The 57,671-nt window shown below is 67.2% G+C and carries 56 protein-coding genes (2 of these 56 cut by a window edge); 28 read left to right on the plus strand and 28 right to left on the minus strand.

The window, feature by feature from the left end:
* Positions 1-2,772 carry the 3' portion of a multifunctional oxoglutarate decarboxylase/oxoglutarate dehydrogenase thiamine pyrophosphate-binding subunit/dihydrolipoyllysine-residue succinyltransferase subunit gene (locus GV792_RS11825; protein WP_375154298.1) on the plus strand. It extends 963 nt beyond the left edge of the window, so the window shows 2,772 of its 3,735 coding nt (coding positions 964-3,735); the start codon falls outside the window, past its left edge; the stop codon is at positions 2,770-2,772.
* Positions 2,773-2,950: 178 nt separating this feature from the next.
* Here GV792_RS11825 and GV792_RS11830 read toward each other — a convergent pair whose 3' ends face one another.
* Entirely contained in the window at positions 2,951-3,196 is a 246-nt protein-coding gene (locus tag GV792_RS11830; protein ID WP_163824114.1) for a hypothetical protein, read from the minus strand.
* A 307-nt stretch (positions 3,197-3,503) separates the two neighbouring features.
* Positions 3,504-4,469 carry an alpha/beta fold hydrolase gene (locus GV792_RS11835; protein ID WP_163824115.1) on the minus strand — a complete coding sequence of 322 codons (966 nt, stop codon included), beginning with the start codon at positions 4,467-4,469 and terminating at the stop codon, positions 3,504-3,506.
* 170 nt (positions 4,470-4,639) lie between these two features.
* Here GV792_RS11835 and GV792_RS11840 point away from each other — a divergent pair, with 170 nt between their 5' ends.
* The gene (locus GV792_RS11840; RefSeq protein WP_163824116.1) at positions 4,640-5,227 is read left to right on the plus strand and encodes a TetR/AcrR family transcriptional regulator; all 588 of its coding nucleotides are present in this window, start codon (positions 4,640-4,642) and stop codon (positions 5,225-5,227) included.
* 81 nt (positions 5,228-5,308) lie between these two features.
* On the opposite strand, the gene GV792_RS11845 is transcribed toward GV792_RS11840, so the two are convergent.
* Entirely contained in the window at positions 5,309-5,941 is a 633-nt protein-coding gene (locus GV792_RS11845; RefSeq protein ID WP_163824117.1) for a TetR/AcrR family transcriptional regulator, read from the minus strand.
* 67 nt (positions 5,942-6,008) lie between these two features.
* On the opposite strand from GV792_RS11845, the gene GV792_RS11850 reads away from it, so the two are divergent.
* The 4 genes from GV792_RS11850 to GV792_RS11865 all read left to right on the plus strand — a co-directional run bounded on the left by GV792_RS11850 (position 6,009) and on the right by GV792_RS11865 (position 11,281).
* Positions 6,009-7,553: a flavin-containing monooxygenase gene (locus GV792_RS11850; protein WP_163824118.1), complete on the plus strand. Its 1,545-nt coding sequence runs from the start codon at positions 6,009-6,011 to the stop codon at positions 7,551-7,553.
* Positions 7,550-8,434: an SDR family NAD(P)-dependent oxidoreductase gene (locus GV792_RS11855; protein WP_175584261.1), complete on the plus strand. Its 885-nt coding sequence runs from the start codon at positions 7,550-7,552 to the stop codon at positions 8,432-8,434. Before GV792_RS11850 ends, GV792_RS11855 begins: the two co-directional genes overlap by 4 nt.
* Positions 8,435-8,447: 13 nt before the next feature.
* Complete coding sequence (locus tag GV792_RS11860; RefSeq protein ID WP_163824119.1) at positions 8,448-9,362, plus strand: alpha/beta hydrolase; 915 nt, start codon at positions 8,448-8,450, stop codon at positions 9,360-9,362.
* Positions 9,363-9,487: 125 nt separating this feature from the next.
* Positions 9,488-11,281, plus strand: coding sequence for an AMP-dependent synthetase/ligase (locus GV792_RS11865; RefSeq protein ID WP_163824212.1), 1,794 nt, complete (start codon positions 9,488-9,490; stop codon positions 11,279-11,281).
* A gap of 75 nt (positions 11,282-11,356) precedes the next feature.
* Here GV792_RS11865 and GV792_RS11870 read toward each other — a convergent pair whose 3' ends face one another.
* From GV792_RS11870 to GV792_RS11900, 7 genes are all read right to left on the minus strand, one after another.
* Complete coding sequence (locus GV792_RS11870) at positions 11,357-12,832, minus strand: DHA2 family efflux MFS transporter permease subunit (RefSeq protein WP_163824120.1); 1,476 nt, start codon at positions 12,830-12,832, stop codon at positions 11,357-11,359.
* Between the two features lie 69 nt (positions 12,833-12,901).
* Positions 12,902-13,579, minus strand: coding sequence for a PadR family transcriptional regulator (locus tag GV792_RS11875; RefSeq protein ID WP_163824121.1), 678 nt, complete (start codon positions 13,577-13,579; stop codon positions 12,902-12,904).
* A 182-nt stretch (positions 13,580-13,761) separates the two neighbouring features.
* Positions 13,762-14,643: a glycine betaine ABC transporter substrate-binding protein gene (locus GV792_RS11880; RefSeq protein ID WP_163824122.1), complete on the minus strand. Its 882-nt coding sequence runs from the start codon at positions 14,641-14,643 to the stop codon at positions 13,762-13,764.
* 138 nt (positions 14,644-14,781) lie between these two features.
* Positions 14,782-15,987 (minus strand): NAD(P)-dependent malic enzyme, encoded by a 1,206-nt coding sequence (locus GV792_RS11885; protein WP_163824213.1) that lies wholly within the window; start codon positions 15,985-15,987, stop codon positions 14,782-14,784.
* A gap of 373 nt (positions 15,988-16,360) precedes the next feature.
* Positions 16,361-17,953, minus strand: a complete 1,593-nt coding sequence (locus GV792_RS11890; protein WP_163824123.1) for an FAD-binding protein — start codon at positions 17,951-17,953, stop codon at positions 16,361-16,363.
* A 51-nt stretch (positions 17,954-18,004) separates the two neighbouring features.
* Positions 18,005-18,271 carry a hypothetical protein gene (locus GV792_RS11895; protein WP_163824124.1) on the minus strand — a complete coding sequence of 89 codons (267 nt, stop codon included), beginning with the start codon at positions 18,269-18,271 and terminating at the stop codon, positions 18,005-18,007.
* Positions 18,268-19,122: a PHP domain-containing protein gene (locus tag GV792_RS11900; protein WP_163824125.1), complete on the minus strand. Its 855-nt coding sequence runs from the start codon at positions 19,120-19,122 to the stop codon at positions 18,268-18,270. The genes GV792_RS11895 and GV792_RS11900 overlap by 4 nt, the downstream gene beginning before the upstream one ends.
* 132 nt (positions 19,123-19,254) lie before the next feature.
* Here GV792_RS11900 and GV792_RS11905 point away from each other — a divergent pair, with 132 nt between their 5' ends.
* Positions 19,255-20,331 carry a magnesium and cobalt transport protein CorA gene (locus GV792_RS11905; RefSeq protein WP_163824126.1) on the plus strand — a complete coding sequence of 359 codons (1,077 nt, stop codon included), beginning with the start codon at positions 19,255-19,257 and terminating at the stop codon, positions 20,329-20,331.
* A gap of 9 nt (positions 20,332-20,340) precedes the next feature.
* On the opposite strand, the gene GV792_RS11910 is transcribed toward GV792_RS11905, so the two are convergent.
* From GV792_RS11910 to GV792_RS11920, 3 genes are read right to left on the minus strand one after another with little or no spacing between them, the layout of a single operon-like run.
* On the minus strand, positions 20,341-20,925 hold the full coding sequence (locus GV792_RS11910) for a suppressor of fused domain protein (protein WP_175582959.1): 585 nt from the start codon (positions 20,923-20,925) through the stop codon (positions 20,341-20,343).
* A 4-nt stretch (positions 20,926-20,929) separates the two neighbouring features.
* On the minus strand, positions 20,930-21,421 hold the full coding sequence (locus tag GV792_RS11915) for a general stress protein (RefSeq protein WP_163824127.1): 492 nt from the start codon (positions 21,419-21,421) through the stop codon (positions 20,930-20,932).
* Positions 21,422-21,472: 51 nt separating this feature from the next.
* Entirely contained in the window at positions 21,473-22,420 is a 948-nt protein-coding gene (locus tag GV792_RS11920; RefSeq protein ID WP_163824128.1) for an HpcH/HpaI aldolase/citrate lyase family protein, read from the minus strand.
* Positions 22,421-22,473: 53 nt separating this feature from the next.
* On the opposite strand from GV792_RS11920, the gene GV792_RS11925 reads away from it, so the two are divergent.
* From GV792_RS11925 to GV792_RS11965, 9 genes are all read left to right on the plus strand, one after another.
* Positions 22,474-23,760, plus strand: a complete 1,287-nt coding sequence (locus GV792_RS11925; protein WP_163824129.1) for a magnesium transporter MgtE N-terminal domain-containing protein — start codon at positions 22,474-22,476, stop codon at positions 23,758-23,760.
* Positions 23,761-23,782: 22 nt separating this feature from the next.
* Positions 23,783-24,364: a DUF1003 domain-containing protein gene (locus GV792_RS11930; protein ID WP_163824215.1), complete on the plus strand. Its 582-nt coding sequence runs from the start codon at positions 23,783-23,785 to the stop codon at positions 24,362-24,364.
* Between the two features lie 118 nt (positions 24,365-24,482).
* Positions 24,483-25,829 carry a lytic transglycosylase domain-containing protein gene (locus tag GV792_RS11935; RefSeq protein ID WP_163824130.1) on the plus strand — a complete coding sequence of 449 codons (1,347 nt, stop codon included), beginning with the start codon at positions 24,483-24,485 and terminating at the stop codon, positions 25,827-25,829.
* A 165-nt stretch (positions 25,830-25,994) separates the two neighbouring features.
* Complete coding sequence (locus GV792_RS11940) at positions 25,995-26,864, plus strand: lytic transglycosylase domain-containing protein (protein WP_163824216.1); 870 nt, start codon at positions 25,995-25,997, stop codon at positions 26,862-26,864.
* A 19-nt stretch (positions 26,865-26,883) separates the two neighbouring features.
* Positions 26,884-28,020: an Mrp/NBP35 family ATP-binding protein gene (locus GV792_RS11945; protein WP_163824131.1), complete on the plus strand. Its 1,137-nt coding sequence runs from the start codon at positions 26,884-26,886 to the stop codon at positions 28,018-28,020.
* Positions 28,021-28,085: 65 nt separating this feature from the next.
* Positions 28,086-28,424 (plus strand): DivIVA domain-containing protein, encoded by a 339-nt coding sequence (locus GV792_RS11950; RefSeq protein WP_163824132.1) that lies wholly within the window; start codon positions 28,086-28,088, stop codon positions 28,422-28,424.
* Complete coding sequence (locus GV792_RS11955) at positions 28,421-28,981, plus strand: DNA-3-methyladenine glycosylase I (RefSeq protein WP_163824133.1); 561 nt, start codon at positions 28,421-28,423, stop codon at positions 28,979-28,981. The genes GV792_RS11950 and GV792_RS11955 overlap by 4 nt, the downstream gene beginning before the upstream one ends.
* Positions 28,982-29,146: 165 nt before the next feature.
* Complete coding sequence (locus tag GV792_RS11960; protein WP_011211259.1) at positions 29,147-29,314, plus strand: DUF3117 domain-containing protein; 168 nt, start codon at positions 29,147-29,149, stop codon at positions 29,312-29,314.
* Positions 29,315-29,345: 31 nt separating this feature from the next.
* Positions 29,346-30,197, plus strand: a complete 852-nt coding sequence (locus GV792_RS11965; protein ID WP_163824134.1) for a putative RNA methyltransferase — start codon at positions 29,346-29,348, stop codon at positions 30,195-30,197.
* A gap of 4 nt (positions 30,198-30,201) precedes the next feature.
* On the opposite strand, the gene glgA is transcribed toward GV792_RS11965, so the two are convergent.
* Positions 30,202-31,371, minus strand: coding sequence for a glycogen synthase (gene glgA, locus GV792_RS11970; RefSeq protein ID WP_163824217.1), 1,170 nt, complete (start codon positions 31,369-31,371; stop codon positions 30,202-30,204).
* A 128-nt stretch (positions 31,372-31,499) separates the two neighbouring features.
* Between glgA and glgC the strand changes: the two genes are divergently transcribed.
* Positions 31,500-32,714, plus strand: a complete 1,215-nt coding sequence (gene glgC / locus GV792_RS11975; protein WP_163824135.1) for a glucose-1-phosphate adenylyltransferase — start codon at positions 31,500-31,502, stop codon at positions 32,712-32,714.
* Between the two features lie 47 nt (positions 32,715-32,761).
* On the opposite strand, the gene GV792_RS11980 is transcribed toward glgC, so the two are convergent.
* From GV792_RS11980 to GV792_RS11995, 4 genes are all read right to left on the minus strand, one after another.
* Complete coding sequence (locus GV792_RS11980; protein ID WP_163824136.1) at positions 32,762-34,423, minus strand: ABC transporter permease; 1,662 nt, start codon at positions 34,421-34,423, stop codon at positions 32,762-32,764.
* The gene (locus GV792_RS11985) at positions 34,420-35,364 is read right to left on the minus strand and encodes an ABC transporter ATP-binding protein (RefSeq protein ID WP_163824137.1); all 945 of its coding nucleotides are present in this window, start codon (positions 35,362-35,364) and stop codon (positions 34,420-34,422) included. Before GV792_RS11985 ends, GV792_RS11980 begins: the two co-directional genes overlap by 4 nt.
* A gap of 20 nt (positions 35,365-35,384) precedes the next feature.
* Positions 35,385-36,050, minus strand: a complete 666-nt coding sequence (locus GV792_RS11990; RefSeq protein ID WP_163824138.1) for a TetR/AcrR family transcriptional regulator — start codon at positions 36,048-36,050, stop codon at positions 35,385-35,387.
* A 143-nt stretch (positions 36,051-36,193) separates the two neighbouring features.
* The gene (locus GV792_RS11995; RefSeq protein ID WP_163824139.1) at positions 36,194-36,832 is read right to left on the minus strand and encodes an O-methyltransferase; all 639 of its coding nucleotides are present in this window, start codon (positions 36,830-36,832) and stop codon (positions 36,194-36,196) included.
* A gap of 261 nt (positions 36,833-37,093) precedes the next feature.
* Between GV792_RS11995 and sigE the strand changes: the two genes are divergently transcribed.
* The 6 genes from sigE (at position 37,094) to GV792_RS12025 (ending at position 41,661) form a co-directional block, all read left to right on the plus strand.
* Positions 37,094-37,765: an RNA polymerase sigma factor SigE gene (gene sigE, locus GV792_RS12000; protein ID WP_256667974.1), complete on the plus strand. Its 672-nt coding sequence runs from the start codon at positions 37,094-37,096 to the stop codon at positions 37,763-37,765.
* 79 nt (positions 37,766-37,844) lie between these two features.
* The gene (locus tag GV792_RS12005) at positions 37,845-38,237 is read left to right on the plus strand and encodes a hypothetical protein (protein WP_163824140.1); all 393 of its coding nucleotides are present in this window, start codon (positions 37,845-37,847) and stop codon (positions 38,235-38,237) included.
* A gap of 10 nt (positions 38,238-38,247) precedes the next feature.
* Positions 38,248-39,774, plus strand: coding sequence for a S1C family serine protease (locus GV792_RS12010; protein WP_163824141.1), 1,527 nt, complete (start codon positions 38,248-38,250; stop codon positions 39,772-39,774).
* A 33-nt stretch (positions 39,775-39,807) separates the two neighbouring features.
* Positions 39,808-40,224 (plus strand): Sec-independent protein translocase protein TatB, encoded by a 417-nt coding sequence (gene tatB / locus GV792_RS12015; protein WP_163824142.1) that lies wholly within the window; start codon positions 39,808-39,810, stop codon positions 40,222-40,224.
* Positions 40,225-40,276: 52 nt separating this feature from the next.
* Positions 40,277-41,137 carry a hypothetical protein gene (locus GV792_RS12020; protein WP_163824143.1) on the plus strand — a complete coding sequence of 287 codons (861 nt, stop codon included), beginning with the start codon at positions 40,277-40,279 and terminating at the stop codon, positions 41,135-41,137.
* 158 nt (positions 41,138-41,295) lie between these two features.
* Positions 41,296-41,661: a hypothetical protein gene (locus GV792_RS12025; protein ID WP_163824144.1), complete on the plus strand. Its 366-nt coding sequence runs from the start codon at positions 41,296-41,298 to the stop codon at positions 41,659-41,661.
* Between the two features lie 61 nt (positions 41,662-41,722).
* On the opposite strand, the gene GV792_RS12030 is transcribed toward GV792_RS12025, so the two are convergent.
* From GV792_RS12030 to dapE, 8 genes are all read right to left on the minus strand, one after another.
* On the minus strand, positions 41,723-42,661 hold the full coding sequence (locus GV792_RS12030; RefSeq protein WP_163824145.1) for a glucosyl-3-phosphoglycerate synthase: 939 nt from the start codon (positions 42,659-42,661) through the stop codon (positions 41,723-41,725).
* Complete coding sequence (gene folP, locus GV792_RS12035; protein ID WP_163824146.1) at positions 42,658-43,539, minus strand: dihydropteroate synthase; 882 nt, start codon at positions 43,537-43,539, stop codon at positions 42,658-42,660. The genes GV792_RS12030 and folP overlap by 4 nt, the downstream gene beginning before the upstream one ends.
* Positions 43,540-43,574: 35 nt before the next feature.
* The gene (locus tag GV792_RS12040; protein WP_163824147.1) at positions 43,575-43,982 is read right to left on the minus strand and encodes a hypothetical protein; all 408 of its coding nucleotides are present in this window, start codon (positions 43,980-43,982) and stop codon (positions 43,575-43,577) included.
* On the minus strand, positions 43,979-45,538 hold the full coding sequence (locus GV792_RS12045) for a hypothetical protein (RefSeq protein ID WP_163824148.1): 1,560 nt from the start codon (positions 45,536-45,538) through the stop codon (positions 43,979-43,981). Before GV792_RS12045 ends, GV792_RS12040 begins: the two co-directional genes overlap by 4 nt.
* 838 nt (positions 45,539-46,376) lie before the next feature.
* Positions 46,377-48,146, minus strand: a complete 1,770-nt coding sequence (locus tag GV792_RS12050; protein ID WP_309139101.1) for a long-chain-acyl-CoA synthetase — start codon at positions 48,144-48,146, stop codon at positions 46,377-46,379.
* Positions 48,147-48,150: 4 nt separating this feature from the next.
* Positions 48,151-48,771, minus strand: coding sequence for an LOG family protein (locus GV792_RS12055; protein ID WP_163824150.1), 621 nt, complete (start codon positions 48,769-48,771; stop codon positions 48,151-48,153).
* A complete protein-coding gene (locus GV792_RS12060; protein ID WP_163824151.1) occupies positions 48,765-49,571 on the minus strand; it encodes an LOG family protein in 807 nt (268 codons plus the stop codon). Before GV792_RS12060 ends, GV792_RS12055 begins: the two co-directional genes overlap by 7 nt.
* 167 nt (positions 49,572-49,738) lie before the next feature.
* Positions 49,739-50,836: a succinyl-diaminopimelate desuccinylase gene (gene dapE, locus GV792_RS12065; RefSeq protein WP_163824152.1), complete on the minus strand. Its 1,098-nt coding sequence runs from the start codon at positions 50,834-50,836 to the stop codon at positions 49,739-49,741.
* A 115-nt stretch (positions 50,837-50,951) separates the two neighbouring features.
* Here dapE and dapD point away from each other — a divergent pair, with 115 nt between their 5' ends.
* The 4 genes from dapD (at position 50,952) to GV792_RS12085 (ending at position 54,960) form a co-directional block, all read left to right on the plus strand.
* Entirely contained in the window at positions 50,952-51,899 is a 948-nt protein-coding gene (gene dapD, locus GV792_RS12070; protein WP_163824153.1) for a 2,3,4,5-tetrahydropyridine-2,6-dicarboxylate N-succinyltransferase, read from the plus strand.
* 99 nt (positions 51,900-51,998) lie between these two features.
* Positions 51,999-52,217 carry a DUF4352 domain-containing protein gene (locus GV792_RS29250; protein WP_163824154.1) on the plus strand — a complete coding sequence of 73 codons (219 nt, stop codon included), beginning with the start codon at positions 51,999-52,001 and terminating at the stop codon, positions 52,215-52,217.
* Between the two features lie 71 nt (positions 52,218-52,288).
* A complete protein-coding gene (locus GV792_RS12080) occupies positions 52,289-53,752 on the plus strand; it encodes a serine/threonine-protein kinase (RefSeq protein WP_163824155.1) in 1,464 nt (487 codons plus the stop codon).
* Positions 53,728-54,960: a DUF7373 family lipoprotein gene (locus tag GV792_RS12085; RefSeq protein WP_163824156.1), complete on the plus strand. Its 1,233-nt coding sequence runs from the start codon at positions 53,728-53,730 to the stop codon at positions 54,958-54,960. Before GV792_RS12080 ends, GV792_RS12085 begins: the two co-directional genes overlap by 25 nt.
* A gap of 219 nt (positions 54,961-55,179) precedes the next feature.
* On the opposite strand, the gene GV792_RS12090 is transcribed toward GV792_RS12085, so the two are convergent.
* Complete coding sequence (locus tag GV792_RS12090) at positions 55,180-55,437, minus strand: type II toxin-antitoxin system RelE/ParE family toxin (RefSeq protein WP_163824157.1); 258 nt, start codon at positions 55,435-55,437, stop codon at positions 55,180-55,182.
* Positions 55,438-55,452: 15 nt separating this feature from the next.
* Positions 55,453-56,877, minus strand: coding sequence for an acyl-CoA synthetase (locus GV792_RS12095; protein ID WP_163824158.1), 1,425 nt, complete (start codon positions 56,875-56,877; stop codon positions 55,453-55,455).
* 165 nt (positions 56,878-57,042) lie between these two features.
* Between GV792_RS12095 and GV792_RS12100 the strand changes: the two genes are divergently transcribed.
* On the plus strand, positions 57,043-57,671 hold the 5' portion of the coding sequence (locus GV792_RS12100) for an oxygenase MpaB family protein (protein ID WP_163824159.1). 220 nt of this gene lie beyond the right edge of the window; only the first 629 of its 849 coding nucleotides appear in the window; the start codon lies at positions 57,043-57,045; its stop codon lies beyond the right edge, outside the window.

The raw sequence follows: 57,671 nt of genomic DNA on the forward strand, positions 1-57,671 counted from the left end.
GGCGTAGGCAAGCTGATGACGCTGACCTCGACCTACGACCACCGCATCATCCAGGGTGCGGAGTCCGGCGACTTCCTGCGCACCATCCACACCCTGCTGATCTCCGACGAGTTCTACGACGAGATCTTCCACGGCCTCGGCGTGCCGTACGAGCCGGTGCGTTGGCGCAAGGACGTCAAGGAGCGCGGCGTCGACAAGAGCACCCGCGTGCTCGAGATGATCGCGGCCTACCGCAACCGCGGCCACCTGATGGCCGACACCGATCCGCTGCGCCTCGTCAAGGACAAGTTCCGCAGCCACCCCGACCTCGACGTCACCCAGCACGGGCTCACCCTGTGGGACCTCGACCGCGAGTTCAACGTGGGCGGCTTCCACGGCGAGGAGCGGATGAAGCTGCGCGATGTGCTGTCCGTGCTGCGCGACTCCTACTGCCGACACGTCGGTGTCGAGTACACCCACATTCTGGAGACCGACCAGCTCGAGTGGATCCAGGAGCGGGTCGAGCAGAAGCATGTCAAGCCGACCGTCGCCCAGCAGAAGTACATCCTGAACCGGCTGAACGCGGCCGAGGCGTTCGAGACCTTCCTGCAGACCAAGTACGTCGGGCAGAAGCGCTTCTCGCTGGAAGGTGCCGAGGCCGTCATCCCGATGATGGACGCGACCATCGACCAGTGCGCCGAGCATTCGCTCGACGAGGTCGTCATCGGTATGCCGCACCGTGGCCGCCTGAATGTACTGGCCAACATTGTCGGCAAGCCCTACTCGAAGATCTTCACCGAGTTCGAGGGCAACATGAACCCGGCAGCCACGCACGGCTCCGGCGACGTGAAGTACCACCTCGGTGCCCGCGGCACCTACCTGCAGATGTTCGGCGACAACGAGATCGAGGTCTCGCTCACCGCGAACCCCTCGCATCTCGAGGCGGTCGACCCGGTGCTGGAGGGTCTGGTTCGCGCCAAGCAGGATCTGCTGGACAAGGGCGACGGCCCCGAGGGCTTCTCGGTCATGCCGCTGATGCTGCACGGTGACGCCGCGTTCGCGGGCCAGGGTGTGGTCGCCGAGACCCTGAACCTGTCGGGTCTGCGCGGCTACCGCGTCGGCGGCACCATCCACATCGTGGTGAACAACCAGATCGGCTTCACCACCGCACCGGAGAACAGCCGCTCCACCGAATACTCCACCGACATCGCGAAGTTCATCGGTGCGCCGATCTTCCACGTCAACGGTGACGATCCGGAGGCATGCGATTGGGTCGCGCGCCTCGCGGTCGATTTCCGGCAGAAGTTCCGCAAGGACGTGGTCATCGACCTGATCTGCTACCGCCGCCGTGGCCACAACGAGGGCGACGACCCATCGATGACCCAGCCGTACATGTACGACGTCATCGACACCAAGCGCTCGGTGCGCAAGAGCTACACCGAGAGCCTGATCGGCCGTGGCGATATCTCCATGAAAGAGGCCGAGGACGCGCTGCGCGATTACCAGGGCCAGCTGGAGCGCGTGTTCAACGAGGTCCGCGAACTGGAGAAATACTCGCCGGAGCCGAGTGAATCGGTCGAGGACGACCAGAAGGTGCCCGCGACGGTGCAGACCGCCGTGGACAAGTCGGTCCTGCAGCGCATCGGCGACGCGTTCCTCAACGTGCCCGAGGGCTTCAATGTGCATCCGCGCGTCAAGCCGGTGCTGGAGAAGCGGCGCGAGATGGCCTACGAAGGCAAGGTCGACTGGGCCTTCGCCGAGCTGCTCGCCTTCGGCACGCTGATCGATGAGGGCCGCGCGGTGCGGTTGACCGGCCAGGACTCCCGTCGTGGCACGTTCACCCAGCGCCACTCGGTGATCATCGACCGCAAGACGGCCGAGGAGTACACCCCGCTGCACAACATCGGCTCGGCCAACCCGGGCTGGTTCGCGGTGCACGATTCGGCGCTGAGCGAATTCGCCGCCGTCGGCTTCGAATACGGCTACTCGCTGGGCAACCCGGATGCGCTGGTGTTGTGGGAGGCGCAGTTCGGTGACTTCGTCAACGGCGCGCAGTCCATCATCGACGAGTTCATCTCCTCCGGTGAGGCCAAGTGGGGTCAGCTCTCGGAGGTCGTGCTGCTGCTACCGCACGGTCACGAGGGTCAGGGACCGGACCACACCTCCGGCCGTATCGAGCGCTTCCTTCAGCTGTGCGCGGAGGGTTCGATGACGGTGGCGGTGCCGTCCACCCCGGCGAACTACTTCCACCTGCTGCGCCGGCATCAGCTCGACGGCATCCGTCGTCCGCTGATCGTCTTCACCCCGAAGTCGATGCTGCGCAACAAGGCCGTGGTCAGCGATCTGAAGGACTTCACCGAGAGCAAGTTCCACTCGGTGTTCGACGAGCCAACCTACGAGCAGGGCATCGGCGATCGCGGCAAGGTCAAGCGGATCCTGCTGACCAGCGGCAAGCTCTACTACGAGCTGGCCGCCGCCAAGGCCAAGCAGAAGCGCGAGGACGTCGCGATCGTCCGGATCGAGCAGCTGTACCCGATGCCCAAGTTCCGGCTGAACGAGGCGCTGGCCGGCTACCCGAACGCCACCGATATCGCGTGGGTGCAGGAGGAGCCGGCCAACCAGGGTGCCTGGCCGTTCTTCGGCCTGAACCTGCCCGAGCTGCTGCCGGAGCGTTTCGGCAAGCTGCGCCGGATCTCGCGGCGTGCCATGTCGGCGCCGTCCTCGGGTTCGAGCAAGGTGCACGCGGTCGAGCAGGCCGAGATCATCGACGAGGCCTTCGAACCGACCGCCTGATCACCGGTTCGTCATCGACGCCGGGCCCGGATCCGCTCTCTCACAGAGCGATTCGGGCCCGGCGTCGGGCGTTTCTGGGGGCGTGCAACCGGCGACCATCGGACCAGACGCGCTCCTCGGCCGTCATGTGCCGACATGACGAATCCGGGCCATCGCTCGGCGGTGACCCGGAACAGCCTCACACCGTGGGCAGATAGCAGGTGGGTGGCGAGGTCTCGTGCGAGCCGGTAACGCCACCCTGAAGCGCGCACAGCAGCGCCTTCAGCAGAGTTCCACCCGAACCGGAGCTCGACCCCGTCGACTCCGACACCGGAGCGGCCGAACCGGGCCGATGCGGCGGCTCAGCCGACGATTGCCCAACGGCACCCATCAGCACAACCACGGAAACTGCGGCCACTACAGCGGATTTGGCGATGATTCGCATTTTTCAACAGATCCTTTCACCGGAAGCCTCCACTGCCGACGCGGCGCTCGCCAGTGCTCCTGTATGGAGTACGAGACCGGACCCAAGCTAACCGTGACCGGCCGGCAGCGAACGCCCAAGCTTGTGCTGCCATGGTTTCCTCCGGCAGCGACGTCTCGGGACGAGTCCGGCTCAGGCTCGCAGGGCCACGGCGTGGGCGGGGTTGACGGCCATGGATAGCGCCGGCAGTGATTCGACACGATCTGACCGGCACGGCTTGGCGAGTCGGTGGCAGCGCTTCCACCCGCCCGTCCACCAGATCGCCGCTCTAGCCGGAGTGCTCCGGTGAGTGGGCGGCGTCGCCATGACCGCCGACTATCCCGTTCGTATTGTGCGCCGGGACGCGGGAAATGAACTCGGTGATTACCGCCGCGGAGGTGTCCGGTTGCTCGAAGTGCGGTAGATGCCCGACACCGTCCAGGAAGCGGATATCGGCGTGGGAGAAGACGGCGGCGAGGCGATCGCCGTTCGGGGGCGGGGTGATTCGGTCTTCGGTACCCCAGAGGATTTGCAGTGGAATGCCCAGGGAATCCAGGTCTCGGTACAGGTTGTCGGCGTTGTGGATCGGGATGTTGCGCAGCGCCGACAACAGCGCCCGTTTGAATCCTCGGTACCGGAGCTCGGGACGGAACCGGGACGCCACTCGGGCGACGACGTGACTGTGCGTCGAGTACCCAGGAATACGCGCGGCCAAGGCGCGGTCTCCGACGATCCGGAAGAACGGTGGGCCGATCACAGGTAGCAGAGCTATCCGCAGGCCGAGATTGATCGGCACGCCGAACCCGTCGGGGGCGATCATGCACACGCGCGAGACCCGATGCGGGTTACGCACGGCGAATTCCGCGGCGATGGGAGCGCCGAACGCCAGTGCGACGATCGTGATCGGACGGTCGACCTCCAACCGGTCGATCAGGTCCAGTATCTGGGCTTCGAATAGTTCGTAGTGGTATTCGGTATGTGGCCGATCGCTGAACCCCATGCCGTACCGGTCGTACCGGATTGTCCGAGCGCCGGCGGCCGCGATCCGCTCGAACATGCCGTCCCAGATCCATTGCGACAACGTCGCTCCCGACAAGAAGAGGACGGGTTCTCCTGTGCTCGGACCGGCGATCTCGTAGTGGGTGATTCCGTGGCTCAACCGCATGAACGACCCGGGGGCGTCCTGCCGTGCCTGCGGCCCCATCGGGACCGGCTCGTCGGCCAGATACTTCAGCACCAGAGGAGCAATTCCCACGCTCAGCAGAGCTGCTCGTCTACCACGTGACATCGAGGTGTTTCCTTTGCTCATGGCCGAGGTCGGCACAGACCAACGGCGAAGACCCCGGCCACCCATTCCTTGCACACCCGTTCTATGAACGATGTCGCTAAACTAGCACACGCGTTCAAGGAATGGGAAGGTCCGATATGGCACGTCCGGTGGATCATGAACGACGGACCCGGCTGCTCGAGGCGGCGGGCGACTATGTCATCGAGTACGGCCTGTCCGATCTGTCGCTCCGACCGTTGGCCCGGAAACTCGGAGTGACCACCACAACTCTGGTGCATCACTTCGGGAGCCGAGACCAGCTACTCGCGTCGATCATCGGCCAGGTCCGCGACAGGATGCTGCAAGCCGTCGACATCCAGGACGCGACCGAAACGAACCCCTACACGCTCATCACCCGCGCGTGGAAGTGGCTGACCGACCCGCGGCACGCACCCCTATACCGGCTGTTGTTCGAAATCTACGGAAACGCTCTTCAGCAACCACAGACCTATGAACCATTCCTGGCGCACATCGTCGCCGACTGGCTCCGCATCTTGACCACCGCATTCGAAGACGGCGGCGACGACCATGCGACGGCGACGACAAAAGCCACCCTGGCGATCGCCACCTCCCGAGGTTTGCTGCTCGATCTGCTGACCACCGGCGACGCCGACCGCATCACCACAGCATTCGACACTTTCGAAAGAACTCTCGGCAGCATCGATGGCACCGTGGCCGACCGATAGACCACGGCGAGTATTCGGCTCGGCTCGGAATCCACCTGCCTTACAGGCAATCCCAACTCATGCGCATCTGCGCAGACGAGATCAAGCCCGCAGAGCGGCCGCGAGGGCGGGGTTCACGGCCATGGAGAGTGCGAGCAGGGACTCGACCAGCAGGTCGATCAGCTCGTCGCGGGTGATCGTCTCGTTGCGCAACCACGATAGGGTCGATTCCTCGGTGAAGGCGATCCAGCCGCGGACGGCCAGCACCAGGCGGGGGTGGTCGCGTTCCTCGGGCGGCATGGGGACCTGGGTGAGGATGATGTCGACGATCGCGTTGCGGGTTTGTTCGACCAGGGCCACGAGGTCGGGGCTGGAACTCGCGGGGCCGCGCAACAGGGCCAGGTACGAGGTGCGGTTCTCGCTGACATATTCGACGTAGCGGCTCACCGAATCGCGCAGCATCTCGAAGAGGCCGAGTTCCGGGTCCGGCGCGACTCGCATCAGCAGTTCGGCATTGGCGTGGCGAACGACTTCGAGCTGGAAGTCCTGTTTGGTGGGGAAATAATGGAAAAGCAGCCCACGCGAGATACCGGCCTGAACAGCGATTTCGCTGACCGAGATATCCTCGATGGCTCGTTCGCCCAGCATCTTGACGCCGAGGTTGATCAGCTGTGTGCGCCGCTCGTCCGGACTCAACCGGACACGCTTGACGGTTTCTCCCGGGCTCGTGCTCACATGACCATCCTACTGAACGTGAGTCAATACTGTTGACTGTGACTCAATAAGGCTCTAGTCTGAGTATATGAGTCGCAAGGTTACAGACAAAGCTGTCGCTAACCAGCCCACCCGCCATCTGCGGACGATCATCATCGGTAGCGGATTCGCCGGCCTCGGCCTGGCCATCCGGCTGAGCCAGCAGGGCCGCGAGGATTTCCTCGTCCTGGAACGCGGCAGCGATGTCGGCGGCACCTGGCGCGACAACACGTACCCGGGCGCCGCATGCGATGTGCCCTCGCACCTGTACTCGTACTCCTTCGCGCTCAACCCGAACTGGTCGCGCTCGTTTTCGCGCCAGGGCGAGATCCAGACCTACATCCAGGACGTCGCCAAGAAATACAACGTCCTCGACAAGCACATCTTCGACTGCGATGTCACCGGCGCCCGCTGGAACAACGACACCGCCCAGTGGGAGATCACCTCCTCCAAGGGCAACTTCACCGCCGACACCGTCGTCTCCGCGGTGGGCGCCCTGTGTGAGCCGAATCTGCCCGATATCAAGGGCATCAACAGCTTCGAAGGCGAGATCTTCCACTCCGCCCGCTGGAACCACGACGCCGATCTGGCAGGCAAGCGCGTGGCTGTCATCGGTACCGGCGCCTCCGCGATCCAGATCGTGCCCGCCATCGCGTCGCGGGTCGGCCACCTCGACGTCTACCAGCGCACCGCGCCCTGGCTGCTGCCCCGGATGGACCGCCCGTACCTGAAGGCCGAACAGTTCGCGTTCAAGCACATCCCCGGTGTGCAGCGCCTGTCCCGCGCCGCGATCTACGCCGCGCGTGAGACCCAGGTCGTCGGCCTTGCCAAGTTCCCCGCGCTGATGCAGGGCTTCGAGCTGCTGGCCAAGGCCAAACTGCGCTACGAGATCCGCGATCCCGAGCTGCGCGCCAAGGTCACCCCGAACTTCCGCATCGGCTGCAAGCGCATGCTGATCTCCAACGACTACTACCCGGCACTGGACCGCGACAACGTCGACGTGGTCACCGACGGAATCGCCGAGGTGCGCGCGAACTCCATCGTCACCAAGGACGGCACCGAGCGCGAGATCGACGCGCTGATCGTCGCCACCGGCTTCCATGTCACCGATTCGCCGACCTACGAAACCATCACCGGCAAGGACGGCAGGACCCTCACCGAGGTCTTCGACGACATCGGCCAGCAGGGCTACAAGGGTTCCTCGATCGCGAACTTCCCGAACATGTTCTTCCTGCTCGGCCCGAACGTCGGGCTCGGCCACACCTCGATGGTGTACATGATCGAATCGCAGATCAACTACATCGCCGACGCACTGGCCACCTTCGACAAGCAGGATCTGCGCACCGTCGAGGTGCGCCGCGAGGTGCAGGACAGCTACAACACCGAGCTGCAGAAGAAGCTGGCCAAGAGCGTCTGGCTCAATGGCGGCTGCGCCAGCTGGTACCTGGACAAGCACGGCAACAACACCACGCTGTGGCCCGATTTCACGTTCGAATTCCGTAGGCTGACCAAGCAATTCGACGTCGCGGCCTACGAAACGACAACTGATGACAACTCTTCTCGCCCCGATCTGAAAGTGGTGGCTGCCAAATGACATCTGCATCGCATAGCGATTCCGTGAGGGGTGGCGGCCGGGCGACGGGAGGGCGCAAGGACGCTTACTTCCGCAACAAGGTATGTGTGGTCACCGGCGCCGGATCCGGTATCGGACGTGCGCTGGCCATTGATCTGGCTCGTCGCGGCGCCAAACTCGCGCTGTCGGATATCGACACCGACGGGCTCGCAGAGACCACCCGTCTGGTCGAGCAGCTGGGTGCCCAGGTGAAGTCGGATCGGCTGAATGTCGCCGAGCGCGAAGCGGTGCTGCTCTACGCCGACGCGGTCAAGGAACACTTCGGCGTCGTGCACCAGGTGTACAACAACGCCGGTATCGCCCACCACGGCGACGTCGTCAAGACCGAGTTCAAAGATTTCGATCGCGTCATGGACGTCGACTTCTGGGGCGTCGTCAACGGCACGAAGGCGTTCCTGCCGTACCTGATCGAGTCCGGCGAGGGTCACGTGGTGAACGTGTCCAGCCTCTTCGGCCTCATTTCGGTCCCCGGCCAGAGCGCCTACAACGCGGCCAAGTTCGCGGTGCGCGGCTTCACCGAGGCGCTGCGCCAGGAGATGATCGTGGCCAAGACGCCGGTCGAGGTCACCTGCGTGCACCCGGGCGGCATCAAGACCGCGGTGGCGCGCAACGCCACCTACGCCGATGGCATCGACGGCAAGAACGCCAGCTCGATGTTCGACAAATACCTGGCCATCCACTCCCCCGAAATGGCCGCCAAGACCATCACCGAGGGTGTGCGCCGCAAGCACGGCCGGGTGCTGATCGGCTGGGAGGCCAAGTTCCTCGACCTGTACGTGCGGGTCCTGGCCTCGGGCTATCAGCGCATCTCGGCCACCGTCGAGCGTCGCTTCCTGCCCTGAGCGGGGACCGCTGATGCGTGATATCGCTATTCCCCTTCCGTTGGCGCGCACGATCCTGAGCCCGATCTTCCGGCTCACGCTCAACGATCGGCTGCCGTGGCGGCTGCAACGACTGCTGATGGACGCCGGCTCGCGATTGCAGCCCGCACCTGCGGGTACCGACCTGCGCCGGGTCCAGCTCGCCGGGCGTCCTGCGGAACGGTTCGCCGCGGGGACACCCGGCGAGGGCGCCGTGCTTTATCTGCACGGCGGCGGCTACGCGGTCGGTTCGCCGACCACCCACCGGTCCCTGACCGCGCGACTGGCGCACGAAACCGGTTGCGCGGTCTACTCGCTGGACTATCGGCTGGCGCCGGAATATCCGTTCCCGGCCGGTCTCGACGACGCCGAGGCGGCGTTCCTCGAGCTCGTCGACGAGCACGGTTACGCACCCGAGCAGATCGCGATCTCCGGCGATTCGGCCGGCGGGGGCCTTGCTCTGGCCACCGCGCAACGACTGATCGGACGGCACGGTCACACCCCCGCCGCCCTCGGCCTGATCGCACCGTGGACCGATCCGAACCAGATCCCGGACCGGTACCGCGATCTGGTGATCAGCAAGCCGTGGTCGCGAGCGTGTGCCGCCGCCTACCTCGGCGCCGGTGACAGCAACGATCCCGGGTACGCGCCGCTACTCGGTGAGCTTCGCGGGCTGCCGCCGACCTACGTTCAGGTCGATGTCAGCGAGCTGCTGCATCCACAGTGCGTGGATCTGACGGCCGCCCTCCGGGACGCCGGTGTCGCGGTCACCTTCACCGAGACACGCGGGCTCTGGCACGTCGCGCAACTACAGGCGGCACTCGTCGGCCCCGCCGCCGCCGTGCTGACCGGAATGGCCGAGTTTTTGTCGGAAGCCATACGCCCGGCGCATATCCGCGACTTAGGATGATCCCGCTCAGGTCCGTATCCGCTCGTCATCGAGCGGATACGGACCTATTTGCGGTGGTCGACGTCACGGCCGCGGCGCAAGTGCCGTAAATTACTGATCAGTACACCCCACGTGGAAGGGCCATGATGCGAGAGTTCGAAGCCCCGGCTTCCTACACCATCCCGGAAGACGCCAACAATTCCGACAACGTATTCCGCCATGCCGAACAGTCGCCGAACGCGGTGCTGTTCCAGGTGCCGAACGGCAGCGGCGGTTTGCGGGATGTGAACGCGACGGAATTCGCGAAGACCGTGACCGGTGTGGCCAAGGGCATCATCGCCTCGGGTATCGAACTCGGCGACCGCGTCGCCATCATGTCGGCCACCCGCTACGAGTGGGCCGTGCTCGACTTCGCCATTTGGGCCGCGGGCGCGTGCACCGTCGCGATCTACGACAGCTCGGCCGCTGAGCAGGCCAAGTGGATCCTGCAGGATTCGGCCACCAAGCTGCTCGTCGTCGAGAACGACAAGCACCGCACCACCATCGACGAGATCGAATCCGGCTCGCTGACCGAGCTGAAGGAGATCGCCCAGATCGACAAGGGCGCGATCGAGGATCTGATCAGCCGCGGCGCCGACCTGGACGACCAGGTCGTGCACGACCGCCGCGCGCAGGTCGGCGCCTCCTCGCCGGCCACCCTGATCTACACCTCCGGCACCACCGGCCGCCCCAAGGGCGTCATGCTCACCCACGCGAACCTCTACGCGGAGTCGAAGTCCGACCGCATCGCGCTGGGCAAGTTCATCGACGAGGGCAAGAAGACCCTGCTGTTCCTGCCGCTGGCGCACGTGTTCGCCCGCGCGGTCGCACTGGCCGCCTTCGATGCGAAGGTGATCGTCGCGCACACCTCCGACTGGACCACCCTGGTCGACCAGTTCGGCAGCTTCAAGCCGCATTTCATCCTCTCGGTGCCGCGCGTATTCGAGAAGGTCTTCAACAGCGCCAAGCAGAAGGCGCACGACGGCGGCAAGGGCAAGATCTTCGATCTCGCCGCCGAGACCGCCATCGCCTACAGCGAGGGGCTGGACAAGGGCGGGGTCGACCTGGCCACCAAGGTCAAGCACTTCGTCTTCGACAAGCTGGTCTACAGCAAGCTGCGTGTCGCCCTCGGCGGCCAGTGCGAGGCCGCGGTATCCGGCGGTGGCCCGCTGGGTGCGCGCCTCGGCCACTTCTTCCGCGGCGTCGGCGTCACCATCTACGAGGGCTACGGCCTGACCGAGACCACCGCCGCCATCACGGTGAACACCCCCGAGCACATCCGCGTCGGCTCCGTCGGCCGCCCGATCGAGGGCCATGCCGCCAAGATCGCCGAGGACGGCGAGCTGCTGCTCCAGGGTTCGGTCGTCTTCGACGGCTACTGGGGCAATGCCGAGGCCACCGAGGACGCCTTCGAGGACGGCTGGTTCAAGACCGGTGATCTCGGCGCCATCGACGCCGACGGCTTCGTCACCATCACCGGCCGCAAGAAGGAAATCATCGTCACCGCGGGCGGTAAGAACGTCTCCCCCGCGCTGCTCGAGGACTCACTGCGAGCGCATCCGCTGATCAGCCAGGTCATGGTGGTCGGCGATGGCCAGCCGTTCGTCGGCGCGCTGATCACCCTCGACCCCGAGGCGCTGCCGGGCTGGAAGGAGCGCAATGGCGTCTCCGCCGACACGTCGATGGAGACGCTGATCGAGAACCCGGCCCTGGTCGCCGAGATCGACGCCGCGGTCGCCGAGACCAACAAGAAGGTCTCCAAGGCCGAGCAGATCAAGAAGACCCGCATCCTGACCGTCGACTGGACCCAGGAGACCGGCGAGCTCACCCCGAAGATGTCGCTCAAGCGCGCCGTCGTGATGAAGCAGTACGCCTCCGAGGTCGAAAAGATCTACAGCTGATCTTCCCCTGACGTGCGAAGGCGCCGACAGCTTTACGCTGTCGGCGCCTTCGTCGTTTCGCGGATCGAATCCGGCTCACGGGGTGAGGGATTCGGCCTTCGCCCGTTCGGTGGGCGGCTTCGGCGGTGCGGCGGCGGCCGGACGCAGGAACAGTGCCGAGGCCACCAGGCCGATCAGCAGAATCGCGGCAGGAAGATAGGTCGAGTCCGCCAGCGCCGAACTGAACGCGTCCTTGACCGGCTCCGGGATCGGGCCGGTCGTACCTTCACCGGCGGGGGCGTCACCCAGATCGTTGGCCGCCATCCGCGCGGCGATCAGGGCGCTGATCGCGGCACTACCGAGCACTGCACCCACCTGACGCATGGTGTTGTAGACACCGGCGCCCGCACCCGCCTGCCGGATGGGCAGATTATGTGTCGCGGTGGTGGCCAGCGGCGCCCAGATGAATGCGTTGGCGAAACCGGCCAGCCCGGCCGCGACCAGGAACCAGATGATGTCCGAACCCGGGGTCATCAACTGCGCGAACCAGGCCACCGATACGGCGAACAACCCGAAACCGACCGTCGGCACCACCCGTGGATGCAGCCGTCCCGCGAACTTGCCGACGAACGGCGCGCACACACCGGTGATGATCGCCATCGGCGCCAACACCAGAGCCGATGTCGTCGGCGACATCTCGCGCACCGCCTGCAAGTAGAAATAGATCGGGACCATCAACGCCGTCGTCGCGGCGCCCATTGCCGCGATCGCGAGATTCGACAACCCGAAGTTGCGGTCGCGGAACAGGCTCAGCGGCACCAGCGGCTCGCCGGTATTGCGCGCCTGGTTCACGATGAACAGCCCGAGCACCACCACACCCGCACCGATCAGCAACCAGATGCGAGCCGACCAGTCGTAGGTGTTGCCCTCCTGGATACCGAACACCAGCAGCGACATACCGATCGCGCTCAGCACCACACCGGGGATGTCGAACTTGTGCGCATGGGTCTCGAGGTCCGGCACCAGTCGCCAGGCCAGCACGAACGCGACGATGCCGACCGGTACGTTGACGAAGAAGATCCATTCCCAGCCGAGGTTGTCGACCAGCACACCGCCGAGGATCGGGCCGACAAGCGTCGCCAGACCTGCCACCCCACCCCACAGACCCATGGCCGCACCGCGCTTGTCCGGCGGGAAGGTGCGGGTGATGACGGCCATGGTCTGCGGCGTCATCAGCGCCGCACCGAGACCCTGCACCGCACGCGCGGCGATCAGCATGCCGATGGTGCCCGACAGACCACACCACAGCGACGCGAGCGTGAAGACGGCCAGACCGATCAGATAGATCTTCTTCGGCCCGAAACGATCACCGAGGCGCCCGGTGACCAGGAGCGGCACCGCATAGGTCAGCAGGTAGGCGCTGGTCACCCAGATGACCTGGGAGATATCGGCGTGCAGACTCTCCAGGATGGCCGGATTGGCGACCGCGACGATCGTGACATCTAGCAGGATCATGAAGAACCCGACGACCAGCGCGGAGAGCGCCAGCCATGGATTACGTGGAGTGGACATCGGTTTCGTTCCTAACTCGGGTGGATGACGAGCGACGTCGTTGTCGGGTCTGTCGTGTCCGGCGGATGTTCAGGAGGCTGCGGCTTCCCCGGGAGCGTCGTCCGGCTCCGGCCCCTGTGGACGCCATAGCGAGTCATCGCAGGGCTCCATGCGTTCACCGGTCACGGGATCGAAGTCTTCCCAGATCAACGCGCCGCTATCGAGTTCGCCGATCATGTGCTCGACCCACTCGATCTCGGTACGCACGGTGGCGCGCAGATAGGGCAGCACGATCCAATAGCGGCGGGGCACCTGCTTGCGTTCGGCCGCCGCGATCATGGTGTCGATCTCGGCGAACTGCCCAGCGAGATGCTCGATCCGTTCCCGTAACAGCGACAGCACTTCGAGTTTGGGCAGGTTGTGCGCCTCACCGAGGGCCACCGGGAAGATCGGGTATTCCGGCAGCGGCTTGCGCAACAGCTCCGCGATCCGGTTCCGCAATGTGCTTCGCCCGTCGGCGGTGATCCGGTAGGTGGTGCGTTCCGGCCGGTTCCCGGCGCGGTCGATCCCTTCGGCGGTCACCAGTTCCGCATCGGCCAGCCGGGCGATCACGTGATACAGCGAGCCGGGCCGCACCTTGACCAGTTTGTCCTCATGCCGCAGGACGAGTAGCTGATACATCTCGTAGGGATGCATGGGTCGCTCTTCGAGCAGGGCGAGCACAGCGATCGCCAATGGCGTCACCGTCGCACCCGTGCGCTGCCCCATGTTGTCCCCTTCCCGGGCCGACGCCCACCACTCGCGGAGTTTCGGCGAGCGATCACGCACCCTATCCGCGTGCGCCGACATATCCCACGTCAAATATTCCAACTGGAATATACGGCGCGGAAGTGGCGGGCGGCAAGGAGTGAAGGGGCGTGATAGGAGTCATACGATGCGCAGGCGGCGCGCTAGAGCCCGTGCTCGTCGAGCCAGGTGCGCGCCAGGTCGGCGGGGTCAGCATCCGCGTCACGAACCTCGCGGACCATGGCGACCAGCCGGTCGGTGGTCAGCTCACCGGCGACGTAGTTCAACTTTTCCCACTGCCGTTCGTCCAGCGCGCCCTTGCGGACCAGCGACACCGGGTTCTCGGCACGCAGCGCGTTGTCCTCATCGGACAGCACGCGCAGACCGTCGGTCGCGGCGGGCGCCAGTTCGGCAGGGCCTGCCAGCAGACCGACCTGGATCCGGCCGTCCAGCAAAGCTTTTCGCAGCTCGTCAGGGTTCGGGAAAGTGATCGTCTCGGCCAGATCACAGCCCTCGACCCGCAGTGCGGATGGCGGGGCGGTGAGCAAACCGGGCACCGGCGCGACACCCGCGCGCGAGGTCGCGCAGTGTGGGATCAGGTCGGCGACCGAATCGAACGGCGCGGCCCCGCCCACCACCAGACGCGGCCGCAGATCGGCGCCGTCGGCCGCATCGGTGACGACAAGGCCCTGCGGCAGCGAACGATTCAGCTCCGTGGTGACCTCTTTACCGGTCCACGCGACGGCGTCACCGGCCAGATCCGCCAGCAGCGCACCATTGTGCTCGCCGACCAGCGTCACCGTGCCCGCATCGAGCGCGGCCAGCCGATCCGCACGCGCGCCGAGATCACGTTCGACGGCGACACCGGCGCCGGTGCGGGCCAGTGCCTGCGCGTAGATCTCGGCCAGCAGCACCGATTCCGCGGTGTCACCGGAACCGACCACCAGCGGCTCGGTCGCGGGATCATCACCACAGGACACGGCCACCGTCGCCACCGCGACGACCAGCAGCCGGGCCAGCACCCGCAGCGGCGCGGCAAGCACCATCGGCGCGACACCAACTTTCCGAAGCCGAGGACTAGCCCACGCAGACACGACCGAGCGGGCACATATGGTCAGTGGAGAATGTACCGAGGGCGCCGTTCCGTATGGAACAGGCGCCCTCGTACAACTGCTGCGGAATGTCTACGCGACGCCCTCTGCGCGCGCGGCGGCGGCGACGGCTTCGGCAACGGCCGGGGCGACGCGCGGGTCGAGCGGGCTCGGCACGATCTTGTCGACGGCCAGCTCATCGGCGACGACGCCGAGGATGGCGTCGGCGGCCGCGATCTTCATACCCTCGGTGATCCGACGGGCACCCGCGTCGAGGGCGCCCTTGAAGACACCGGGGAACGCGAGCACATTGTTGATCTGGTTCGGGAAGTCACTGCGCCCGGTGGCCACGATCGAGGCGTACTTGGCGGCGACGTCGGGGTGGATCTCGGGGTCCGGGTTGGACATGGCGAACACGATCGACTCCGGCGCCATCGAGGCGATGAGCTCTTCGCCGATCTTGCCCGCGGACAGGCCGAGGAACACATCCGCACCGGCCAGCGCGTCGGCGGCGGTGCCGGTCAGCCCGCGCGGGTTGGTGCGCTGGGCCAGATCGGACTTGACCTCGTTGAGGTCGGTGCGATCGCGGCTGACAATGCCCTTGGAGTCGAGCACGGTGACGTCGGCGACGCCTGCGGCCAGCAGGATGTTGGTGCACGCGACACCCGCGGCGCCGGCACCGGAGACAACGACCTTCAGACCGGAGGTGCTGCGGCCCTGCACCTTGGCGGCGCCATTGAGCGCGGCGAGCACCACGATCGCGGTGCCGTGCTGGTCATCGTGCATGACTGGGCAATCGAGCGCCTCGATGACGCGCTTTTCGATCTCGAAGCAGCGCGGCGCGGAGATGTCCTCCAGGTTCACCGCACCGAAGCTCGGGCGCAGCCGGATCAGAGTCTCGACGATCTCGTCGACGTCCTTGGTGTCCAGCACGATCGGAATGGAGTCCAGCCCGGCGAACTTCTTGAACAGCGCGGCCTTACCCTCCATCACCGGCAGCGACGCCCGCGGGCCGATGTCACCGAGGCCGAGCACGGCGGTGCCGTCGCTGACGACCACGACCAGCCGGTCGGTCCAGGTGTAGCGCTTGGCCAGCGACTCGTCCTCGGCGATCGCGCGGCTGACCTGCGCGACACCGGGGGTGTAAGCGATCGACAGGTCGCGCTGGGTATCCAATGGCGCACTCAGCTCTACCGAGAGCTTGCCGCCGAGGTGGCCCGCGAAGATCTCCTCGTGGGTGATCGCCGCGAGGTCGGCGGCGGCATTCTTGCTGGCAGTGGCGTTCGGTGCGTCAGTCACAGATGACACGATTTCACTCCTGCTCGGATCGGTCACAATCGGGGGACGGTTACCGTCGGGTTTTTTGGTACTAGGTGCTTCGTAACGCTCATCGGGTGCGCTGACCGGTACGTTTCGACTTCTCGACAGCCCTGTCGACGTGGCGCGGCACTGATCCGTAGAGCGGAAGCCGGACGGGTGGGTCCGGACAGATCATGCGGGTTGACCCTCGGGACACGACGGTGCGTCGTGAGGCGGTGATCACCGTGTTTCCCATACCCGGCGGTGGCGTAGGACGGGAATCCGCAACATTCTGCCAGCCTGCCCGACCACATGCCAAACCGGTAGGCGGAGTCGTGGTCGTGCACCATCATCCGAGCGTAAGCCGCTGGAATTACCCCGACGTAAGCGGAAACTCGCCTTCGGTCGGACCGTGGCCGTGAGCTGTCCGATAGTGGGGTCGCACGCTCCGTGAGATCTGCGGCTCGATCGGATTACGCGCGGACTTGCGTACCCAGACGGTATCGAGCCCGCCGGAGCGCAGCCGCACCCGCCATCCCGCGTCGGCCTCCGGATGATCGGTGCGCCGGTGGATACCACGACTCTCGGTCCTCGCCAGTGCGCTGTATGTGGTCCAGCGGGCGACCGCGAGCATCGCGGCGGCCTCCCTGGCACGTAGCCCTTCGGCACCGGCGCCACCGAGATCGAAGACCGCGCCCGGCCACATGCCATCGAGTTCGGCGACGCTGTCGCGCAGACTGCCCGCACTGCGCCAGTAGCTGCGCCGCAGCGGCAAGGTGTGTTCCTGCACCAGGCCGATCACCGCGCGCGGGTCGATCCCGGCGCGAGGCGCGAGTCCGGCGCCGGGCATCGAACCCGCGGCTGAGAGCGCGAATCGATCGGGAATCGGGCGGGCGCGGGCGAACCGGGCGGCGCTTGCCCCGGACCACGTACCGGACGCGATGGCCCAGGCACCACCCAAACCACTCACGGCACCGGTGACGGCTTCGCGGGTGGTGACATCGCCCGCGGCGTACATCCCGGGAATCGTGGTCGCACAATCGACGCCGGTGAGGTGCAGGCCGCCGGTGCCGCGCACCGTTCCCTCGAACACCGCGCGCAGTGCGATCCCTTCGCCCCGGTCGGACAGGCCGTGTCGGCGAAGCCCGCGACGCTGACCGGGCGAGAGTTCCGCCGGAATCCCGAAGACCCGGCGGCCCTCGGCAAGAGCGGCGAAGGCGGCGGCCCGGTGCCCTTCGAGGGCGGCGCCGGTCTCGTCGCGCAGCGCGGCGAAGGTCAGGGCGTGATCGGCGGCGCGCACCGAGGCCGCGGGCGCGAGTCCGTACGCGCTGGAGAATTCCATCCCCGACAATTCGGCGCCCGCCTCGACGGCGAACAACAGTCCGTCGCCGGTGTCGACGTCGGTCCCCGCCCGCCCGGAGAGGAACGCGCATCCGCCGGTGGCCACAACCACCGCCGCCGCGCGCACGGTCCAGGGCCGGAACTTGTTGTGCCGCTGTACCCCGGTGGCACCGGAGACGATGCCCTCCCTGTCGACGAGCAAATGCAGCGCAGGATGGTGGTCGAGTACGCGGACACCGGCTTCCAGCGCGGCGCGGCGCATCCGCCGCAGATACGTGGCGCCGTCGAGCTGAACTCGCGCCGAATGCGGCCCGCCAGAGAATCGGTGGCCCCAGCCCGCGAGCTGGATGAGCCGATCATGAGTCTCGGCGAGCACCCGATGGGTGGCTTCCGGATCACCGATCCAGCCGCCGTGGCCGAGGGCGCGGCGCACCGCCTCGGCCCGTGCGGGCCCGGGCTCGACATTCCACAGCGAAGTGCGGCCTGCGGCGGTCGGACCGGAAGCACCGCAGCGCGCCTTGTCCGCGAGGATCACGCGTGCGCCCGCCGTGGCGGCGGAGACGGCCGCCCAGGTTCCGGCGGGGCCGCCGCCGAGAACCAGTACATCGGTCTCCCATGCACTCACAAGGTCAAATGTTCGACCACATTTCACCCACCCGCAACCGATTCCGGAAGATCAACTCCACCATTGTGTCCATAGCAGGACACCCGCCGTGAGGAAAACGACCAGCGATCCGGAAAATGCGGCCAAACCCTTATGCCGATCCGAATACATCTGCGCCGCAACAACGATCGCCGCTGACACCACATGCCAGGTCACCGACTCGCCGCCCGGCCCAGGAAACCCTCGTCGGGCACCGATGATCGCCGTACCCACCACCACGAGGGCGAGTACGAACGTTCCGGCGGCGACCATGCCACTGATCCCGCGCGCAAGTCTCACGAGCCGATCACCGGCACCCCGGTCGCCTTCCCGACCAGCACCTCGAGTTGGGCGGGATCGGTGGTGAACTCACCGAGCCGGATGGTCTTGTTACTGCCGTGATAGTCCGACGAACCGGTGGTGAGCAGACCTAGTTCGGCGGCGAGACCGTTCAGCAGCTCCCGATCGGCGTCACCGTGGTCGGGGTGATCGACCTCGAGCCCACCGAGCCCGAGCTCGGCGAGTTCACGAATATCGTCGATTGCCAGCAGTCTGCCGCGCTTGCGGGCCCTGGTGTGGGCGAGCACGCTCACCCCGCCCGCGGCGGCGATCATCTCGACTGCCCGGCGCAACGGAGTGTCGGCCTTCTCGGCGTAATAGCGGCCGTGCGGGGCAAGCAGATCGGCGAAGGCGGCGTCGACGGTGGGCACCACCCCTGCCGCGACCAGTGCCCTGGCCAGATGCGGCCGCCCCGCCGACGGACCGGCCGAGGCCAGGACCGCATCGGGATCGACGGGCAGGCCGTCGGCAGCCATCCGCTCGGCCATCGCGCGCAACCGCTCGACCCGCTCGGCACGCAACCGCTCACGCTCGTCCGCGAAACTACGATCCGCCGGGTCGAACAGGTAGGCCAGCAGATGCACCGGCACCGGCCAGCCGTCCGCACCGAGACCGATGCACGACATCTCCATCCCTCGGATCAGGGTCAGCCCCTCGGGCCGCGCCGCCACCGCCTCGGCCCAGCCTGCGGTGGTGTCGTGATCGGTGATCGCGACGACGTCGAGTCCGGCGGCCGCCGCGTTCCGCACCAGTTCGGCAGGGGTGTCGGTGCCGTCGGACGCGGTCGAATGGGTATGCAGGTCGATGCGCACGCCCTCCAGTGTGTCAGTGCGCGGTCGGCCGGCTGTCCCCATGCCCGACCGGCGACCGATCCGATCGAGTGCATGTGCCACCCGCTCCGCGGACGGCCGCCCCGCCGTTGGGCACGGAAGTAGCATCAACCGGTGCCATCGATTCCTCCGCTTCCGTACTTCCGTGGGCCGGCGAAGTCCCCGACCCCGCTGCCGCGGATCCCGGTGCCGACGGCACGGGCGATCGTCGATTGCGCGGTCTATATCGATGGCATGCGGCTGCCCGGGCATTTCACCCATCAGGCGGCGCTACAGGAAGTGCGGGACAGGGGCGAGGGCTTCGTCTGGCTCGGCCTGCACGATCCCGATGAAGCTCAGATGACCGACATCGCGCAGACCTTCGGGCTGCACGCGCTGGCAGTCGAAGACGCCGTGCACGCCCACCAGCGCCCCAAGCTGGAACGCTACGACGACACCCTGGTGCTGGTGATGCGTCCGGTCGCGTATCACGAACACGAACTGAATTCCGTCAGCGAGATCGTCGAGACCGGCGAGTTGATGATCTTCACCGGCCGCGACTTCGTTGTGGCCGTCCGCCATGGCGAACATTCCGGGCTGGCGGCGGTCCGTAAGGATCTCGAGGGCGATCCGGAGCGGCTGCGGCTCGGCCCCAGCGCGGTGCTACACGCCATCGCCGACTACGTCGTCGACAACTACCTCGAGGTGGTGCAGTCGATCGAAGACGATATCGATGAGATGGAAGAAGAGGTCTTCACCCCGCGCAGCAAGGTCGCTGTCGAATCCATCTATCAGCTCAAGCGTGAGGTGGTCGAATTACGCCGGGCGGTGGGTCCGCTGGCGATCCCGCTGCAGGTGCTGAGCCAGAACACGAATCTGCCGCTACCGAAGGAGGTCCGGCGCTATTTCCGCGATGTCGCCGACCACCACACCACTGTCGCCGACCGCATCGTCGATTTCGACGAATCACTCGGCGCATTGATCAACGCCGCGCTGGCCAAGATCGCGGTGCAGCAGAACACCGATATGCGCAAGATTTCGGCATGGGTCGCCATCGCCGCGGTCCCCACCATGATCGCCGGTATCTACGGTATGAACTTCGAGCACATGCCGGAGCTGAAGACCAGCTGGGGCTACCCGGCGATCTGGGTCATCATCCTCACCATCTGCACCAGCCTGTATGTGGTGTTCCACCGCAACAACTGGCTGTGACGGCGGTGATCACAGCGATGCCGCACCGCGATTCGGGTCGCGCACATCGATCCCCGCCTCGACCCACGCATCCCGCAACGCCTGCGCACCACGCACCCGCACCCACGCCGCCTCGGTCGCGGTGACCGGGACGACGTCCAGGTAACGCACCGGCTCGGCGGGTTCGGGCAGGACCACATCGGGAATATCGCTCGGGCCGAGCAGAACCGCGGTGAACGGGGCGTTGTGCCACATCGGTTCGCCCAGATCCAGCAGCGCATCTGCTTGCAGCACAACGCCTTCCACGGCTGGTGCGGCGGCGAGCACACCGAGCGCACGTGCCAGCCCCGAGGCAGCACCGACGCCTGCGTGCATGGTGAGCACAAGTTCTGCGCGCGGGCCCTTCACGGGATCGGCGAGCACCTCCGACGGATCCCCCATCGGATGACGGGAACCGCCGAGAGTCGCGTAGTGCACCAGATCGTCACCGGGGACGATCCGCAGGATCTCGATGGGCTCGAGGCCGAGGAAGGTCACCGAGGCGGCATCGACCGCGGACGCGTCGACACCGAAATGTTCGAGTACGCCGGCGCGCACCGTGTTCACGACGTCCATGCGCTCAGATCGCCAGCCGCGCCAGCATGTCCCTGGCCTGTTCGGCCGTCTTGGGATCGCACAGCACGTCGTAGCGGCCCGCGACCAGCTGCATGGTGGACGCGAAATCCCGCTGTCCCTTGGTCGCCGCATACGGGATCGAGGTGGAGATGACGCCGAAGATGATGCCGCCGACCAGGCCGACCAGCAGCGGGCCGAGCGCGCCGCCGGTGGTGAACAGGCTCAGCAGCAGGCCGAGGAACAGACCGAGCCACGCGCCCGACACGACGCCACCGCCGATCACCTTGCCCCAGTTCAGCCGGTAGAGGACTCGTTCGACCTGCATGAGGTCGACGCCGACGATCGTCATATCCTGCACCGGGAATTGGTTGTCGGCCAGATAATCGACGGCGCGCTGTGCCTCGGCGTAGGTCGGATACGACCCGACCGGCCAGCCCGACGGCGGCGTCGGCAGGCCCTGCCTGCCGCGATTCGCGTTCCCCAAGGGATTCGTCATAGGTCCATTCTGCTATTCCATCCGGCACGGCGCCGTGCTATATACCGCGCGTCACTTTTCCGGCGGGGTGAAACGGGTGGTGCGCGACATGCGCGCGGCCCGGCCCTTATCGGCGATGACCTGCGCCATCTTGGCGCTGGCCTCATCGATCATCTCGTCACCGAGCATGACGGCGCCGCGCGCGCCGCCCGCGTGCGAGGTGTGGAAGGCGTAGGCCTCCAGGATCAGTTCGGCACGGTCGTAATCGGCCTGACGCGGGCTGAAGATCTCGTTGGCGGCGTCGACCTGCCCCGGATGCAGTACCCATTTGCCGTCGAAGCCGAGCGCCGCGGTGCGCGCCGCGGCGCGCCGGAACCCGTCGACATCGCGGATCTGCAGGTACGGACCATCGATGGCCTGCAACCCGTGCGCGCGGGCGGTCAGCAGGATCGTCATCAGAATGTGGTGGTAGGCATCGCCGGTGTCATAGCCCTCCGGCTGCTCACCCACCACGAGAGTGCGCATGTTGATACTGGCCATGAAGTCGGCCGGGCCGAAGACCAGGGCCTGCACCCGCGGGCTCGCGGTAGCGATCTCGTCGATGTTGCGCAGACCGAGCGCGTTCTCCAGCTGTGGTTCGATCCCGATCCGGCCCGGTTCCAGACCATTGGCCTGTTCCAGCTGGCTCAGCAGCAGATCCAGCGCGCGTACCTGACCGGCGTCGGTGACCTTGGGCAGCAGGATGGCGTCGATCGCGGTGCCGGCGCCGTCGACCACACTGATCACGTCCTGATAGGTCCACGGCGTGGTCCAGTCGTTGACCCGCACCACCCGCAGCTGCGAACCCCAGCCGGAATCGTTGAGCGCGGCAATGATGTTCGCGCGGGCGGCGGCTTTGGCCGCCGGGGCGACGGCATCCTCCAGGTCGAGGAACACTTCGTCGACGGGCAACCCTTTGGCCTTGTCGATCATTTTCGGGTTACTTCCCGGCACAGCCAGAACGGAACGGCGCGGCTTCATCAACACTCCTGTCGTCGGCCAACTTCGGCCCGCGAAGCTCTAACCTGGCATTCATGGCAGCTACCAGGGTGTACGTCGCCAGGCTGGCCGGCCTGGCGGTGCTGGGACCGGACGGCGAGTCTATCGGCCGCATCCGCGACGTGGTCGTGGCAGTCCGCTACGACCGGCAACAGCCCCGGGTACACGGCCTCGTCATCGAGTTGCCGACCCGACGACGGATCTTCGTGCCGATGCTGCGGGTGACCTCGATCGAACCCGGCAATGTCACGCTCAATACCGGCACCGTCAGCCTGCGGCGCTTCGCCCAGCGGCCGGGCGAGCTCCTGGCATTGGCGCAGATCGTGGATTCGGCGGTGCGGGTGCAGGATCCGGACCTGTCCGATCTGGCCGGGGTGGATGTGTTCGTGGTCGACCTCGGGCTGGAACAGACCAGGACGCGGGATTGGCGGGTATCGCGGGTCGCGGTGCGCGGACATCGGCGACTCGGCCGCAGGCGCACGGTGCATGTGGTGGATTGGATGCACGTCAGCGGGCTGACCCCGTATGAGATCGGCAGGCCGGGCCAGGACGTCACCACGCTGCTCGAGCAGTTCGAGGGCCTGCGCGCCGCCGACGTCGCGCATCTGCTGCGCGAGCTGCCGGAGAAGCGCCGCATCGAGGTCGCGGTGGCACTCGACGACGAACGCCTCGCCGACGTGGTCCAGGAGCTGCCCGATGACGACCAGGTCGATCTGCTCGGCCACCTCGAGGTACGCCGGGCCGCCGACGTCCTGGAAGCCATGGACCCCGACGACGCCGCCGACCTGCTGGGCGAGCTGCCCGCGAACGAAGCCGAGTCGCTGCTGGCGCTGATGGACCCCGAAGAGTCCGAACCGGTCCGCAGGCTGCTCGCACACTCCCCCGACACCGCAGGCGGTCTGATGACCCCGCGACCGGTGGTGCTGACCCCGGCGACGACGGTGGCCGAGGCGCTGGCCCGGGTTCGCAATCCGGATCTGACCCCGGCGCTGGCATCGATGGTGTTCGTGGTCCGCCCGCCGACGGCCACCCCGACCGGCCGCTATCTGGGCTGTGTCCACCTGCAACAACTGTTGCGCGAGCCGCCCGCCCACCTGGTCGGCGGCCTCCTCGACGCCGATCTGTCGACGCTGCGGCCGGAGGCGCCGCTGGCCACCGTCACCCGCTATTTCGCCACCTACAACCTGGTCTGTGGGCCGGTGGTGGACGAGGAGAACCATCTACTCGGCGCGGTCAGCGTCGACGACGTCCTCGACCATCTGCTGCCGGAGGACTGGCGCGAGGACGAGGAGCTACACGAAGGGGTGCACGGTCGTGACTGACAAGACTCCCGCGGGGCGGGCGATGAGCACGGCCAGACAGCGGTTGGAAACGCCGGTCGAGTCGCGGTTCCGGTTCGACTGGGATGCCGAGGCCCTGGCCCGCAGCAGCGAGCGCGTCGCGCGGTTCCTCGGCACCGGGCGCTATCTGGCCATGCAGACGGTGATCGTCATCGTGTGGATTCTGCTGAACGTGTTCGTGGTCGCGCTGCGCTGGGACCCCTACCCCTTCATCCTGTTGAACCTGGCGTTCTCCACCCAGGCCGCCTACGCCGCCCCGCTGATCCTGCTGGCGCAGAACCGGCAGGACAACCGCGACCGGGTCTCGCTCGAGGAAGACCGGATTCGGGCGGCGCAGACCAAGGCCGATACCGAATTCCTTGCCCGCGAACTGGCCGCGCTGCGCATCGCCGTCGGCGAGGTCGCCACTCGCGACTACCTGCGCCGCGAACTCGAGGAGATGCGCGAGGTGCTCGACCGACTCGCCGAGGCGGCCCTGCCCGAGCACGAATCTCGCCCAGACAAGGCCGGAAAGGTCACACGCAAGAAAAGCTCCGGTAGGAAGCAGTCCCAAGCCCCGGTTTCACCACCCGTCTCCGATGATTGACCGGAAATACCGAACAGTCTTCTGACTGATGGGTAACCTGGATCACGTTGTCCAGAGCGAGCCGGCCCGGATGTCCGGGACGGTTGCTTCCCGCGACGTAGAGGATTGGTGCGGCCGAATGCGAATACCTGCCCCGATAACCGTCTCGGCTCTCGTCGTCGCCGGCTTGGTCGCTACCGGATCCGCCACACACACCACCACCTCCTCCACTCCGCCCGAAGCACCGGAAGCCCTGCTCGCGGCCTCCTCGCGCAATACCGACTCAGAAGGCGACGACAAGGACGCGAAGCTGTCCCAGACGATCGGGCTGCTGCCCGTGGCTCCCGAGCCGCCGCGCAAGCTGCGGGCGATGACACCGCCCGCCGACGGCGTGCCCCCGTTCGGTGGCACCGTCCCGTTGCAGAGCATCTCGCTACCCATCGGCGGCGGCACCCTCGGCATCCCCGAGGTCGTGCTCGCCGCCTACCGCAATGCCGAACTCGCACTCGAATCGTCCATGCCAGGCTGCGGCGTGTCGTGGAATCTGCTCGCCGGGATCGGCCGGATCGAATCCGGCCATGCGGGCAACGGCCGCACCGATGCCGCGGGCACCTCGGTGACCCCGATCTTCGGCCCGGCGCTGGACGGCACCCTGCCCGGTAACGAGATCATCCGCGCCACCGACGGCGGCTACGTCCGCGCCATCGGCCCCATGCAGTTCCTGCCCGGTACCTGGAGCCTGTACAACGCCGACGGCAACGGCGACGGAGTCTCCGACCCGCACAACGTCTTCGACGCCACACTCGCCGCGGGCAAGTACCTGTGCTCGGGCGGGCTGAACCTGCGCGATCCGGCCCAGGAATTGCGCGCGGTGCTGCGCTACAACAACTCGATGTCATACGCGGCCAATGTGCTGAGCTGGTCGGCGGCCTACCGCACCGGCGGCACCCCGGCCCCGGTCACCATCTCTCCCGACTTGATCCCGCCGGGCAGCGCCCCGATCGAGATGGGTCCGGATATGACCGCCGTCGACACCACCACCGCGACGACGACCACAGAAACCCCGCCGCCCGGCACCCCACCGCCCACGACGACTCCGGGCGAGCCGATGATCATCATCCCCGGCCTGCCGCCGATCCCGTGTGGCATCTTCTGCCCGCCGCCACCGCCGCCCGCTCCTGGCCAGGTGGTGCCCGCACCGATGCCGAAGCCCGGCGCGCCCGCCGATCCCGCGCAGCCGGCGGCACCCGCCGATCCCGCGCAACCCGGTCAGCCCGGTCAGCCCGCACCGCAGGCGGAGCAGGCACCCGGCGCACCGGCACAGCCCGCACCGGCGGATCCGAACGCACAGCCGCCCGCCGAACCGTCGAAGACTCCGGAGCCCGGTCCCCCTCCCGCACCGGCACCTACTGCGACGCCAACACCGCAGCCCGCGGTGACGCTCCCGTTCGGCATCGTCGTCCCACTTCCCGCACCCCCGCAGTGATTTCAAACAGGAACCCACATCACGAAGCCGTAACAAAAGGGTCTCGGATGCTGTAGCCTTCCTTCGTAGGTCACGAAGGGCTCACAACTGAGACAACGGCTCGTAACGGAGCCCGCGCCTCGACCGCGAGCTCGACTCACTGAGTCGATGGAGGGTCACAGCATCGTGGGGCGTCACCGTAAGCAATCGCCGCCAACTGTTCGGCGTAGCTCCGTACTCGCGTTGACCGGGCTCGTTCCCGCCGGACTCGTCGCCGTCAACACCGCGTCGGCCGTAGGCACCGATCCCACCGCGGCGTCGGTTCAGCTGCATCTGACCGGCGACGAGGGCGAGAGTCACGACACCAGCTTCGCGGCGTCCGCCGAGACCGTCGTCGATATCGACAGCCTCACCCATGCGATGGCCAAGCAGTCGCGCGCCGTACCGCCGACGGTGAAAACCGTTGCGCTGCCCGAGGATCGGGTACCCGCAGACCTGCCCGCCGCGCAGATGGGCATTCCAGGCATCGCACACGCCGCCTACGTCGCCGCCGAAGAGGCACTGGCCATCGAGAACCCCACCTGCCACATGCCGTGGCAGGTGCTCGCCGGTATCGGCCGTGTCGAATCGACCCACATCTACAACGGCAACGCCGACGCCGACGGCAACGCGCTCGATCCGGTCTACGGGCCGGTGCTCGACGGCAGCCTCGCGGGCAACAACGTCATCCACGACTCCGACGGCGGCGGCCTCGACGGGCTCTCCGGCTACGACCGCGCGGTCGGCCCCATGCAATTCCTGCCCGAAACCTGGACCCACTACGCCGCCGACGGCAACGGTGACGGCATCGCCGACCCGCAGAACTACTACGACGCCACCCTGACGGCGGGCAAGTACCTCTGCGACGGCGGCCTTGACATGCGCGACCTGGCCCAGCAGTCAAGGGCGATCCTGCGTTACAACAACTCCATGGCCTACGTCGCCAACGTCATGGCGTGGGCCAATTCCTACGGCACCGGGATCGCACCGCAGCCCGCACAGCTGCCCCGTATCTGAGACGCCTAAAATCGGCGATATGCCAGTGGTAACGGAAGCGGACGTGCGGGGCGCCCTCGCAAAGGTCGACGACCCGGAGATTCGCAAACCGATCACCGAACTGGGCATGGTGAAAAGCGTCGATATCGGCGCCGATAGCGATGTCCATATCGAGGTCTACCTGACGACGGCGGGCTGCCCGCTGCGCACCGAGATCACCCAGCGGGTCACCAAGGCCGTCGCCGATGTACCCGGCGTCGGCGCGGTCACCGTCGACCTGGACGTGATGAGCGACGAGCAGCGCACCGAACTGCGCAAGCAGTTGCGCGGCGACTCCGCCGAACCGGTCATTCCCTTCGCTCAACCCGGCTCCCTGACCCGGGTGTACGCGGTGGCATCCGGCAAGGGCGGCGTCGGAAAGTCCAGTGTCACAGTCAATCTCGCCGCGGCATTGGCGGCGCGCGGTTTGTCGGTCGGCGTGCTCGACGCCGATATCTACGGCCACTCCATCCCGCGCATGCTCGGTACCGATGCCCGCCCGACGCAGGTCGAGCGGATGATCATGCCGCCCGTCGCGCACGACGTGAAGATGATCTCCATCGCCCAGTTCACCCAGGGCAACACCCCCGTGGTGTGGCGTGGCCCGATGCTGCACCGCGCGCTGCAGCAGTTCCTGGCCGACGTGTTCTGGGGCGATCTGGATGTGCTGCTGCTCGACCTGCCGCCCGGCACCGGTGACGTCGCCATCTCCATCGCCCAGCTGATCCCGAACGCGGAGATCCTGGTCGTCACCACCCCGCAGCCCGCCGCCGCCGAGGTCGCCGAACGCGCGGGCGCCATCGCCCTGCAGACCCGTCAGCGGATCGCGGGGGTGGTGGAGAACATGTCCTGGCTCGATCTGCCCGACGGCACCCGCATGGACCTCTACGGTTCCGGCGGCGGCCAGGCGGTGGCCGATCGGCTCACCCGCGCGGTCGGCGCCGACGTGCCGCTGCTCGGTCAGATCCCGATCGAACAATCGCTGCGCGAAGCGGGTGATGAGGGCACGCCCATCGTGCTGCGTGATCCGGACAACCCGGCCGCCGTTGCCCTGCAGGAGGTCGCCGACAAGCTGGCGGTTCGCCGCCGCGGATTGGCCGGCATGTCGCTGGGCATCGACACGACCAGGCACCTGTAAGAGCCCGTTCGACCGCCGGCAGCCCACCTCACCAGGCTGTCGGTGCTCCCCCATAAGCTCATCACATGCTCACGCTGCTGTTGTATGTGCTGATCGTCGGGTTGGTGGCCGCGGTGCTGTTCCTGCTGGCCGGCGCGGTCTTCGGGCGATCGGAGGAGCTGGGGCCGCTCCCGGAGGGCACCACCGCGACGGTGCTGCCCGTCGACGGGATCTCCGGCGCCGACGTGCGCTCACTGCGATTCCAGCAAGTGGTGCGCGGATACAAGGCCGGTGAGGTGGACTGGGCCCTGGCCCGGCTCGCCGCCCGCATCGACGAGTTGCAGGGGCAGCTCGCCCAGGCCAAGGCCGCACAGGTACCGGCGACCACACCGCCGCAGCCACCGGCGGGCACGGACCCACGATGAACCCCGCCGAGCCGATCCGCTGCCCGTGGTCGCTGGAATCGCAGCTCTACCGCGACTATCACGACACCGAATGGGGCCGTCCGCTGCACGGCGACGACGCCATGTTCGAGCGGTTGTGCCTCGAGGCGTTCCAATCCGGCCTGGCCTGGATCACCATCCTGCGCAAACGGCCGGCGTTCCGGGCGGCCTTCGCCGGGTTCGCGATCGATGAGGTGGCCCGGTTCGACGACACCGATCGGGAGCGTCTGCTCGCCGACTCCGGCATCGTGCGCAACCGCGCCAAGATCGACGCCGCCATCGCCAACGCCAAGGTGGCGCGCGAGCTCGATACCAGCCTCGACGAGCTGATCTGGTCCTTCGCCCCACCCGCGCGCCCGCGCCCGCGCACCATCGCCGACGTCCCCGCCACCACGCCCGAATCCATCGCTCTGGCAAAGGAATTGAAGCGTCGCGGGTTCAGGTTCGTCGGCCCGACCACGGCATATGCGCTGATGCAGGCGACCGGCCTTGTCGACGATCACCTGGCCGATTGCTGGGTCGGCAACGGAGCGCCCTAGACCTACCGAGCGGTCACATTTCGAACTCAGGTATCCGTCCACTCCGGCGATAAGGAAGAATGGACCGAGTGCAGCTCGCCACATGCCGGCGAGCTGCCCAGTTGGCGACAACTGGAGTGGCAAGCAAGTGCGCAGCACACCGCGCAGATCTGGAGGGAGCAGAGGATGGCGGCCATGAAGCCCCGCACCGGGGACGGTCCCCTCGAGGCAACCAAGGAAGGGCGTGGGATCGTCATGCGGGTTCCACTCGAGGGTGGCGGGCGTCTGGTCGTTGAGCTCACGCCGGATGAAGCCGCAGCGCTCGGCGACGAACTGAAGAGTGTCACCAGCTAGTCACCCGACTACGCACTCGGCACTGACAGCGGTGACGGGTGTGCTGGCCTGCCCGGAATGCCAGGCCGGACTCGTCGCCTCGGATCGTTCGCTGCGCTGTGCCCGCGGGCACAGTTTCGATATCGCCAAGCAGGGCTACATCACCCTGCTGACCGGTGCATCCACCAAGATGACCGGCGATACGGCGGCCATGCTCGACGCCAGAGCGGCGTTCCAAGGCGGCGGCCACTTCGCGCCCATCGCCGACGCCACCGTCGCGGCCGTCGCCGGGGACGGGACGTCCGGAGGTCCCGGCGCGCCCGTACCCCCGTCCGGGCTGATCCTCGAGATCGGCGCGGGCACCGGCTACTACCTGGGCCGAGTACTGGACGCATTGCCACACGCCCGTGGCGTCGCGCTGGACGTGGCGAAACCAGCAGGCCGACGTGGTGCGCGCGCCCATCCACGGGCCGCGGCCGTCGTCGCCGATGCCTGGCGCGGACTCCCACTGCGCGACAACACCGTCGACGCGGCGCTGTCGGTGTTCGCGCCGAGGAATCCGGGCGAAGCGGCGAGGGTGCTGACCACGGACGGCCGGTTCGTCGTCGTCACCCCGACCAGCCGTCATCTGGCCGAGCTCATCGAGCCCCTCGGAATGGTGAGCGTCGACCCGGACAAGCAGGATCGGCTGACCGCCACCATGTCCGGGCATTTCGAGCTGTGCGAGCGCGACACGGTGGAGTACCCGATGAAGCTGTCGCGCACCGATATCGCGCACGTCGTCGCCATGGGTCCGTCGGCCCATCACGCGAGCGCCGCCGAGAGCGAGTTCGCAGCGCTACCGGACACCATGGAGGTCACGGCCTCGGTGCTGGTGTCCACCTACCGGCCCGCCGGAGCCTGATCGGTCAGGGCTTGCGGACGTGGTCGTAGATCTGGAGGGTCTGCGCGGCGATCCGCGACCAGTCGAATTCCGCTACCGCCCTGGCCCGGCCCGCGGCACCGTACTCTGCGGCGAGCACCGGATCGGCGGCCAGCTCGTTCACCGCGTCCGCCAGGCCGCGTTCATAGGCGCCGGGCTCGGCCGGGTCGTAATGCACCAAGCGTCCCGTGCTTCCTTCGGCCACCACCTCGGGAATCCCACCCACATCGGAGGCGACCACCGCGGTCCCGCAGGCCATCGCCTCCAAATTCACGATCCCGAGCGGTTCGTACACCGACGGACACACGAAAACCGTGGCGGCGGCGAGCACCTGCCGTACCTGCTCGGTCGGCAACATGTCCCGCACCCAGAACACATTGCCGCGCCGACGGCTCAAATCGTCCACGGCCGCGGCCACCTCGGCGGCCAGTTCCGGCGTGTCGGCCGCGCCCGCGCACAGCACCACCTGGACCTCGGGATCGATATCGCGCGCCGCGGCGAGCAGATGCCCGACGCCCTTCTGCCGGGTGATCCGCCCGACGAAAGCCGCGATCGGCCGATCCCGGCGTACCCCGAGCGTGTCGAGCAGGGACTCGGCGCTGTCGTCGGCGGTGCCGGGGTGCCAGACCGAGGCGTCGATGCCGTTGTGCACCACATGCACCCGGGCCGGGTCGACCGCCGGATAGGCGTCGAGTACGTCGCGGCGCATTCCCGCGCTAACGGCGATGATCGCGTCGGCGTGTTCCACGGCATTGCGTTCCGACCAGGACGAGAGCCGATACCCACCGCCGAGTTGCTCGGCCTTCCATGGGCGCCGCGGTTCCAGTGAATGCGCGGTCAACACATGCGGAATGCCGTACAGAGTGGCGGACAGGTGCCCCGCCAAGCCGGTGTACCAGGTGTGGGAATGCACCACGTCGACCTCGCCTGTGGCATCGGCCATCCGCAGCTGGGTCGACATCATCTGGATCGCGGCATTCGCCGCGTACAGGTGCGGGTCGGGCTGATGCACCACGGCGTCGTCGCGTGACACGCCCATACAGTGCACGGTGACCTCGGCCAGCCTGCGCAGCTCGGTCACCAGTTCGGTGACGTGCACCCCAGCCCCGCCGTACACCTCCGGCGGGTACTCGCGGGTCAGCATGGCGACCCGCAGCCGATTCGCCGGCTCCGTCATCGCCGCCGCGTGCACGAAACTCACGGATTCAACGTAGACGCTCGCCCCGGCCCGAGCCACTCGCACGCCGCACCACCTCCGGCCGCCCGGTTCGGTAGTTTGACAGTGTGAGGAGCCAGCCGCACGTACTCGGAATCGTGCTCGCCGGTGGCGAGGGCAAGCGACTCTTTCCACTCACCGCCGACCGGGCCAAACCGGCGGTCCCCTTCGGGGGTGCCTACCGCCTCATCGACTTCGTCCTCAGCAACCTCGTCAATGCCGGATTCCTGCGGCTGTGTGTGCTCACCCAGTACAAGTCGCATTCGCTGGACCGTCACATCTCTCAGACCTGGCGGCTGTCAGGCTTCGCCGGGGAGTACATCACGCCGGTTCCGGCGCAGCAGCGGCTCGGACCGCGCTGGTACACCGGCAGCGCCGATGCGATCATGCAGTCGCTGAACCTGATCTACGACGAGGACCCCGATTACATCGTCGTCTTCGGCGCCGACCACGTGTACCGGATGGATCCCGAGCAGATGGTGGCCCACCACATCGAATCCGGCGCCGGAGTAACGGTGGCGGGCATTCGGGTGCCGCGCAGCCAGGCCAGTGCGTTCGGCTGCATCGACTCCGACGAGTCCGGGCGGATCACCCAGTTCCTGGAGAAGCCCGCGCATCCGCCCGGCACGCCCGACGACCCGAATTCGACCTTCGCGTCCATGGGCAACTACGTGTTCACCACCAGGGTGCTGGTCGATTCGATCCGCGCCGACGCCGACAACTCCGATTCCGACCATGACATGGGCGGCGACATCATCCCGACGCTCGTCGCCGCCGGTCAGGCCGCGGTCTACGACTTCGCCGATAACGACGTCCCCGGCGCCACCGACCGCGATCGCGGCTATTGGCGTGACGTCGGCACCATCGACGCCTTCTACGACGCGCATATGGATCTGGTGTCGGTGCATCCGGTGTTCAACCTCTACAACAAGCACTGGCCGATCCGCGGCGCCGCGGAGAATCTGCCGCCCGCCAAGTTCGCGCAGGGCGGGCTGGCCCAGGAATCCATCGTCGGTGCGGGCAGCATCCTGTCCGCCGCCACGGTGCGCAATTCGGTGCTCAGCGCCAACGTGATGGTCGACGACGGCGCCACCGTCGAGGGCAGTGTGCTCATGCCTGGGGTGCGGATCGGCAAGGGCGCGGTGGTCCGGCGCGCCATCCTGGACAAGAACGTGGTGGTGTCCGAGGGCGAGATCATCGGTGTCGATCTCGACCGCGATCGGGAGCGCTTCGCCATCAGCAATGGCGGCGTCGTCACGGTCGGCAAGGGCACCTGGGTCTGACGCGCATGCCCCTCGACCCGTAGGCCACGGGGCATGCGCGGCCCGATTCACCGCAGATCGCGCCCGCGCCAGCCCACCAGACCGATGGCCAGCAGCACCGCGGCCACACCCGTCACCACCACTACCGGCGTCGCGCTGAACTCCGATCCCGGAACTTTCGGCGCGTGGCTGAACGGTTCGAGATCGCGCAGCCACTGCGGCGAGCCGGACACCGAGCCGAGCAGGAAGACAGCGATCGCCGCCGTCAGCACGCCCCACGCGACCGGCGTCCAACGCGGCGCGAGGCCGAACAGGGCCACCGTGATCGCGACGAACAACCAGATCGCAGGCAGCTGCACCAGGGCTGCGGCCACAACACCGGGTACCTTGCCGCCGATATCGTCGGCCGCGATGCCGTACACCAAGCCGCCGAGCAACCCTGCGGTCAGCATCGCGACCACGGGTCCACCGAGCGCGAAGAGCAGATGCGTCAGTGCCCAGCGAGTGCGGCCGATGGCGCCGGTGACGACCGTTTCGGCATGGCCGCTGTTCTCCTCACCGAACAAGCGCAACGTCGCCGAAATCGCATACGCCGAACCGGCAACCCCGAGCATGGTGAACGCGTAGGTGATCATCGAATCCTCTAGCGAATCCGCGCCGCCCATCCGGATGATCAGCTCGCGGATGGTCTCGCTGGAACCGAGTTCATCACCGATGCCGTGCACGACACTGCCGATCAACAGCGCGTACAGACCGAGGCCGACGGACCAGGCCAGCAACGTGCCCCGCTGCAAACGCCAGGCCAGGCCCAGCGGGCCGGACAACCGGGCACTCGCCGCGGGCGGCCCGAGCCGTTCGGCGATCAGGCCCGCGCCGACGTCACGGCGCATCAGCAGCAGATAGGCCGCACCGACGCACACCAGCGCAGTGGCCAGATGTAGCAGCAGCACCCACCAGCGGTCACCGGCGAACGACCGCACCTGTAGCGACCAGCCCTGTGGCGCGAGCCAGGTCAGCGGGTTCACCGGACCTGCGCCGGCCTGCGCATCGCCCACCGCGCGCAGTGAGAAGGCAAGGGCCAGCACACCGAAAGCGATACCGCGTGCCACCCTGGCGCCGGTACTGAGCTGCGCTGCCACCGCGGCCACCGCCGCGAACACCATGCCCGACCCGGCAAGCGCAAGACCGAAGGCCAGCGATCCGCGGACCGGTACCTCGGCCGACGCCAGACTGGCCGCGCCGATCAACCCGGTCACCAGCGCGCCGCCGAGGCCGAGCACCAGCGCCGCGGTCAGTCCGGCGAAGCGGCCCACAGACGTGGAGGCGACCAGCTCGGAGCGTCCGGTTTCCTCCTCGGCCCTGGTGTGCCGGATGACGGTGAGGATGGTCGCGACCGCGACCAGGGTGAAGAACATTCCCGCTTTCCAGACACCGACCGCACCGATGCTGGTGTTGTAGATCGGCCCGTACATGGCCAACTGCGAGGGGCTGGCCAGAATGGAATCGGCGAAGGAGGCACGGTCGGCCTCGGTCGGATAGACAGCGTCGATGCCCGCGACGTAAGCGTTGCCCAGCGGCACCGACAGCAGTAGGACCCAGGCGGGCAAAACGATACGGTCGCGGCGCAGTGCGAGCCGCAGCATGCGGCCGGTGCCTGCGAAACCGGCAGCGGTGGCATACCGCCTTGCGGCCCGGTGTGCAGCGGGCGCGGGGAGCGCGGCGGTGGTCATTTCTCGACCTTCAGCAATGCGGATTCGGCCATATCGGACTCGCTGTGTTCGCCGTCGCCGTTGACCGAATAGTGGCGCATGAAAAGCTCTTCCAGCGTCGGCGGCTGGCTCACGAGGCTGCGCACCCCGGTATCGCCCAGGATCCGGATCAGCTCGCCCAGGTGCTCGCTGTCGACCTGGCAGTGCAGCGTCTGCTCGTCCAGACTCACATCGGCCACCCCCGGCAGGGCACTGAGATCGCCTGGGTCACCGGTCAATTCGGCGGTGATCGAGGTCCGGCTGAGATGACGCATTGAGGCCAGCGTTCCGGTCTCCACAGTGCGCCCGGACCGGATGATGGTCACCCGCTTGCACAGCACCTCCACCTCCGACAGGATGTGGCTCGACAGCAGCACGGTGGCACCCCGTTCGGCAGCCTCCGCGACGCAGTCGCGAAACACCTGCTCCATCAACGGATCCAGACCCGAAGTCGGCTCGTCGAGCAGCAGCAGCTCGGCGTTCGACGAAAATGCCGATACCAATGCGACTTTCTGACGGTTTCCCTTCGAATAGGTGCGGGCCTTCTTGCGTGGATCGAGTTCGAACCGCTCGATCAGCTCGGCCCGGCGGGCCATGTCGATACCGCCACGCATCCGGGCGAGCAGATCGATGGTCTCCCCGCCAGACAGCGACGGCCACAGCGTCACATCGCCTGGCACATAGGCGATCTCGCGGTGTAGCGCGACCGCGTCCACCCATGGATCGCGACGGAGCAGCCGCACCTCACCCGACGTGCGGGCCAGTACGCCGAGCAGAATGCGGATGGTGGTGGATTTGCCTGCACCATTGGGGCCGAGGAAGCCGTGCACCTCGCCCTGATCCACTTCGAGGTCGAGCCCGTCGAGTGCGCGAACCTGGCCGAAATGTTTGTGCAGATCCCGGACGTGGATGACCGATGTCATGGGAACTCCTGGTGAGAGTTTCAGGTATCTGGAGTCGTGTGATCGAGGAGGGCATCGAGCATCATCGAGTCGGCCAGCAGGCCGTTGGTGAAGACCTCGACGCCGGGGAGAAGCATCTGGTCGGCGTATTCGCGCAGCGCCTTGCCGTAGTCGAGCGGGCCGTCATGAGTGTCCGCATACAGCTGGAGAAACAGCATCATTCCGCCACCGTTGTTCAGCGCCAGGTATCGGGCCGTCGCCTTCAGATCACGCGGCGCGCGAATCGTTCCCGCGGCGACGCCCGCGGTCAAATAGTGTTCGACATCGGACACCATGTGCTCGAACAACGCGCTCGCGAGTCCGCCACCGGCCTGAAAACTGCGCACGATATAGGCCACCATGGGTGCGAAACTTTCGATTTCGGCGAGCTGGCCGAGAAAACTCGACGGTGAGGGACGCTCGACGGAATCCATTTTCGATTTCCGGATGACGGTGCGTACGTAGTCGTCACATTCCTCGCGCAACCCGTCTTTCGATCCGAAATGGTGATTGACGAGTCCGGGCGAGACGCCGGCGGCGGCGGCGATGGCACGCACTCCGACACCGAATCCTTGTTCGCCGAAGATGGCGATGGCGGCGTCGCGAATACGCGCACGAGTACTCAGATCCGAGGCGGATCCTTCCGGTACGGCTGATCGGTTAAACACATGTTCAATATACTAAACAGGCGTTCAAAGGTCAGTCAATGGTTAGGTACGGCGGGAGCGTAAAAGTGTCGGAGGAAGGGCGCGGGGCGGTGTCCGGCCCACGCCGTCAGGAACGCTCAGACGTCGGCCTCGCGAGTTCGAGCTCAGCCCCTCGAGGCGCAGAGCAGTCCGTCGCCGACCGGAATCAGCACACTCGTCAGGTCGGGATCCTCAGCGATGGCCCTGGTCGCGGCCCGTACCGCCTGGGTGGCCGCATCGCGTTGCGCGGGATCGGGCACCCGCCCGCCGAGCAGTGCGTTGTGCAGCAGGATCGCACCGCCGTCGCGCAGCAGCCGCACGCCTTCGGCGACATATTGCGGATGCTCGACCGGCGCGGCATCGATGAACACCAGGTCGTAGGCGCCGTCGGCCAGCCGCGGCAGCACATCGAGGGCACGACCGTTGATCAGCCGGGTGCGGGCGAGTGGGATGTCGGCGGCACGGAAGGCGTCCTTGGCCGCCCTCTGGTGCTCCGGCTCGGAGTCGATGGTGGTCAGCGTGCCGTCCTCGCGCATGCCATCCAGCAGCCACAACCCGCTGATGCCCGCGCCGGTCCCCACCTCGACGACGGCCCGTGCGCCGAGCATCTGCGCATACATGCTCAACAGGGCCCCGACCGACGGCGCCACCGGCGCGGCGCCCAATTCGGTGGCCCGTTCGCGGGCGCTGACGAGGATCTCGTCCTCCACGACGGATTCCTCCACGTAGGCGAGATTTCGCTCCAGGTTCGATGCCACGCCCATGAGGCTATGCCAAACCGTGACCAGCGGCCCGAAACATTCTCAGGTGTCCCTCAGGATCTCCATACACACGCCATATCGCGACACGAAAGAGTAGGCACCACGCAAGACCAGCCGACCGGCCGGCGAAATGAGCCAGAGCACCGGGGTCGGGAACAACCGAACACCTTCCATCGGTTGTACCCGACAGCGACGGTCCGTGAATCCGGACCGCTGCCCGAACTCCTTCGCCACGGTCCCGAGTAGGAGGTATTTCCCATCCACATGGTCGATGCGGCGCGTGAGTACGCCACCCTGCCCGAGCTGCCCACACAGCACGAGGTCACTGCACTGGAACTGGCCGAGGTGGCCGAAGACGAACTGACCGGCACCGCGGCCTTCGATGCCACCGGTGACCGTTCGGTCATGCCGTCCTGGGACGAACTGGTCCGTGAACACGCCGACCGGGTGTACCGGCTCGCCTATCGCCTCTCCGGCGACGCGCAAGATGCCGAGGATCTGACCCAGGAGACGTTCATCCGGGTCTTCCGTTCCCTGTCGAACTACCAGCCGGGCACCTTCGAGGGCTGGCTACATCGCATCACCACCAACCTGTTCCTTGACATGGTCCGCCGCCGCAGCCGCATCCGGATGGAAGCGCTGCCCGAGGACTACGACCGGGTGCCCGCCCAGGGACCGGGGCCGGAGCAGGTCTACCATGACGCGCGCCTGGATCCCGACCTGCAATCGGCACTGGATGCGCTGGCGCCGGAGTTCCGCGCCGCAGTCGTGCTGTGTGACATCGAGGGGCTGTCCTACGAGGAGATCGGCGCGACACTCGGGGTGAAACTCGGCACCGTCCGCAGCCGGATCCATCGCGGCCGTCAGGCACTGCGCGAGCACCTTGCGCATAATGGAACTCAGGAGCGCTTCGCCGACTCGGCGAGCAGGTCCTGACAGCAGCAAGAAACGGGTGAATTCCGGCCATCGCGCCGCACCCGGCCGTGACTATGTCGGTTGGAAGGGTGAGCACCGAATGAGTGGCGACTCCAGTACGTCAGGTCGTTCACCGCGTTTCCGCTCCACCGAGCATCTGGCGAGCGAGGCTGTCGCCGCCTATGTGGACGGCGAACTCCGCATGAACGCCTATCTGCGTGCCGCCCAGCATCTTTCCGTCTGCCCGGAATGCGCGGCCGAGGTCGAGGCCCAGCAGCAGGCGCGCATCGCGTTGCGCCGGGCAGGCCAGGTATCGATTCCGCACGGGCTGCACGACAGCCTGACCCGGATTCCGCTCGGCGAACTCCCCGGCACCGATCGCTCCGCCGCCGCGGCTCAGCATTCCCGTGACGAGGCCGTTTCCGGTTTCCTCGGTGGGTCTTTCAGCGCGAGCTTCGACAGTAGGCGGTGGACAACGTGGTGGCGCAAGTAGAGTTTGGCGCGTGACCACCGAATCGACGAACACCGGATCGGCCGACACCTCGGATTCGGCGGCCAACAGGGGGAACCTGCGGCCGCCCGACGCGCCCGTCCTCGGGCCGCGCCCGGTATACCGCCCGCACGTGGATACCCACACCGCTCGTGCCTTCCGCCGCCCCTCCGGCCAGGCCGGATCCTTCGCTCCCCGCACCGAGAGCGCTGCCGCCCAGAGCAGCGACAAGGTGCAGAATCGGCCGCCGGACGCCGTGCTGGCCGAGGCCTTCGGACGTCCCGCGGGCTCGGACGAACTGCTCCAGCGTGACCCCGACGCCGTCACCGGCGACACCGAGGTCGCTGGCCCGGCCGATCCCTGGCGCGATCCGGAATCCGGCGCCCGGCTCGGTGCGCCGGCGCTGCCCTCCCCCGCACCGCAGACGCTTGGCACGGCCACCAAACTGTCCGCGCGTGAGGTGCTGTTCGGCTCTCGCATCGCGCCACGGGCGCTCGTACTGCTCGCGGTGATCGCACTGGCCATCGGCCTGATCGGCGGCCTCGTCGGCCGGCTGACCGCGGAGACGGCCTCCACCCTCACCTCACGCAAGGTCGCTCTCGAGCAGACCAGCGACACCGAGCAGCCGCACGGGCAGATCGCCCAGGTCGCCGATGCCGTGCTGCCGTCGGTGGTGTCGATCCGCACGACCGTCGGCGACAACGGTGCCACCGGCTCGGGCGTGGTCATCGACGGCAACGGCTACATCGCCACCAACAACCACGTCATCTCCATGGCCGCACAGGACAATTCCGGCCGCGCGAAGATCCAGGTGATGTTCTCCGACGGCACCCGGGTGCCCGCGAATATCGTCGGCCGCGATACCAAAACCGATCTCGCGGTCCTCAAGGTCGATGTGAAAAATCTCACTGTCGCTCAGCTCGGTAGGTCCGAGGACGTTCAGGTGGGCGATGCCGTGCTCGCCGTCGGCTCTCCGCTCGGACTGAGCAAAACGGTGACCTCGGGCATCGTCAGCGCGCTGCACCGTCCGGTGAAACTGGAGGGCGAGGGTAGCGACACCAAGGCCGTCATCGACGCCGTGCAGACCGACGCCTCGATCAACCCCGGTAACTCCGGTGGCGCCCTGGTGGACATGGAAGGCCGGGTCATCGGCATCAATACCGCGATCCGCAGCGAGACCGGCGGCTCGGTCGGCCTCGGCTTCGCCGTCCCGGTCGACGTGGTCACCGATGTCGCCCAGACCCTGATCCGTGACGGCGTCAAACACCATCCAGTGATCGGCCTGAGTGCGCGCACCAAGTCCGTGGCCAACGAGGCCATGAGCGGTGCCGAGGTGGCCGACGTGGCGCCCGGTGGCCCCGGCGCCGACGCGGGGATCGTCGAGGGCGACGTCATTGTCAAGGTGGGCGACCGCGAGGTCACCGGGCCGGAAGAGCTCGTCGTCGCAGTTCAGGCGAACAACATCGGCGATACGGTGACGGTGCGGTTGATCCGGGAAGGCCGGCAGGTGGACGTTCCGGTCACGCTGGAATCCGACTGATCCGGCTCCCCCGAGGCGCGGTAGCCTGGTCTGGTGTTCAGCAACATCGGGTGGAGCGAGATGGTGATCCTGCTCGTCGCCGCCCTCGTCATCCTCGGCCCGGAGCGCCTGCCCGGTGCCGTGCGCTGGACCACCCGTAGCCTTCGTCAGGTGCGCGATTACGCCAGTGGCGCGAGCGCGCAATTGAAGCAGGAGCTGGGCCCCGAATTCGAGGACCTGCGTAAGCCACTCGCCGATCTGAACGAGCTGCGCGGAATGACCCCGAAGTCCATGGTCACCAAACACCTTCTCAACGGCGATGATTCGCTGTTCAAGGACATCGACAAGGCCATGCCGGATAAGCAGGACCTCTACGGCACCAATAGTGGCATGCCTGGATACCCAGCGCCGAAGCTGGAGAAACCGTTGGAGCGCAACGAACGTCCGCCGATCGACAGCGACGCCACCTGATCTGTCAAGCGAACTAGACACCCGTCCGGCTTACGCTGTCTACACTTCGCACATGTCGGCCGATGACGTGGCGCGGGTGTTCGCGATCGAGGACAAGGTCGAGCGCCTCAAGGCAGCCACTGACGGTGTCGCGGCGGCGCAGCAGACCATCAACGAACTCACGCGGATTCGTCGTGCGGTGATTCGTGAGTTACATGCCGAGGGCTGGACGTTCGCCAGAATCGGTGCGGCAGCTGGTCTTTCCCGGGCGCGCATCCATCAGGTGAGTACGCAGGGCCCGGCACCGGAGGGACTGTTCTTCGGACACGGTGCGCTCACCGTGCTCACCCCTCGGGTCCGCACGGGGCGGCTGGTCGGGGCGCCCGATCCCGCGGCCGCCCCACGTCTGGCCGAGCTGCTGCGCGAACTGGGGTTCTCGGTGACAGTCGAGCATTTCCTGCCCGGCCATCCGATCGACCTGCACCGCGACGGGCTGATCGTGCTCGGCGGCCCGGAACTATCCCCCAGCTTGCGTCAGCTCATCGCCGCCGATCCGCGGCTGCGGCGCACAGTGGCCAGAGCCGGTGACGGCCGGCGAGGTATCGAGGACCGCGCGGCCCGGCGGGTGTTCCGGCCCGCCGGACCCGAACCGCACGACATCGCCTACCTCGCCCGGCTGCCGCGCCCCGACGGCCACGGTTCGATTCTGGTGATCGACGGCCTGCATCCGCCGGGTTCGCTCGGCGCGGTCCGCCTGCTGGCCACCCGCCTGGCCGGTCTGCACGAGCGCGCGGGCAGTCGCCGGTTCTCGGTGCTGATCGCGGTGCGGTTCGAGCGCAGCACCGGCGAGCCCATCGAGGCCGAGCTGCTCACCCCGGTGTATCGCCATGAGGCGGTCGACGCCAGACCTGTGACGCTGCGCCAGCGCCGCTGACGGCCGCTTTCCCGAGAAGGCCTGGTCGCCGCATCACCCTCCGGTTCCGGCGTCCCTCCCCCATGCTTAGATAGCCGAGAAGTAACTACCTGAGGGCGTGGTCGTTGCACAGCCTCGGGTGCCGGCAATCACATGACGCGGAGGCACAGGTGAATGTGATGACGATCCTTGCGGCGGCCTTGATCGCAATCGGATTGCTGGTGACCGTCGCCGTTTTTATCCGCAAGCCCGCCGATCATCGCCGAGCGCACGTTACCGTGGCCGAGCTACAGGCCAGACTCGCCGATGAGACCGAGCCCGACGGCGAGGACGCGGCCAACGAGGCGGAGTTGGCCACGGACGAGGCCGGTCGACCTGGCGACGAGGCACAGCCGACTGCTGGCGAGACCGATCCGGCCACCGACGAGGCCGAGCCGCTCGTCGCCGACTCCAAGCCGACGGCCGAGCTGACGCCGGAATCCTCGGCCGAGCCACACTCGCCTACCACGACCGATGCGCGCGAGGGTAACCCCGAGGCGAGCTGAGCAACCTCAGCCGTACGCCCGAGAGTCCCACTGCCGCGCCTGAGCTTCGCCGGTGCGAAGCTCAGGCCGCGACGCTCTCCGGACGCACCGTGTTCATCGGCGGCCGATCGGTCAGGCACACCTCGGTGCTGTGCGCGGTGAAGGCGTCGCCGATCAGCGGGAACTGCGTCAGGGCCGCTCCGGAATCGCGGACGCCGCTGCGTCCGAGCACGGTGCCGAGGATCTGGCGGCTCATCACACCCAGGTCGGCCAGCGGGCGGTTGCGGTGGGTGCGCACGCCCAGGTTGACCTGGCCGATCGCGTCAAGGCCGAGCCGGTCGTAGGTGTCGAGCAGCAGGCCGATCTCCACACCGTAGCCGGGGGCGAACGGGACCGAGGTCAGCAGTTCTCTGGTGCCCGCGTATTCGCCGCCGAGCGGTTGCAGAACCTCGGACAGGTCCGGGCGCAGCGCCGCCAGTAGCGGGCGGGCGACCAGCTCGGTGACGCGGCCGCCGCCGTGCGCGTCAACCGCACCGCCCTGCCGCAGCGGCCTGCGGTAGTAGGCCTTGACCAGGTGCAGATCGTCGACGGTCAGCAGCGGCCCGAGCAGTTTCGGCACGAACGCCGGATCGGGGTCGATCAGATCGGAATCGACGAAGGCCACCAGGTCGCCGCTGGTCACTGCCAGCGAACGCCACAGCACCTCGCCCTTGCCCGGCACCGGGTCGAGCTCGGGGACGGCCTGCTCCCGGCTAACCACGCGGGCACCGGCGGCACGGGCACGTTCGGCGGTGGCGTCGGTGGACCCCGAATCGAGCACGACCAGTTCGTCGACCAGGCTGCCGAGCAGCGGCCGGATACTGGCCACCACGTCGGCGACGGTGTGTTCCTCGTTCAGCGCGGGCAGCACCACCGAGACGGTGCGGCCTGCCTTGGCGGCGATCAGTTCGTCCACCGGCCAGGCCGGGGTGTCCCAGGTATTGGTCATCGCCCAGCCGGGCTCACGGTGTTGGATGCTCATACCAGTCCTCGCAGGGTTCGTGCGGGGGGCCGGATACCCTGTATCGCGGCGATCATGTCCACCACTCGCCGGGTCGCGGCGACTTCGTGGACGCGGAAGACGCGAGCGCCCGCCGCCGCCGACCATGCCGTTGCTGCCAATGTGCCCTCCAGCCGCTCGGTGAGACCGACACCCAACGTCTCTCCGATGAAATCCTTATTGCTGAGCGCCATCAAGACCGGCCATCCGGTTTTTACGAGAACGTCGACTCCGCGCAACAGTTCGAGCCCGTGGTAGGTGTTCTTGCCGAAATCATGGGTCGGGTCGATGAGGATCGAGTCGCGCCGCACCCCTGCGTCCAGCGCCGCTTCCGCCGCCCGCACCACCGTATCGGTGACCTCGGTGACCACATCGGTATAGCGGACCCGATGCGGGCGGGTGCGTGGAATCGCGCCACCGGTGTGACTGCACACGATGCCCGCGCCGAGTTCGGCGGCGACGGCGACGAGGTCCGGGTCGGCCCCGGCCCAGGTGTCGTTGATCAAGTCCGAGCCCTCGCCGACGGCCGTCCGCGCCACCTCGGCGCGCCAGGTATCGACACTGATCAGCAGATCCGGGTACGCCGCGCGGATGGCGGCCACGAACGGGACGACCCGGCGGGTCTCCTCGACGGCATCGACCACCTCACCGGGTCCGGCCTTCACTCCGCCGATATCGACCAGGTCGGCGCCCTCATCGACCGCGCGGGCGACGGCGTCCATGGCAGCGGCATCGCTGAAGGTGGCGCCTCGGTCGTAGAACGAATCCGGGGTGCGGTTCACAATCGCCATGACCAGCGCCCGATCCGTCGCCACCGGGCGTCCGCACAGGGTCGGCGACGGCGCGTCGGGGCGGAACATGGCTCCGACTGTACCGACTCGTGTATCGGCCGCTCTCAGCTGTGGACGCCGGAGTCCGTCCCAGCCGCTCGTGCTCGCGCGGACAGCACAAGCGCCACCGCCTCCAGCCATCGAGCGAACAGTTCGTCGCGAGCGACATCGATGCCGGATTCCGCGCAAGCCGCCGACATCCACCCGCGCACGAGCTCGGTCCGTTCCACGCCGATCAGCGGTTCGGGTAGTTCCAGCGCGGCATTCACTCCGAGCGAACGCACGCAATCTGCCAGGAACTCCAGTGAGTAGGCGTCCGTTGTGAGATCTTCGGCGGCCAATGCCGCGGCGACCACTCCGTCCCCGAAGAGTGCCACTCGGGCAGGCCCCGGTTTCGACATCCCCGTGGCAATCGCGGCGGCGATGTCGACTCGGCGTAATGCGCTATCGCGCTGAATGATCGGGTCGGTCATTGTGGCAGCGCCACCGAAGTGGGGTCGTCATGGCCGCGATTCGGCGCCGCGCCCGTTACCCGGCCCATCTCTCCATCGATGAATTGTTGCTTGGTCACCCATCGGGTGTAACCCCACGGGTTGTAGACCTCCAGCTTGTCGTCTCGCGCGGCCAGAATGATCACTTCGTGGGCTCCCGGGTCGTCTTTATCGCTCTTGACGACCGTGATGGGAACCGGTTTGCCCTCGTTCACTGCGGATTCGATCGCAGGTAGATACTCGCGCCGTTCCGCAGGTGTATCGACGCCCTGATTGTTGTGATACCCGCTTCCGGCAGCCGGACCGAGCTGATTCGTGAACAGCTCCGAGCCGTTTTTTCCACCGGGATGCTTGGCGTCGGTGGCGTCATAGATCGTCGTCAGCCGGTTGCGGAGTGCACCCTGACTGTCATCACCTGGCGTGGCGCCCCCGACTGCTCCAGGGCCCTCACCAGTGGTCAAGCCCAGCATGAACACCGGATCGTTGGCCGCCCGCGCGACCAGAGTAGATGCGGAGACACAATTGTTCTTGTTCTGCTGATAGATACGTTCGAACCCGAACCCTTTGCCATCGTAGGTCCGCGTGAAGTACCGCGTTCGGTAGGTCAGTTCGCGTTCATGCCCCCGACCTGTCCCTGTGTTCCGCGAGTTGATGTGGGGATCCAAGTGGTCGTACATCCACTTCAGATCCTTGCCGTGCGGATGAATCAGCCGGCCGAACGCCTGGACGTCGGCAAAAGAGTGTCCGGCTGCCAACGCGTTCCACAGATATGCGGCCTCCTGCGGGGTATGCGCATCAGCGAGCATCTTGTCGAATGCCGCACGATCGGACGCCGATAGCTTGTTGAGCAGTTGCGACCCGCGCTCCAGCGCGATCGGGGTGAGCAAATCACCGAGTGGATCGGCGGTGAACCCAAAGTCCCCCGTATAGGCGAGCACAACCGAGGACGCGGGACTGATACCGGGGGCTTTGACCCGGCCGGCCCGCGCCAGCGCGGCGCATTCCTTCAGGGCACTCGCTGCGTCCTCAGCCGCGCCATCGCGAATCTGGGCCGCCTTGAGTCGCTGATGGCAGCCGTCGGCCGCCATCTGCAATGCTCGGACCTCGGCATCGGCCCCGTTCTCCCGTATGGCCTTCGCCGCCTGGCGCAACAGCGCAACACCACGCGTATCGGTCCGCTGTACCAACGTCAACTTCTCACTGAAATCGGTCAGCGCGGCACCCGCACCTCCGAAAGCGATTTTCGCGGCCTCTGATTGCGCGGAGAGCGCCCGGACGACCTGAGCCGCGGTCTCCGCGGCATCGCCCCGCCACACTGACGGCAACGAACGCGTCGCGACGCGCGACAGATCGAAAGCGGACTCATCACACAGTTTCCCGGACTTCACATATCCGTCCGCCCGCTTCGAGATCTTCGTCGGAGAGCCGTCGGGCGCCGGCGGCCGCAAAGCCACCGCGATTGCCTCCGGGAGCTTTGCCCGCAGCAAACCCCGATAGCCGGGGCTGAGCATATCGATCGCTGCCAACGCCTCCTGCAATGCGGATGTTGTGCTCATACCTCACCCTCCCGTTACGGCAACGCTGCCCGGCTGCCGGGCGGTTCCAGCGGCCGGCTAGGGCCTGGCTGCCTCGGTTCCTGCCGGTCCGACCCGCGCAGCGCTCCGGGCGGCGTATGAGGTGCATCGGGCGCAGCCCGACGTGTTTCGCGTGCACCGTCCCGGTCCGTGTCGCGCTGCTTGCTCTCCGAATCCGGTAGCAGTTTCGCCACTTGCGCGACCGCCGCAGTCGTCACACCCGTCTCGCGAGTCCAGGCCCGATGGAACGCCGACCACGCGGATTCGACCGCTTGGTCACCAAAGATGCCCGTCGAGCCGAATGGCAAGGTCACGGCGGCCCACATGGCGTCGGGGAGCGCGCCGGCAAGAGTACGGCCCACATCCTCTAGGTTGTCCCGTACGTTGCCAACCGCAACCGTAGGCGCTATCAGCCCGTCGTCGCCGACCCATAGCCCGCTGGTACTACCGTTGGCACTCCCGGGTTCGAGCCGGAAGCCCGGCACCAGCGGACCGAACCGGTTGGAGGACCCGCCGGGCTGCCCGGAGCCCTTGTCGCCGCCATCCACACCGGGTCCGCCGCCATCCACACCGGGGGAAGAATTACCCCCCGCCTCGCGTGCGCTCGAGTGCCCCGGCCCGTCGCCGTATTTCGACCTGCCGGTCCCAGTCGCCATCAGTCCTCCGCTCCGACAGCCGAATTCGCCGGGTTTATCGAATCCCGTTGTCACGCACAGGGTCAAGCCGTTTCTTAGCACCACGACTGGGAACAGTCGCGTCAGAAGCCGCGACTCCCCCGCTGCCAAGGACCGACCGATCGAGGTCAGCCTCGCGGGGATCTACCGGCCGCGACCTCCGTGGCGTAATCGTCGTATGCGTGGAGGTAGCCCGCAGAGCGACCGGCCAGCACGTACAGCGCGGTGTCGTCGTCGGGTGCGTAGGCCTGGGTACGCAGTTCGACCTTGCGGCTCTTGAACGTCGAGGTGGTCTCGAGTTCGTCGACCACCCGGATGAACAGCGGCACCGCATAGCCCGGTAGCTGCCGGTAGACCAGCCGCGCCAGGGCCTGGCCGTCGAATTCGGCGCCGGGGCGCAATGTCACCGCCGCCATCCCGGCCTTGCCGTCGGTCCCCGGGATGTCCACACCGAACACCACCGCCTGCGAGATCGCCTCCGACGCCGACAGCGCCGCCTCGACCTCGGTGGTGGCCACGTTCTCGCCCTTCCAGCGGAAGGTGTCGCCGAGCCGGTCGACGAAGGCGATATGGTTCCAGCCCTGGTCGCGCACCAGATCGCCGGTGTCGAACCAGACATCGCCCGGCCGGAAACCGTCGCGCACGAGTTTGGCCTCGGAGGCGGCCTTGTCGGTGTAACCGTCGAACGGTGCACGCCCGGTGACCTTCGCCAGCAGCAGACCGACGCCGCCCGAACCCACCCGGCGCAACCGGCCGTCCGGGCCACGCTTGGCTTTACCGGTGTCGTCGTCGTATTCGACGATGGCATAGGGCAGCGGCCCGAAGCCGGCCGTGCGGTCGACACCGAACGCATTGACGAAGGCGATATTGGCTTCGCTGGCGCCGTAGAACTCCACGATCCTGCCGATACCGAACCGGCGCTTGAACTCGTCCCACAGTTCCGGCCGCAGACCGTTACCGACGGCCAGCCGGACCCGATGCTGCCGGTCGACCGGCTTGGCCGGCTGATTGAGCAGATACCGGCACAGTTCCCCGATGTAGATGAACGCGGTCGCCCGTTCCCGGATCACCTCGTCCCAGAACCGGGACGCCGAGAACTGCCGCCCCAGCGCGAACGTCGCGCCGGCGGCCAGCACCGACGACAGCGCGACGGTGAGTGCGTTGTTGTGATACAGCGGCAGACAGCAGTACATGGTGTCGTTGCCGTGCAACCGGATACCGAGCCCGCCGAGTCCGGACATGCTCTTGGTCCAGCGCAGGTGCGTCATGACGCTGGCCTTTGGCAGTCCGGTGGTGCCGGAGGTGAAGATCAGGAACGCCCGCTCGCGCGCGGTCACCTTGGCGCACACCGGCGGATCAGCCGGATCGCCGTGCTCGGCCTCGGCCTGCAGATCCTTGGCATACAACACGTGCTCCGGCGCCTCGGCCAGCGAATCCAGCGCCTCCTTGCACTCCTCGCCGACCACGTTCACCACACTGCCGAGCAGCCCGAAACTGTGCGCGAGCACCTGGTCGCGCTGATGGTGGTTGAGCAGACCGACGGTGGCGCCGAGCTTCACGGTGGCCAGCACTGTGAACAAGGTTTCCGGCCGGTTGGTCATCAACACGCCGACCACGTGACCGCGACGGACGCCGTGCGCGGCGAGCACGCTCGCGTAGCGGTTGACCAGGGAATTGACCTCACCGTAGCGGTATTCGGTGCCCTCGAACCGCAGGAACGGCCGCTGCGGATGTTTGTGCGCCGCACGTTGGAAGAACAGTCCCACCGAGGCCTTGTCGCCGGGACGCACCAGCATGCCGCGCACATTGCGCACCATGCCCGGTGCGTCCACCGCCATACCGGGAAGGCTCTTGACCAGGTCGAAAACGCTGACCGTCGCGTGGGCGTCGTTACTCACGTGCTCAGCGCTCCTCGATCGATTTCTGCTGTGCCGCAGCATGTTCGACCGGCGCCGCGGTCTCCGGTGAACGACCGGCGAGCGCCGCGAAAGCCGATGGAATATCGGCGACCACCGTGACACGGTCCAGCGCGGTCTGCGGCACGAAACCGCGTGTGTGTAGCTCGTCCACCCAGGCGAACAGCCCGCCGTAGTGCCCGTCCGGGTCCAGGACGACAACCGGTTTGTCGTGCACACCCAGATACGCACCGGTCCACGCCTCGAAGAACTCCTCGAGCGTGCCGATGCCGCCCGGCAGCGTGAGGAACGCGTCGGCGCGGTCCTCCATCACCTGTTTACGTTCCCGCATGGTGTCGGTGACGACGAGTTCGTCGGCGTCGACGTCGGCCACTTCGCGGTGCACCAGGTGTTTGGGGATGACACCGATGGTGTTCGCCCCACCGGCGCGCGCCGCGGTCGCCACCGCACCCATCATCGAAACGTGACCGCCGCCGGACACCAATTGCCAGCCGCGCCGGGCGATCTCGGTCCCCACCCGGGCCGCCAAAGCCAGCTGTGCCTGATCGAGAATGCTGGCCGAACAGTAGACGCAGACTGCGAATGCAGGCTTGGCCTCGCTCACCATTTGTCCTCCGTCCCCATGGTTTCCAGGTTCTCGCGTTCGGCGGTGGCCTGCTCCAGAATGCGCACCACGTCCTCGACGCTGTCGGTGACGTGCAGCAATTCCACATCACCAGGCGAGATCTTGCCCGACGCAAGCAGCGAATCGCGGATCCAGTCCACCAGACCACCCCAGAACCTGGTGCCGAACAAGATGATCGGGAACCGGGTGATCTTGCGGGTCTGCACCAGGGTCAGCGCCTCGAACAGTTCGTCCATGGTGCCGAAACCGCCTGGTAGGCAGATGAAGGCCTGCGAGTACTTGACGAACATGGTCTTTCGGACGAAGAAGTACCGGAAATTGATGCCGAGATCGACCCATTCGTTGAGGCCCTGTTCGAACGGCAGCTCGATACCGAGCCCGATCGAATAGCCGCCCGCCTCGCAGGCACCGCGATTGGCGGCCTCCATGGCGCCCGGTCCGCCACCGGTGATCACCGCGAATCCGGCGTGCGCCAGCGCGGAGCCGATGGCGCGGGCGGCCTCGTACTCGGGATGGTCGACCGGCGTCCGGGCCGAACCGAACACCGTGACCGCGCGCGGCACCTCCGCCAGCGCGCCGAATCCCTCCACGAATTCGGCCTGGATCCGCAGCACTCGCCACGGGTCGGTATGCACCCAGTCGCTGTCACCGCGGCGATCCAGCAGATTCCGGTCAGCGGTGCCGGTGCCGGGTTTGCGATCCCGGCGGAACATGATCGGCCCGCGGAATCTGGCTGTCGACTTCGGCTTGCTGTTGACTGGCTCGGCGGCGTCGGTGGACATGGACGCGGAGTCTATTGCGACACCGGCGGCGCCGCGTGTTCGCGGCCCCTTCGTGTCTCACGGGCCGCGAACTCGATGCTCGGTCTCGCTTCGCTCGAAAATGGGGCTTGACCAGCCGATGTTGCGCTTCCGTCAGCCGCCGGTGGCTCTCCAGCGGCGGCAGGCTTTCACGCCGCGCCCGTGAGATAGCTCCGCAACATCCCGGTGACCTGCGTGATCTGAGCCAGCGGTACCCGCTCATCGCGTTTGTGCGCCAGATTCGGGTCGCCGGGCCCGAAGTTCACTGCTGGCACGCCGCGAGCGGCGAAACGGGAAACGTCGGTCCAGCCGTACTTGGCGCGCACCCCGGCCGCGCCGTGCGCGTGCACCGTGGTGATCAAGTCCTTGGCGGCGGGAGCGGTGAGGCCGGGCAGGGCGCCGGGGGCTGCGTCTGTGACCTGGAAGTCGAGGTCTAGACCGGCGAACACCTCGCGGACGTGGTCGGCGGCTTGGGCGACGCTACGGTCAGGGGCGAAGCGGAAGTTGACGTCGACCTCGGCGGCGTCGGGCACCACATTGCCCGCCACCCCACCGGCGACGCGGACCGCGGACAGCCCCTCCCGATAGACGCAACCGTCGATATCGACCTCACGTGCCCGATACTCCGACAGCCGCTGCAAGACCGGCGCCAACCGGTGAATGGCGTTGTCACCCAGCCAGGCTCGCGCCGAATGCGCCCTGGTCCCGGCAGTGCTGAGCCGCACCCGCAGCGTTCCTTGGCAGCCCGCCTCGATCCACCCGCCGGATGGTTCGCCGAGAATCGCCAGATCGCCGTCCAGCCATTCCGGTCGTTCGCGTTCGATCCGAGCCAGGCCGTTGAATTCGGCGGCGATCTCCTCGCAGTCGTAGAAGATCAGGGTCAGATCGTGGGCGGGCTCGGCGATGGTGGCGGCCAGGTGCAGGAACACCGCGTCACCGGATTTCATATCGACGGTGCCGCAGCCGTACATCACCGGCTCGCCGTTGTCGGTGTCCATCCGGCTGGGGACGTTATCGGCGATCGGCACGGTATCCAGATGCCCGGCCAGCACCACCCGGGTGGGCAGCCCGCGATCGGTGCGGGCCAGCACCACGTTGCCATCACGCACGATCTCGAACCCGGTGGTCTGCGCCCGCAGTGCGGACTCCACCGCATCGGTGACGGCCAGCTCGTCCCTGGACACGCTCGGGATGTCGACGAGGGCGGCGGTGAGGGCAATCGGGTCGGCGCGCAGATCGAGGGTCACCGGCTCAGCGTAGTCAGCGGCGGCTCGACCTGGTCGGCGGCAACGCCGTGATCTGCGCGGCAGCCGGTGACGTGGCTGCACCATGGACCCCCACCGGTCGGTAGGCTCTGCTGACGTGAGCATTCAGGGAGCAACTGCAGTCGGTATCGCCAATGTGACCGCGGACGGCACCGTCCTCGACACCTGGTTCCCGAACCCCCAGCTGGGTGAGTTCGCCGAGACCGCGACCAAGCGGCTCGACGAGGCTCCCGCGGAGTTCGCCGCGCTGGTCGGTCCCGACGAGGCGCGCGGTGTCGAGGTGATCGCGGTGCAGACCACGATCGCCGACCTGTCCGCAGCGCCGGTGGACGCCCACGACGTCTATCTGCGGTTGCATCTGCTCTCGCACCGGCTCGTCCGCCCACACGAGGTGAGCCTGGACGGCCAGTTCGGGCTGCTCAGCAATGTCGTGTGGACCAACCACGGCCCGGCAGCGGTGGAGGGTTTCGAAACCACCCGCGCCAAGCTGCGCGCCCGCGGCCCGGTGACCGTCTACAGCATCGACAAATTCCCCCGCATGGTCGACTACGTGGTGCCCTCCGGAGTCCGCATCGGTGACGCCGACCGCGTCCGCCTCGGCGCGCACCTGGCCTCGGGCACCACCGTCATGCACGAGGGCTTCGTCAACTTCAACGCGGGCACCCTCGGCGCTTCCATGGTCGAAGGCCGGATCTCGGCGGGCGTCGTCGTCGGCGACGGATCCGATATCGGCGGCGGCGCCTCTACCATGGGCACCCTCTCCGGTGGCGGCACCACCGTCATCTCCATCGGCGAACGGTCCCTGCTCGGCGCCAACGCCGGCCTCGGCATCCCCCTCGGCGACGACTGCGTCCTCGAAGCGGGCCTCTATCTCACCGCAGGCACCAAGGTCACCACCCCCGACGGAACCACCGTCAAGGCCGCCCAGCTCAGCGGCCAGAACAACCTGCTGTTCCGCCGCAACTCCCTCACCGGTGCCGTCGAGGTCGTCCACCGCAAGGGCACCGGCATCGAACTGAACGCTGACCTGCACGCCAACGACTGAGGCACGTCCCCATCCGGCCCGGCGGCACGCTACGCCGCCGGGCCGCCACGGCTTGCGCAGGCATCGAGACGGCAATGCCGTGGATGCACTTCGCGACGCGTGTGGACATATGGCCGGTCTTATGACCAAGGGCGTGAGTTCGCCAATGACTCGTCCGCGGCATGCGAACTCGATACGGCAACGTGGGAGTCCGACCTCAACCCTGGATTCACCATTTCAGTAGAGATCGTTTTCGACGTCCCACCGGGCACTGTCCCTGCCGCGATCGAGTTCCACGACTCCATGTTTTCCGGGGGTGTCAAGGTCGCCTCGAGGTAAGTTCCTACCGTTGCCGGCTCCAGGGCTACCAACCGATTGAACACCCAGGTCGGGTGGGTTACCGTGCCCACATGCACGCACTCCGGCCCGGTGCCGACTTCGCCGGGTATCGGATCGAGCGGGTGTTGGGGGTGGGTGGCATGGGGAGTGTGTACGCGGCTCGGCATCCGCGGCTGCCTCGGCTGGTGGCGTTGAAGTTGCTGCACTCCTCGTATGCCGAGGATCCGGTGTTCCGTGGGCGGTTCGAGCGGGAGGCGGAGCTCGCGGGGCGGCTCGACCATCCGAATATCGTCACGATCCATGATCGCGGCCGGGAAGGGTCGCAGCTGTGGATCAGCATGCAGTACGTCGAGGGCACCGATGCCGAGACGGCCATGCGCAATGGGCAGATGCCGCCGTTGCGCGCGCTGTACGTGGCGGCGGCCACCGCCGATGCCCTCGATTACGCGCACCACGCGGGCATGCTGCACCGGGATGTGAAGCCCGCCAACATCCTGATCCGCAGCGAACCGAACAGCCAGGAACGAGTGCTGCTCACCGACTTCGGTATTGCCAAGGCTCGCGATGAGTCCACGTCGTTGACCCAGACCGGCACCCTGCTGGCAACGCTGCGCTATGCCTCCCCGGAGCAGTTGGCGGGCAAGCCGCTGGATCCACGCTCGGACCAGTATTCACTGGGCTGCACGCTGTTTCACCTGATCGCCGGGCAGGCGCCGTATCCGACGGAAAGCGCGGCGGCGTTGATCAGCGCACACCTGATGCAGGCGGTGCCGCGGATCAGTGCGGTGCGGCCCGACCTGCCGCCCGCGCTCGACGATGTTTTCGCGCGTGCTCTCGGCAAGGACCCGAAGCAGCGCTTCGGCAGCTGCGCGGAGATGGTCGACGCCGCACGTCGGGCGTTCACCGAACCGCCCGCGGCACCACCGGTGGCGCCGCCACGGCGCCGGGCCTGGTGGCCGGTCGCGGCCGCGGGGATCGTTGCGGTGGCAGCCGCGGTGACGGGCACGGCCGTTGTCCTGGCTCGGTCCGACGACACCCCGCAGGCCCCACCGACGACGACCGCCGCCCCACCAACGGTCGGCTTTCCGTCGACGAACACCACCGCGGCGGCGCCGGACCCATGGGCGGCCGGCCGCGACACCGTCGCCCTGTTCCCCGATCTGTTGCCGTCGAGCCCCGACAGCACCGGCTTCCGTGAACTGCAATGCAGTTTCGCCACCAAGAACCCGAATGCGGTGTGGACCTATGGTTTCAACTGCCTGGATGCGAACAAACTCGAATTGCAGGTCCTCACCCACGACGACGCGGCAACCGTCGATTCCTATATCGCTACCCTGCCCGCCGGAGCGACCGAGGAAATCCGTTCTCGCTACGGGCAACCGCTGGTCGTGCGAAAGTTCAATGGTTCGACGGGTCCGTGGGTGCTGGTCCGGTTCGCGGAGGGGCCCCGCGCCGGCGTCACCTTTCAGGTCTTCTGGAAAGACCACACACACCAGGAGGTGATCGACGAATGGGTACGCAGCGCGCCGTTCTGACCCGTTTCCGGCTCGCGGCAGTGCTCGCTGTCGGTGCACTCGTCATGGTCCCTGCCTGCTCGACCGTGACGGGCACACCCGTTGCCGCCGAAATCGACGTGCGCATCCTCGATGTCGGTGACTATCCGATCGAACCGCTCGACGTCGACGACGTGCATGTGGCGAGCGATGGCCCGATCCTGGAGGGCCTGCGGATGGCGGGCGCGATCGCGGTACCGCATGAGCTCGACGACGACCTCGTGCACAACTGGGGCACCGATGTGATCGACAGCCCCAAGAAGGCCGCCGATGCCTCGTCCATCTCCAATGTCAACCTGCCGACGCTCGAGCGGCACGGTTTCCTGGTGGCTTTCGATATCGCCGAGGGCAGTGAGCCGTTCCCCACCGATGTCCGCCCGACCGACACCGATGCGAAAGTCACCCGGATCGTCCTCATGCGGTTTCCCGATGCCGCCCGCGCAAGCACGGCCGCGCGTGAGCTGGAGAGCACCGACTTCGCGGTCAGTCCGGACAATCGACCGGTCGACGTGCCGGGATACGCACAGGCACACGCACATTGGCGGCCGGGGATCAAGACCGTCAGCGCACTGCTGGCCCAAGACGAGATAGTCATCAGCGTGTTCCTACAGCATCCGACGCCGGACCTGGACACGATGACGACCCGGCTGCGCGAGGTATTCGACGCACAGCTGCCCCTGCTGGATGACTTCGAACCCACCCCACCTGAGGAGTTCGACGAGCTGCCCCGCGACCCGGACGGCATGCTGCGCCGCGCGCTGACCCCCGGCCCGCGTGACCAGCGGGTGCCGATCTCCTCCCGCGATTACGCCGCCTGGAGCGGACGCGCCGTCATCCATTTCCAGCCCACCGACGAACCCGGCATGCGCGAGGCCTGGGACAGTGGCGGCGTCGACGCGGTCGCCCAGTTCGGCACCACCACCGTCCTCCGTTTCCGGGACAACGCGGCGGCCACTGCCTTCGGCACCGCCTGGTCCGACAGTCAGGGCTCACACACCCATTCGGTCGACCCACCGGCCGACGTCCCCGACGCCCGCTGCGTCGAACGCTCCGCCACCGCCGACACACCCGCGACATCCCGCTGCTACGTCACCTACCGCCGCTACGCCGCCTTCGTCACCGGCGACGACCCCACCGACACCAGCCAACAAGCAGCTGCCCAATACGCCCTGCGGGTCAACACGCAATAGGTGGGGCATACCCCCTGCTTACGCGACCCTCCAGCTCCGATCACCGAGCGTGACGACGACATCGACCGTCCCGCCGAGTCCGGAAACATAGGCACGGATCGTGTCGATACTCCCGCCGGTCCCGCGCCCGCGCCTGCCCGGCGGCACGATCCTCGTCCGTCCGTGAATCCAGAGCACGTGCCTTCGCCTTCGCGTCGGACCATTTTACGAATTCCGAGCTCATCGTTCCTCCATTGCTGCCAGATGCTCAGCAAACCGCTTGTCGGCCAAATGAATCGCCTCGCGGTACCAGCCTTGCCAATTGCCGGACTTGTCGCCCGCCACCAGCACGATGGCTTGTCGGGCCGGGTCGAATGCGAATAGCATCCGGACCTCACTTGCCGCTGACGACGGCGGTCTCAACTCCCTCATGTTGTGGTAGTTACTGCCCTTGATCCTGTCGACGAGCGGCCGTCCCGCCCTGGCCCGGTAATGCAAGGCGGCCCGCGCAACTCAGGAGAGGCGCTTCTTCTGCACCTTGCCCATGGCGTTTCTGGGCAGCGATTCGACGATCCGCACCTCCCGCGGACGCTTGTGGGCTGATAGCTCTTTCGCCACATGCTCGATCAGCTCCGGCCCGGTGGTCCGAGCCTCGGCCCGGACCACCACGAACGCGACGATGCGTTGGCCGAGGTCGGGGTCGGGCAGGCCGACGACGGCTGCTTCGGCGATGGCGGGGTGGCCGAGAAGGGTGGTTTCCACTTCGCCTGCGCCGATACGGAAACCGCCGGATTTGATGAGGTCGACCGATTCACGGCCGACGATGCGGTGGAAGCCGTCGGCGTCGATGACCGCGACGTCACCGGTGCGGAACCAGCCATCGTCGGTCCAGCATTCGGCCGTTGCCTCGGGCCGGTTGAGGTACCCGTCGAAGAGCATGGGCCCACGAACCTGGAGTCCGCCGATGCTGTCGCCGTCGCGTGGGACGGGTGCGCCGGATTCGTCGCGCAGGCGGGTTTCCACCCCGCGCACGGGTGTGCCGACCCAGCCGGGGCGGCGTTCGCCGTCGGCGCGGGTGGACAGGGTGATCATGGTTTCGCTCATGCCGTAGCGCTCGACCGGTGCGTGGCCGGTCAGTTCGGCGAGGCGCTCGAAGACCGGGACGGGCAGCGGCGCACTGCCGGAGACGAGCAGCCGCGCGTCGGCCAATTGTTTGGCGGCGTCGGGGTCGTCGGCGATACGCGACCACACCGTCGGCACCCCGAAATACAGCGTGCCGTTGGCGGCGGCGTAGGCCTCGGGCGTCGGCTTGCCGGTGTGGATCAGCGGGCTGCCAACCCGCAGTGCGCCGAGCACGCCGAGGATCAGCCCGTGCACGTGGAACAGCGGAAGCCCGTGCACCAGAACGTCGGCCGCGGTCCACGACCACGCGTCGGCGAGCGCATCCAGCCCGGCGGCGATGGCGCCGCGACTGAGCACCACGCCCTTCGGCAGCCCGGTGGTGCCCGAGGTGTAGAGCACGAATGCCGTTGTTTCCGCGCTGGGTTCGGGATAGGTGTGCCACGACCGGGCGTGCATCCGGACCGGGACAACCGGGAGGTCGCTACCCGCCGGCGCCTCACCCAGCCAGGCCTGCGCACCGGAATCGGCCAGGATATGGGCGGATTCGGCCGATCCGGCGTCCGGCGGGACGGGCACTACTGTCACACCGGCGATCAGGCAGCCCACGACCGCGAGCACGGTGGTGGCGGTCGGCTTCGCCAGCACCGCCACTCGATCGGCGCGGGCGATTCGTTCGGCCACCGATGTGGCAGCACCGAGCAGATCACTGCGCGACAGCGTCACACCGTCGATGGTGACGGCATCGGGGATATCAGCACCCGCGGCGACGGCGAGTGGATCCAATGAGCGCAGCAGCAGCGGCGGACCGTACGACATCCGCCCACGCTACCGCGACGCGGGCGACGGGCCAGGAGGAGGCAGCGGAGCGTCACCACACAGGGCACCGGGAGCGCCGCCGATCGGTCGCGCACCGTTGACACCCGCGATGACGCGGTGAGAAAGTAGTTGCATAACCTTCTCAACGGCGAGATGGGGTCGACGATGACCAGCACTTCTCGCGCGGCCACCCGGTCACGCACCGACGAGTTCGATATCCGACGGCATATCGACGGATCCGCCGCGTTATTCGGCGCCGCCGCCAACGTCATCATGCAGCTGAGCCACCCGGCCGTCGGCTACGGCGTTCTGGAAAGCCCGGTGGACAGCGGCAAAATCTTGCTGCATCCGATCAAACGCACCCGCACCACGCTCACCTATCTGGCGGTAGCCGTGCTCGGCAGCGACGAGGAACGCAAGGTCTATCGCGATGCCCTCAACCACTCGCATCGCCCGGTGCATTCGACCCGGTCCAGCCCCGTGCAATACAACGCCTTCGATCCGCGACTACAGCTCTGGGTGGCAGCCTGCCTGTACTGGGGCGGACGAGATATACACGATCGCCTGCACGGCCCGATGGACGACGCCACCGCCGATGCCTTCTACCATCACGCCGCCCGCCTCGGCACCACCTTGCAGATGCCGCGACAACTGTGGCCCGCCGATCAAGCCGCGTTCGACCGGTTCTGGTCCGAGAACCTGGCGACCACCTCGATCGATCCCCCCGTGCGTGACATGCTCGACGACATCGTCGACCTGAGGATGTTCCCGCCGCCGGTACGGGTTCCACTGCG

The sequence above is a fragment of the Nocardia cyriacigeorgica genome, from assembly GCF_010868145.1.
GTDB classification, from domain to species: domain Bacteria; phylum Actinomycetota; class Actinomycetes; order Mycobacteriales; family Mycobacteriaceae; genus Nocardia; species Nocardia cyriacigeorgica_D.

Bases quoted from the DNA above. Each gene is read 5' to 3' on its own strand.
- GV792_RS11925 (WP_163824129.1), top strand. From the start codon at position 22,474: ATGGCAGCTACCAGGGTGTACGTCGCCAGGCTGGCCGGCCTGGCGGTG.
- GV792_RS12005 (WP_163824140.1), top strand. From the start codon at position 37,845: ATGAGTGGCGACTCCAGTACGTCAGGTCGTTCACCGCGTTTCCGCTCC.
- GV792_RS11915 (WP_163824127.1), bottom strand. From the start codon at position 21,421: ATGACGAATCCCTTGGGGAACGCGAATCGCGGCAGGCAGGGCCTGCCG.
- GV792_RS11985 (WP_163824137.1), bottom strand. From the start codon at position 35,364: ATGACATCGGTCATCCACGTCCGGGATCTGCACAAACATTTCGGCCAG.
- GV792_RS12025 (WP_163824144.1), top strand. From the start codon at position 41,296: ATGACGATCCTTGCGGCGGCCTTGATCGCAATCGGATTGCTGGTGACC.
- GV792_RS11875 (WP_163824121.1), bottom strand. From the start codon at position 13,579: ATGGGGCAGCGCACGGGTGCGACGGTGACGCCATTGGCGATCGCTGTG.
- GV792_RS11860 (WP_163824119.1), top strand. From the start codon at position 8,448: ATGCGTGATATCGCTATTCCCCTTCCGTTGGCGCGCACGATCCTGAGC.
- folP (WP_163824146.1), bottom strand. From the start codon at position 43,539: ATGTTCCGCCCCGACGCGCCGTCGCCGACCCTGTGCGGACGCCCGGTG.
- GV792_RS11865 (WP_163824212.1), top strand. From the start codon at position 9,488: ATGCGAGAGTTCGAAGCCCCGGCTTCCTACACCATCCCGGAAGACGCC.
- GV792_RS12085 (WP_163824156.1), top strand. From the start codon at position 53,728: ATGGGTACGCAGCGCGCCGTTCTGACCCGTTTCCGGCTCGCGGCAGTG.
- GV792_RS11980 (WP_163824136.1), bottom strand. From the start codon at position 34,423: ATGACCACCGCCGCGCTCCCCGCGCCCGCTGCACACCGGGCCGCAAGG.
- GV792_RS12055 (WP_163824150.1), bottom strand. From the start codon at position 48,771: ATGGTGAGCGAGGCCAAGCCTGCATTCGCAGTCTGCGTCTACTGTTCG.
- GV792_RS11945 (WP_163824131.1), top strand. From the start codon at position 26,884: ATGCCAGTGGTAACGGAAGCGGACGTGCGGGGCGCCCTCGCAAAGGTC.
- GV792_RS11935 (WP_163824130.1), top strand. From the start codon at position 24,483: ATGCGAATACCTGCCCCGATAACCGTCTCGGCTCTCGTCGTCGCCGGC.
- GV792_RS12095 (WP_163824158.1), bottom strand. From the start codon at position 56,877: ATGTCGTACGGTCCGCCGCTGCTGCTGCGCTCATTGGATCCACTCGCC.
- GV792_RS12080 (WP_163824155.1), top strand. From the start codon at position 52,289: ATGCACGCACTCCGGCCCGGTGCCGACTTCGCCGGGTATCGGATCGAG.
- GV792_RS11950 (WP_163824132.1), top strand. From the start codon at position 28,086: ATGCTCACGCTGCTGTTGTATGTGCTGATCGTCGGGTTGGTGGCCGCG.
- GV792_RS11850 (WP_163824118.1), top strand. From the start codon at position 6,009: ATGAGTCGCAAGGTTACAGACAAAGCTGTCGCTAACCAGCCCACCCGC.
- GV792_RS12060 (WP_163824151.1), bottom strand. From the start codon at position 49,571: ATGTCCACCGACGCCGCCGAGCCAGTCAACAGCAAGCCGAAGTCGACA.
- GV792_RS11830 (WP_163824114.1), bottom strand. From the start codon at position 3,196: ATGCGAATCATCGCCAAATCCGCTGTAGTGGCCGCAGTTTCCGTGGTT.
- GV792_RS11955 (WP_163824133.1), top strand. From the start codon at position 28,421: ATGAACCCCGCCGAGCCGATCCGCTGCCCGTGGTCGCTGGAATCGCAG.
- GV792_RS12030 (WP_163824145.1), bottom strand. From the start codon at position 42,661: ATGAGCATCCAACACCGTGAGCCCGGCTGGGCGATGACCAATACCTGG.
- GV792_RS11995 (WP_163824139.1), bottom strand. From the start codon at position 36,832: ATGGGCGTGGCATCGAACCTGGAGCGAAATCTCGCCTACGTGGAGGAA.
- GV792_RS12020 (WP_163824143.1), top strand. From the start codon at position 40,277: ATGTCGGCCGATGACGTGGCGCGGGTGTTCGCGATCGAGGACAAGGTC.
- GV792_RS11960 (WP_011211259.1), top strand. From the start codon at position 29,147: ATGGCGGCCATGAAGCCCCGCACCGGGGACGGTCCCCTCGAGGCAACC.
- GV792_RS11910 (WP_175582959.1), bottom strand. From the start codon at position 20,925: ATGGACGTCGTGAACACGGTGCGCGCCGGCGTACTCGAACATTTCGGT.
- GV792_RS11870 (WP_163824120.1), bottom strand. From the start codon at position 12,832: ATGTCCACTCCACGTAATCCATGGCTGGCGCTCTCCGCGCTGGTCGTC.
- sigE (WP_256667974.1), top strand. From the start codon at position 37,094: ATGGTCGATGCGGCGCGTGAGTACGCCACCCTGCCCGAGCTGCCCACA.
- GV792_RS11840 (WP_163824116.1), top strand. From the start codon at position 4,640: ATGGCACGTCCGGTGGATCATGAACGACGGACCCGGCTGCTCGAGGCG.
- GV792_RS11920 (WP_163824128.1), bottom strand. From the start codon at position 22,420: ATGAAGCCGCGCCGTTCCGTTCTGGCTGTGCCGGGAAGTAACCCGAAA.
- GV792_RS12040 (WP_163824147.1), bottom strand. From the start codon at position 43,982: ATGACCGACCCGATCATTCAGCGCGATAGCGCATTACGCCGAGTCGAC.
- GV792_RS11855 (WP_175584261.1), top strand. From the start codon at position 7,550: ATGACATCTGCATCGCATAGCGATTCCGTGAGGGGTGGCGGCCGGGCG.
- GV792_RS11880 (WP_163824122.1), bottom strand. From the start codon at position 14,643: ATGGTGCTTGCCGCGCCGCTGCGGGTGCTGGCCCGGCTGCTGGTCGTC.
- GV792_RS11930 (WP_163824215.1), top strand. From the start codon at position 23,783: ATGAGCACGGCCAGACAGCGGTTGGAAACGCCGGTCGAGTCGCGGTTC.